Here is a 57,671-nt window from a genome sequence, read left to right as displayed (position 1 = left end):
CGGCAACGCCCTGATCATGGCAGGCCTGAACCAAGTGGATCAGATCCTCGTTGGTGCCGAGACGCGGGTCCACCTTTGCGTAATCCGTCGTGTCGTATCCGTGGGAGATCGACGAAAACAACGGCCCGAGCAAAATCGTGTTGACTCCTAATTTTTTCAAATAAGGCAGTTGTGCTTCGATTTTGTTTAAACGATGGTGGATGCCGTCACATTCTGCCTGCGTCGCTTCTGCCCCGCAGTAACCCATGGTAAAAATATGGTAAATGACCATTTCATCGTGTTTCATCATCTGAAAGCACCTCCTTTTGCGTAGATTATATTGAAAAGATTTTAAAAATGCAAATTTTTCAGCTAAAAAAAGAATTCCAGAGGGATGCCCTCTGGAATTCAGTGGAATGATGAATATTGTTTAATCCGATAATTTATGAATAAATAAGCCGCTTCGCAGCTTCGGTTCAAACCATGTGGACTTCGGCGGCATCAAAAGCCCCGCGTCGGCAATGGCCATCAGCTCGTGAATCGAGGTGGGATACATCGAAAAGGCGACGGTCATGTCCGTGTGCACGCGGCGTTCCAGCTCCCCGAGCCCTCGGATCCCGCCGACAAAATCGATGCGGTCATCGGTCCGCGGATCGCCGATGCCGAGGATTGGCGAAAGCACCTCTTCCTGAAGAAGAGAAACGTCTAAGCTCTTGACCGGATCGTCTGGATTCACCAAATCGTCGTGAATCTTAAGGGCGTACCACTGATCGTCTAGGAACATGCCAAAGGTTCCCTTTTGGCCGGGCTTATACGCTTGATCCACTTTTTCGATATCGCACTTTTCACCGACCACGTCCAAAAACGCGTCGGCAGTCAGTCCGTTTAAATCCTTCACCACGCGGTTGTAATCCAAAATGGCCAGCTGATTGTCCGGAAAAATAACCGAGAGAAAATAATTAAAGGGTTCATCGCCGCTGTACCCCGGATGGGCCTTGCGGCGCATCTGCGCGACCTTCACTGCTGACGCCGCGCGGTGATGGCCGTCTGCGATGTAAAGCGCCGGCACGTCATTAAAGTCGCTGACGAAGCCTTCGATGTCCTGCGCGTCGTCCACGCACCAGACCCGATGACGGATGCCGTCCTCTGCGGTAAAGGCGTAAACCGGTGCCTTTTCCTGAATGGCCTTAACGCGGCGGTCAATGGCGTCGCGATGGCGGTAGGTCAAAAAGATCGGGCCGGTGTTCGCGTCACAGCTGTCGACGTGGTGGATGCGGTCCTGTTCCTTTTCACTGCGGGTGAGCTCGTGCTTCTTGATCGTGCCGTTTAAATATTCGTCCACTGCTGTGCAGGCGACCAGCCCCGTCTGGACCTGATCCCCCATTTTGAGCTCGTAGAGATAAAACTGCTTTTGATCATCCTGAATCAGGATGTGATCGTCGATCAAGCGGTCGAGGTTCTTTTTAGCCTGCTGATAAACCGCGGGATCGTACAAATCGATGTCCGGATCCATCGTGGTTTCTGGGCGGTCTACCCTCAAAAATGAGTCGGGCTTGCCCGCTACCGCTTCCCGCGCTTCCGCCCGGTTGTAGACGTCGTAGGGCAGGGCTGCAACATCTGCAGCCTTGTCCGGCGTCGGTCGAATGGCTTTAAAAGCTTTGATTGTCGCCATCTTATTTGACCAATCTGACGCGGGTCACGCCTTCAATCGCCTTTAAATCGTCGAGGGTTTCCACCTTAAAGTCTTCGGAATCAATATCAATCATCGTGTAGGCGTATTTGCCTTTGTTTTTATTCGTCATGTTGGCAATATTGACGTTATCCTTAGCCAGTACGGTGGTAATGCTGGCGATCATGTTCGGAATGTTTTGGTGCGCCACGGTGATGCGGTGTGCCGTTTCACATTCGCCCATGCTGCAGTCCGGATAGTTGACTGAATTGATGATGTTCCCGTTTTCCATGTATTCACGGAGGGAATTGACAACCATCGTCGCACAATTTTCTTCTGATTCCGGCGTAGACGCGCCCAAATGTGGAATATTGATCGCATTTTTCATGTGGATCGTCTTGTTGCTCGGGAAGTCGGTGACGTAGGCCGCGATTTTATCGTTTTCCAACGCTTCGGCCAGCGCATCTTCATCGACGAGGCCGCCGCGGGCCAGGTTCAACAGGCGCAGATTCGGTTTCGCCAAAGCGAGCAGATCGGCGTTGATGTAATTCTTCGTCGCTTCCATGTACGGTACGTGGATTGAAATGTAATCACAATTTTGGAAAAGAGCTTCTAGACTGGAGGCCCGTTTAACTTTTCTGCTTAACCCCCAGGCGTGTTTAATTGTAATGAAAGGGTCAAATCCGTATACCTTCATGCCGAAATCGACGGCCATGTTTGCGACGAGCAGACCGATGGCGCCCAAACCGATGACGCCCATTTTCTTTTTATATAATTCTGGTCCGGCAAAAGCCTTTTTATTTTTTTCTACCGCTGCACCGATGTCTGTTTTGGTTCCGTCCAGCGTTTTGGTCCATTCAATCCCCTGAACAACCTTTCGGGATGAGATCAACATGGCTGTTGCCACCAATTCCTTGACGGCGTTGGCGTTGGCGCCCGGCGCGTTGCAGACCACGATCCCCTGTTCTGCACAGCGGTCCAGTGGAATGTTGTTGACGCCTGCACCCGCACGGCCGATAAAGGACAAATTGTCGTTGAACGCCATGTCGTGCATTTTGGCGCTTCTGACCAGTATTGCGTCCGGTGAATCGGCCCCTTCCTGGTCGACGACATATTGTTCAGTCAGCTGTTTCAGTCCTTTTTTTGAAATGTTGTTCAGTGTTTTGATTTGATAATTCATATTTATTCCTTCTGTTCATGCCGCAGCAAATCCGGCCAACTACGATACTACCCCGGTCTTTACTGCGCGCGAATTTGCGGATCTTTGATGCCCTGTGATCCAGCTGGATATCAGGTTGAAATTATTTGTTTGCTGTTTCGAATTTCTTCATGAAATCGATCAGGGCATCGACGCCGTCCATGGTCATCGCGTTGTAAATCGAAGCGCGCATGCCGCCGACTGTCCGGTGACCCTTCAAATTAACCAAACCGGCTTCCTTGGATTCCTTGACAAATTTAGCGTCGAGATCCTTGTCCCCTGTGACAAACGGGACGTTCATCAGTGAGCGGTCCTTTGGATTCAAAACAGTCGGCTTGAATAACGTGGAGTTATCCAAGAAATCGTACAGCTTGGCTGCCTTTGCCTTGTTCAGTTCAGCCATCGCTGAAATGCCGCCCTTTGCCTTCAGCCATTTGAAGACCAGGCCGCACATATAGATAGCAAAGCACGGCGGGGTGTTGAAGCAGGAATCCTTATCGACGTGGGTCTTGTAATCTAACATCGTCGGGATGCTCGGATCCGCCTGTCCTACTAAATCGTCACGGATGATAACCACGGTGACACCAGCCGGCCCCATGTTCTTCTGTGCACCTGCGTAGATCATGCCAAATTTCGAAACGTCGTAGGGTTCGGACAAAATGTTAGATGACATGTCGCCAATCAGCGGAATGTTGTCCGGTGTTTCCGGCAGACGATCCGGTGCGAAATAAGTGCCGTAAATGGTGTTGTTGACGCAGATGTGCAGGTAATCGGCGTCCGGGCGGAGCATCGAGATGTCGTAATCCGGAATGTAATTGTAGGTCTTGTCTTCTGAGGAAGCGATGACCTTGGCGTCGCCGACCTTCACGGCCTGTTCGTAGGCTTTCTTTGCCCAGTTCCCGGTTTTGATGTAATCCGCCTTGTGATTGTGCACCATCAGGTTCAGCGGAATCATTGAGAACTGCGTGGACGCGCCGCCCTGCAGGAACAGGATGTCGTAATTGTCCGGAATCCCCATTAAATCTCTTAAATCAGCTTTTGCCTGATCTAAAATATCAGTAAAGTCAGCTGAACGATGGCTCATTTCCATAACTGACATCCCGGTATTGCCGTAGCAAAGCAGCTCTTCTTGAGCTTTCTTCAGTACTTCTTCTGGTAAAGCAGACGGACCAGGTGCGAAGTTAAAAACTCTTTCCAAAACTTTCCTCCTTTAAAAATATAAACCGTAAAAAACAAAAAACTGTAATGAAACATTACAGTTTTTATTATTATAGGCTTTAATATTTTACATTTCAATGTGCTTTTTGTATTTAATATGCAAATAATTATGACTTTAAGAGAAATGAACGACGACAACGTATTCATCTGTTGAATTTCATCTTTATTTTATTATCAATTCTCTCAAATTGATTCTTAATAAATACAGAAAAATATTGGCGCATTTTGATCTATCAATCGCCATAAATTCCACTCCTCGAAAATCATTATTTCGTAAGCACCTTTTTGTGATATGCGCGTTTTCCACAATTCGGGCATTTCATTTTTCTGCTTCTTCCAATATGGGGAGAAAAAACAACGGATTTCATTGTTGGAATATAAATGGCGCCGCACGAAGGACATTCATAATATCCTGTATCATGCTCCAATTTTAAACAATATACCATCCCAACCGTAAAAATGATACACCCTGCTGCAATCAGCGCGATTCGCCAGGCCGTAATCGAAACGGCAAAAGATGCTGCAAAAATCATCAATATAAATGAAAGTGAACATGTGTACCCGATCACAGTTTCTAATGAAAGCAGTCTTTTATTTGCCTGCTCTTCCTGTCTGCGCATTTCCAGCAGATGTTGTTCAGCCATTTTTTGATATTGATCCATCGCTAATCGCTTCCCGGTAAAAAGTTCATTGATATTAATGTTCAGAGCGTCACATAATTCCGGCATAATGGACACATCAGGCAGGCCCTTCCCTCTTTCCCATTTTGAGACAGCACGATCTGTAATACCGAGTTTCTCTGCAAGAACAGCCTGCGTCAATCCGCATTCCTTTCTACAAGCCGCGATGAAGTTTCCGATTTTTTTTTGATCCACAAGGAGACCCCCTTTCTATGATCATAATAAATCTAATCCCCAATTTTTCACAGAAACAGATCGTTGAGTTTCATAAATGTGCGTTTTTAGAAACTCTACTTCAAGTTGAGTCCGCTGATAAAGAACATAAATCCCCACCTCTGATTCAAATATAAATCAACTGTTATTTAAATCTGATGGTCAATTATCCATCCCAACAACTCATCAAGCGGCCTCTGTCCAGCGGCAATGTCGAGGAAACGTATCCGCTAATTCGTCCTGCGTATCATCGAGTTCAATTCCATTTAGTGCTAAGAAAACTAACATTGCATGGGCCCCGATGCGTTTGTTACCATCAACAAAAGCATGATTGGTGACTAACCCATACCCAAGGCGAGCGGCTTTTTATTGAATCGATGGATAGACATCCTTTCCGTCAAAAGATTGAAAAGGTGCATGAAGCGCAATCATCTGTTCTTTCGACAGAATAATCTTTAGCAAGTACCTTATAGGCTTTTCTATTCTTAAAATACACTAAAAGCGGTAAATGGCACTATTTCGTTGGAACACCTAATGCGTTTATAAAAAAAGCAAACAAATAAAAAAATCCCTACTTTTGATCCCAACGGCAAATTGTCTTCAAAAGTGGGGAATTCGCGGGGAAATGTCATTTCATTTCCCGAAAGAACTAGCGAAAACCGCTAGATTTAGCCCAAAATGGTGGGCCCTCAGGGACTCGAACCCTGGACCTGCCGGTTATGAGCCGGATGCTCTGACCAACTGAGCTAAAGGCCCTCAAATAAAAAAATGGTCGAGGTGAGAGGATTCGAACCTCCGGCTCCATGGTCCCAAACCATGTGCGCTACCAAACTGCGCTACACCTCGACAACGAATATTATTATACCAGCTGACTTTTATATTGTCAATATTTTTTTAAAAATCTGCGCCGCAAATTTACAATCTGCGGCGCTTTGATTTAATTCAATTTTTCCCGAACGATTTGGTTGACCACTTTGCCATCGGCCTTTCCTTTGACCTTTGGCATAATCGCTTTCATGACTTTACCCATATCCTTCATGCTTTCCGCACCGATTTCCTGAATGGTATCTTCTACAATTGCGCCGATTTCTTCCTGACTCAACTGCTTAGGGAGATAGTCCTCGATAATCGCCATTTCAGCCTTGGTCTGTTCAATCAAATCATCACGTCCGGCTTTTTCGAATTCCTTTAAAGAATCTTTTCTCTGTTTGTATTGCTTGGAGATGATCGCTTCGATATCGCTGTCTTCAAGATTGTCGATCTGTTTATCTTTTTCTTCCTGAAGAATCGCCGCACGGATCAATGTGATCGTCGACTTGCGAACCTTATCCTTCGCTTTCATCGCCGCTTTCAAATCAGTTAATAACTGTTTCTTTAAAGCCAAACTTATGACACATCCTTTTATCTATGTTTCTTCATTTTTCTTTTTCTGGCAGCTTCAGATTTTTTCTTGCGCTTAACACTTGGCTTTTCATAGTGTTCTCTTTTGCGAATTTCTGACATGACACCTGCCATAGCGGTCTTTCTTTTAAAACGTCTCAGAGCGCTTTCCAAAGACTCGTTTTCACGTACACGTACTTCTGACATTTAATATCCCCCCTTCCTGAATGTAAACTACCCTGTGGAAATCTTTTGATACAGGTGGACAAGGGATATTATATTTGAAATTTCAAAACTTGTCAATGAATCTTCATCATCTCTTCACAAATATTTATCACATCTGTAAAGACCCTGTACAGCCAAAGCCTCAGACCGATTCAAAAGGCCGATAAAAGGGTTAAATATTGAAGGTCAGCATGATTTCCGATTTCGTGACGCGGCCTCTGCGCAGAATGCGTTCGGCCACAATCGCGTAATCCCGCGGATTGAGTTCTGGGTTGAAGTGGGTCAGGATCAAATGGCGCACGCCGGCCTTTTCCGCGATTTCAGCCGCCTGCCCCGCCGACAAGTGCTTGTTTTCATCCGGGTTGTCCACATAGGTGCAGTCGCAGAGCATTGTGTGCACCCCTTCGACGAAATCGGTCAGGGCGTCGCAAATGCCGGTATCGCCGGTGTAAAGACAGGCCTTGCCGTTGTCGTCGACCGCTTTAATCGCGTAGTCTTCGACAGGGTGGCGCATCTTTTTAAAGGTGAATGTCATATTTTTGATCGTCACTTCGTCGCCGTCGTGGATCGGATGGACGTCAAAGCTCTTGATGTCAGCGATCATTTGGTAAATATTGGCCGGCGATTCCGGAAGGTAAACCGGCACCACCTGATCCCGTTTTTCCAAGAGATACTGCAGTACAAATAAATCGGAAATGTGATCCCAGTGCAGGTGGGAAAGCAGAATCGCGTCGAGATCAGACGCGTCGTCGATAGCCATCAGGTTGCTCAAAGTGCCGGCCCCCAAATCCATGATCACCTTGGCCTGATCGTTTTCCAAAAGATAGCCGGAGCAGGCACCGTTCGCCCGCGGATACGCACCATTGTTGCCTAAAATTGTTAATTTCATATTATTCCTCCTCTGCTCGCGATTACGCGATAATCTCTTTTTTCAGTTTTTGAATCCAGGACCAAGTCACCTGCGCCGTTAAGCCCCAGATGACGATCGGGTCCCGATCCTGAGCGATTTGATACTGGTAAAAATAAATCGGGTGTTTTTTCTTTCTAAAGCTGTAGTGCTCCCCTCTCGGGATCAGCTCGTAGGGAAACCCGGGATCCGGCTGGGTCACCAGTGTCGTCATGTGCATTTCTGGCTCTTGTTCAAGCAGCCAGCTCAGCGGCACGGTGAAAATTTCGCCGACCTCGTCCTTGGAACAGGTTCCCTTGTAATGGCTGAGCTTGCCGACAAAGGGCCAGAGGGGCGCACCGGTCGGGGCGTTTTCCCCGTCCATCGGCGCCAAAATTTCGACATTTTCCGGCGTCATCAGCAGCTCCTCGCAGGTTTCGCGCACCGCTGCCTGCTCCGGCGTCTCGCCAGCTTCAATGCCGCCGCCAGGAAAGCTCACCTCGCCCGGTTGGGTTCTCAGCGTCGTCGCCCGAATTTCGTAGACGACCTCGAGTCCTTTCTCAGTCTGAATCAGCGGAATGAGCACCGCCTTGCTTTTCCCTTTTAGCCGCGGCAGATAGCCAGGCGTCCGTTCGCCCCAGCGCTGCCGCATGGCTTCAATCATTTTGTCTTGCTGCATAAGTCTCTCCCAAAAGCATCTCTTTTCTTATTATTATAAAGAAAAACCCCCGAATATCAAAGGGGATATGATATTCGGGGGTGATAGATTTTTGTCTTCTCTCTTTTTCAGTTCTGCATTTTTGCAGGGCTTACATCATCGGTGCGCCGCCAGCTGGCATAGCCGGTGCGTCGCTCTTTTCTTCCGGATGATCTGCGACAGCCACTTCTGTGGTCAGCAGCATCGCGGTGATGGAAGCTGCGTTCTGGATCGCGGTACGGGTGACCTTCGTCGGGTCGATGATCCCTTCGTCAACCATGTTGACGTATTTGCCGTGAAGTGCGTCGTAGCCAATACCCTTGTCTTTCTTGGACAATTCGTTGACAATGACAGAGCCTTCGACACCAGCATTTTCAGCGATCTGACGTGCCGGTTCTTCAATGGCTCTTCTAATGATCTGCGCGCCGACCTTTTCGTCGCCGTCCAGTGTTTCGATCAGAGCGTCCACTTTATCTGTAGTGTTCAGCAGTGCAGTACCGCCGCCTGGGACGATCCCTTCTTCAACAGCTGCACGTGTGGCGTTCAACGCGTCTTCGATACGGTATTTGATTTCCTTCATTTCGACTTCTGTTGCAGCGCCGACCTGGATCACAGCGACACCACCAGATAGCTTCGCCAAACGTTCCTGAAGTTTTTCACGGTCGTAATCGGAATCGGTTTCCGGAATCTGAGCCTTGATCTGGGCAACACGTTCGTCCACGTCTTCCTTTGCGCCCTGACCGTCGACGATGATGGTGTTTTCCTTGTCAACTTTAACCTGACGTGCACGGCCTAACTGTTCCAGAGTCGTGTCTTTGAGTTCCAAGCCAATTTCCTTGGAAATGACCTGGCCGCCGGTCAAAATAGCGATATCCTGAAGCATGGCCTTTCTTCTGTCGCCAAAGCCCGGTGCTTTCACAGCAACAGTGTTCAGGGTGCCACGGAGTTTGTTCAGAACCAATGTGGTTAAGGCTTCGCCTTCGACATCTTCAGCAATGATTAATAATTTTGCACCCTGCTGTGCGATCTGTTCGAGCACAGGGAGAATTTCCTGAATGTTGGAAATCTTCTGGTCAGTGATCAAAATGTACGGGTTGTCGAGTTCAGCAACCATTTTTTCTGTATCGGTTGCCATATAGCCTGAGACATAGCCTCTGTCAAACTGCATCCCTTCGGTGAAGTCGAGTTCGGTGCCCATGCCCTTGCCTTCTTCAACGGTGATGACGCCGTCGTCACCGACCTTAGCCATGGCTTCTGCGATCAGTTTGCCGATCTGCGGATCTGCTGCAGAAATGGAAGCAACCTGTTCCTTGGATTTGTCAGATTTAACTGGCTGAGAGATTTCCTTCAAGCCTTCGACAACAGCGTCAACCGCTTTTTCCATCCCTTTTCTCAGGACCATTGGGTTAGCGCCGGCAACGACGTTGCGGTTGCCTTCGTGGGTAATGGCCTGTGCCAGCAGTGTTGCGGTTGTGGTGCCGTCCCCTGCGACGTCGTTGGTCTTGGTTGCGACTTCCTTAACCAGTTGTGCGCCCATATTTTCAAATGGGTCTTTTAATTCGATTTCCTTTGCGATGGTCACACCGTCATTGGTGATGTTCGGTGCGCCGTATGATTTTGCCAGAAGGACGTTTCTGCCCTTCGGCCCTAATGTCACTTTAACTGCGTTTGCTAACTGATCGACACCGCTGAGCAATGATTCTCTTGCGGCTTCTCCGTATTTTACATCTTTAGCCATTTGATAGACCTCCTTTTGTCTCTGTCTGTCTCAATTATTCTTCTACAATTGCCAAAATATCGTTCTGTTTGACAATCAGATATTTTTCGTCATCCATTTTGATTTCTGAGCCGGAATATTTAGAATAAATAACTTCGTCGCCGACTTTGACATCCAGCGGTACTTTCTTGCCGTCAATCATTTCGCCGGAACCCACAGCAACAACTTCACCCTGCTGCGGTTTTTCTTTTGCGGAATCAGGAAGGACGATGCCGCCCGTTGTTTTCTTTTCTTCTTCTTTTACTTTTATAACAATTTTGTCACCTAATGGTTTTAATTTCATTGCTAAAGCCTCCCAAAAGTTTTTTTCTGTTTTTATTAGCACTCGTTATCTCTGAGTGCTGACATTATATTAAACGATGCTCCTGCTTTTTGCAATACTTTTTGGGAAGATTTTTTAAATTTATTATTTATTTAAGTTTTATACCCTATCACGATCGATCCCTGGCAGCTCCAATCCCGGGACCGCGTTTAAATCCCAGCCGCTGGTTCGGCCGAGCTTGAAATCGTAATAGGCTCTGGCACCGATCATCGCGGCGTTGTCGGTACAGAGCGACAACGGCGGATAATACAGCTGCCAGCCGTGCTGCTTCGCGGCGGCGTCCATACTGGCGCGCAGCCCCTTGTTGGCCGACACCCCGCCGGCAACCACGATTTTCTTCAGGCCGTAAGCTTCAGCACAGCGAATCGTTTTTTCGGTCAACACATCTAAAACCGCGGCTTGGAAGGACGCCGCGACGTCTTCCCTTTTGTACGGAATGTGCTTCATTTTTCGGTGGTTCAATTCGTTGAGCACCGCCGATTTAAGGCCGGAGAAGCTGAAATCGTAGCTGTCCTTTTCGAGCATCACCCGCGGGAAATCGATCGCCTGCGGGTCGCCGGCCTGCGCGGCCTGATCGACCGCCGGCCCTCCGGGATAGGGATAGCCCAGCACCCGTGCCACCTTGTCAAAGGCTTCTCCCGCGGCGTCATCGCGGGTCCGGCCCAAAATGATATTGGTGCCGTAATCCTTGACAATGACCAGATTGGTGTGGCCGCCAGAGACCACCAATGCCAAAAACGGCGGTTCCAGTTCTGGAAAAGCTAGATAATTAGCTGCAATGTGCCCCTCGATGTGGTTGACGCCGATTAACGGCTTGTCGAGAGCGTAGGCCAGCGCCTTCGCTGTCGACACGCCGACGAGCAGCGCGCCGACAAGCCCCGGCCCTTTCGTCACCGCGACCGCGTCGAGATCGTCAAAGGTGAGCTGCGCTTCGTCCAGTGCGTCCTGAATCACAAAGGGCATTTTCATCACGTGATTGCGTGAGGCGATTTCCGGCACGACGCCGCCGTACTTTCTGTGGATGGCAATCTGGGTATAAACCTGATTGGCCAGGATTCGGCGGCCGTCCTCGATAATCGCCGCCGCCGTTTCATCACAAGAGGATTCAATCGATAATATCTTCATGTTTTGTTCTGTCTCCTTGATCGTCTGGGAAAACCAAATCCATCACATACGCGTCTGACCCGTTGGGATAATAATGATCGCGTTTGCCCAGGATCTCAAATCCAAAGCTCTGGTAAAGCTTTAGCGCGGGCTCGTTGTCCGTCCGGACCTCCAGGGTCATGCTCTGGCAGTCGTGAAGCCGCGCGCGCGCGATGATTTCTTTAAGAAGCCTGCGTCCAAGACCGTTTCCTTGGAAATCCGGATCAATGGCGATTTTCATCAACTGCGCCTCGCCGGCCACAAACCACTGCCCGGCAAACCCGACTACCGCGGTCTCGTGATTCTCGGAATCGTTCTGAACGAGAACCAGATATTCGGCCAGAATATTTTCGAGCTCCTCTAAAAACGAATGCTCCGGCCAAGGGATCAAGCCCGACCGCCAATCCACGGCCATGACCTGTGTGAGATCGCTTTTTTCCATCAGCCTGAAATCGTAGGGCCGCCAGACGTTACTCATGGTGCTGCGCTTCCTGGGCCAGTTTCTTTTCCCGCTGTTCTTCGGCCGAGGATTTTCTCAAGTAGTTCAACCCTGCTTGAAAACAGTCCACCGTTTGGCCCTGTTGTATTTTCTTAAGTCCGACGGCTGCTGCTGACGACGCGCGGTTCATCGAAAGAAAAGCCGGCGCGGTCCGGGCCTTCGGTACAGCCGCCAAAAGCTTGCTGCCGTGTTTTTTAAGCCCGTCACCTAAAATGATCACCGGTGCGTTTAACGCGTTCAATTTTTCGCACAGCGCGTCGACGTCGTACACCCCTTCGGCCATTGTGTTTTTAAGATTAAGCGCTGCCGCATCTCGGTCGGATTGATAGAGTGCAGCGTAAACCTGTCCGCGCTGGGCGTCGACAGTCGGGCAGATCGCTGCGTCTGTGACGCAGACGTTAGCGGCGAGAGCCTCCAGCGTCGACACCGTCACCATCGGTTTGCCGAGCGCCTGGGCAAAGCCCTTCGCCGTCGCCATGCCGATGCGCAGCCCTGTAAAAGAGCCAGGCCCGTTGACGACGCCGAACACATCGATATCCCCAAGCTTAAGTCCCGAATCCTGAAGCATGTGGTCGATGGACGGCAGCATTTTCTCCGAATGTTTTTTCTTGTAGTTGACAATTGTTTCCGCAATCAGTCTGTCCTCGTCGAGGACGGCTGCTGTGGCCACAATGGTCGACGTATCGATCATAAGTAGTTTCATAAATGTATCGCCTTCAATTTCATGTTGATTTGTTCCAATGCAGATTTTTTAAACAGATGCAGGGGCGTGATGGCCTGAAGCTGACGAAGGGTCAAATGGGTTTTAGCCAAGGCCCGTACGGCAGCGTGGGATAAAATGGTTTCGCCCTTCGGCCCAAGAAGCGAGGCCAGAACCGCGCGGTGCTCAGGTGAGGCCAGCAGCAGATCGATCGGCGTGTCGACTGAATAGGGCGCTGCCTGATTTTTCGAATAGGTGGTCCGCGCGCGGATCAAAGCCCCGACCACCTTCGGACCGTTCACCTCTCTGGCCGCCAAAAAGCCGATGCCCAGATGCCGGACGTCGTGATTGATGTAGCGGATCACGCGCCTGAGCATCCGTTCCGTCAGCATGCCGCCAGAAAGCATCGGCACCTTGGCCAGCGGCGTCGCCATCACCGAATGCACGATGAAATCGTCATGCATGTCCAGCTCAAAGCCGGTCAGCTTGTGGTAAAAGTCGACCGCCTGCTGAAACAGCGCCTGCCCCCGTTCGGTGCGCAGCACCTCCTGAACCGTTGAATTGGCCGTAATCACGGGCTCAGCATGTCCCATATCGATGACCGCGCTTCGCTTAAATTTCAAATCCCTACTCGACGCGCCGCAGTAAAAGCAATAGGTGCCGCTTTCAATCCGCCATTGATGAGAGTCTGTGTCAAAATAAGTCAGACGATCCTTGGGCACAGCGATCGTGACGTGTTTGGCCGCACCTGCCGGCACGTCGACCTTTTGATAAGCTGCTAACACCTTAGGCGGGCGGCTCACGACGCTGTCCGGCATGCCCGCGTAGATTTGAATCGTTTCTTTCGCCGCGAAATCCGAATGATTTTTCAATTTAACCTCAAAAATCAGCGCATCGCCGGCGTCCTCTTTAAGCGAAAAGCCCGTATATTCAAACTCCGCGTAGCTCAGACCGTATCCGAAGGGGTACTGCACTGCCAGGTGCTTGGCATCGTAGAAGCGGTAGCCCACGTAAATGCCTTCCCCGTAATCCACCTCGCGGCCGTCGCCCGGGAAATTCAGATACGTTGGCGTATCTTCCATCCGTTTAGGGATGGTTTCCGTCAATTTGCCCGAAGGGACGACCTTTCCGGAAAGGACGTCGCACAGCGCCGGACCGCAGGCTTCCCCGCCGAGCCAGGCCTCCAGCACCGCATCCGCACAGGCCGCGTGCCCCAACAGAACTGCCCCGCCGTTTTGAACGATTACCACGACGCGGTGATGCGCCGCCGTCAGCTGATCCATTAATTTTAACTGATCGACCGGCAGATTCATGTCGGACCGATCCCAGGATTCGCTTTCTGCCGATTCGGGCAGGCCGACAAAAAGCAGAACTGTGTCCGCCTGCGCAACCTTTTTAAGGGCGCGCGCCGAAAGCGCCTGCTGTTTATTTTCTGAAACTTCGGTCAGCGCATACCCGTCCGCGTAATCCAGCTGAACGTCCGCGTACACCGCTTTAAGACTGTCCCATGGCGTTTCGATCCAATTGGCGTTGACCTGAGACGAACCGCCGCCTTGAATCCTCGGTGTCTTTGCGAGAGCACCGACAACTAAGAGATGATGGTCACGAGGCAGCTTATCGGGTACGAGAGGCAGCAGCTGGTGCTTGTTTTCCAAAAGTACAATGCTTTCCGCTGCCGCGCGCCGCGCCAGCCGATGGTGTGCATCGGTGCTTGAAAGGGTCAGCTCCCTGCGGGCTCGGCGGTTTTCTTCGCAGCGTTCGCCAAAGGCGATCAACCGTTCGACACTGCGGTTGACACAGCCCTCCGGCAGCGCCAAGCGCTTGACCGCGCGGTACACCTTCTCGTCGTTGACACCGTCTGAATCCGGCATTTCCAAATCCAAGCCTACTCTGACGCTAGCGGCCCGGTCTTGAACGGCAGACCAATCTGAAACCGTCACGCCGTGGTAATGCCATTGGTCTCTCAGCAGCGCCGTCAGCGCATGGCGGTGTTCCGTCGCGTAGGTGCCGTTGATTTGATTGTAGGCGGCCATCACCATACCGGGATCAGCGCCGCGTATCGCAATTTCAAAGGGGCGGATGTAAATTTCCCGCGCGGCCCTTTCTGACAGCCGCACATCGATCGTCATGCGATTGCTCTCTTGATTGTTGGCGAAGAAATGCTTGACGCAGGTTTCAACACAACGGCTTTTGGCGCCCTCGATGTACGCCCTGCCAAGCGTACCTGACAATAAGGGATCTTCCGAAAAATACTCGAAGTTTCGGCCGCAGAGTGGGCTGCGTTTAATATTGAGGCCCGGCCCCAAAATGACGTCTACCCCCTGTGCCGCCGCTTCCTCCGCGATTGCCGCCGCGACTCGGTACACCATCTCTGGATCCCAGGAGCAGGACAAGGTGACCTCCGGCGGAAAGCAGGTCGCCGGGAAGCTGCTGCCGTCTTCCTTTTCCCGTCTCAGCCCGTGGGGACCGTCAGACATCACAAAGGGATCAATTCCCTGTTCCGGAATGCCCTGAGACGACCATTTGGACTGGCCGGACAGCAGGCTGCAGCGCTGTTTTAATGTCAATTTCCGCCGTTTAGCGCGGATGGCTGTTGTAGCTTGATCTCTCTTTTTCACACCCTCACTTCTTTCTTTGTTAATGATGACGACTGATTCTACAGGGATGTCATCTTCACTGCGCACTGTTTTTAACGAGTTGGGCGTAATAAAACCCGTCGCATTGATCGTCGGCCGTACCGATTTGCCGCGTGTTTAACACAGTGAGCCCCGCGACGTTCCGGCAGAGCCAGCGGACCTGCTCGGCGTTTTCCTTTGGGTCCACCGTACAGGTGGAATAAACGAGTGTGCCACCCGGCTTTAACGCGTCGACCGCGTTTATCAGCATTTTTCGCTGCATGTCAATGAGCGTGCGCTGCTTTTTAAACTCAAATCGGTAGCGGATTTCCGGTTTCCTCCGAATGATTCCTAAACCGGAGCACGGCGCGTCGAGAAGCACGCGGTCATACTGCTCGTGGTCTGCCGCCTTGCGTGCGGTGCCGTCGAAGGCCTCTGTTTGAATACACCCGATGCCCAGCAGCTTGGCCTGATTGTCGATCAGCTTCAGTCTGGAGGGGTAAATGTCCCGAGCGGTGATCACGCCCTGATCTCCCATCATTTCAGCGAGATACGTCGTTTTTCCTCCCGGTGCCGCGCACATGTCGAGAACACGTTCCCCCGCCTCGGGCGACAGGGCCTCGGCGATCAGCATCGCGCCCTGATCCTGAATCGTAAAGAGGCCAGACGTGTAGGCCTGGGTCTGTGTTAATTCCGACACAGAGGCGTTCGTGATTTTGATGCCCGAGGGCGAAAGGGCCGTCTTCACCCCTTCAATGCCCTCATTGGCCAGCTCTTCCAATAACGTATCCCGCGGTATTTTCAACCCATTGGCCCGAATGGTCAGCGGTGACGGCCGATTCACTGCCATCAGCTCGCGCACGCCCCCTTTCGCGCCAAAGGCTCTGGCGTAAATATCGACGATTGGCTTCGGCACAGACGTGCGGACCGAGAGCGCCTGAATGGCGTCCTTGTAGTCCGACGCCTGCCAACGCTTCAGCTGATCCGATTGGCGCGCCATGTTTCTGAGCACCCCGTTGACAAATCCCTTAGCCTTGGGTTTAACTTTGCCGCACAGCGCGACGGCCTCGGAAATCGCGGCGTAGGGCGGAATACGGTTCATCATCAGCAGCTGAAAGGCCGCGATGCGCAGAATCTCGCGTACTTCAAAATCAAGCCGTGTGCCAGGCTTGGTCATTTGCGCGATTCGGTCGTCCAGCAGCATTTCATTCTGAAGGACGCCGTAAACCAACGCCGTGTACAAATGCGCGTCCGGCTTTGAAAACAACGAACGGGAAAGCGCCCTCTGAATTTCCAAATTGGAGAAGGCACCCTCCCGGTCAATGGCGAGCAGGCTGTCGTAAGCCTGTTCGCGCGGTGATAAATTGTGTGGGTTTTTTGTATTTTTTCGCTTCATATCATTACGAACGACTATCTCTCAACAAAATCATTCTCAACAGGTTCAAGAAGGACACGAGGGTGGCCGCGACGTAGGTCATGGCTGCCGCGGAGAGCACCCGCCTGGCGCCCTTAATTTCGTCCGGTCCCAACATCTGATTTTCCTGAAGCATCACCAATGCCCGGTGGCTCGCGTTGAATTCAACCGGCAAGGTCACCAGATTAAAGATCAGTGAAAACGAGAAAAACAGAATACCGATATTCATCAGCATGACGCCGTATTGACTCGCGCCGCCGAAAATCAGGCCGATAAAAAATAGCGGCCACGCCGCGTTGGTTGCAAAATTGCAGACCGGCACAATGGCATTTCTGAATTTCAGTCCAAAGTAGCCTTCATAATCCTGATAGGCATGTCCTGTTTCGTGAGCCGCGACAGCGACCGCGGCCAGGCTGGCGCTGTTGCCTACCGGCTGCGACAGGCCGATGGTTTTATTCCGGGGATCAAAATGATCGGTTAAACTGCCGGCAATGCTGTGCAGCGTGACCGGCACATTTTGGACGGCCAGCAGGCGGTTCGCCGTTTCAAAGCCCGTCAGGCCCGATCTAGATTGAATCCGGCTGTATCGATTAAAAGATGAGGTGACCTTCGCCTGAGCGATCGCCGAAATGATCAGCCCAGGGATCAGGATGATCATCGTCCAGTCCCAAAAAAACATTGTCATTCTCCTTTTTCTATTAAAATTAATGGCATTATAGTGGGCAAGACTGAAATTTTTCTAAAATAATCAGTGGAGAACCGTGCCGACCTCAATGGCATTGCCCCGCAAATAGTCCTTGGCCTTCATCCGCCGTTTCCCGGGCATCTGAATTTCCTGGATTTCGACGAGCCGATCCGCCGAGGCCACGATCAATCCCGTTTCGCTGTCAGCTGAAACGACAGTGCCTGGCCGGCTCGATGCCGCCTGATCGAGGATTTTCGGCGCAAAACATTTCATTTTCTTAGTCTGATACTGACACCAGGCACCAGGCCAGGGATCCGTCCCGTTGATGCGCCGCAAAACCTTGTCTGCGGGCTGATGCCAATCGATCAATCCTGTTTCCCTGCTGATTTTGTCCGCGTAGGTCGCTTTGTCTGGATCCTGGGGCACAGCTTCCGCCGTCCCCGCACAGACGTCTTTAAGCACCGGAATAAGGGCCTCTGCCCCTTGTTCCGCCATCTGATCGTGCATCTCTCCTACCGTGGTCGTCTCAGTAATCGGCATGACCACCTTTTTGTAAACCGCACCGGTATCCATGCCGATGTCCATTTTCATAATCGACACGCCCGTTTCCTTTTCGCCATCAATGATCGCGTGATGAATCGGCGCCGCGCCCCGGTATTTCGGAAGCAGCGAGCCGTGAATGTTGATGCACCCGTAGGTCGGAATATCCAGCACCTCCTGAGAGAGGATCTGCCCGTAGGCTGCGACGACAAAGAAATCTGGATGCAGGCTTTTCAAATGGGCAACCGCTTCTGGTTCGCGGATCTTTTCCGGCTGAAAGACCGGAATGTCAAGATCCTGTGCCATTTTCTTCATTGGCAGCGGGCGCATTTTTTTGCCGCGTCCGTTGGGGCGGTCAGGCTGACAGACGACACAGACCACATCAAAATCGCTGTCGTACAGCTTTTTTAACGCCGGCACCGCGAAATCGGTCGTTCCCATCACCACAACCCGAATATTATTCATGGCTGTCCTCTCCATTCAGCGCTTCAACCGCCTGCATATCCGCTGGTTTTTCAAAGGCTTCACTGGTGATGCCTTCCTCCGGCTTGCTCGCCGGCTTCGTTTTGTTTTGTGCCTTCGCCAAGCGTGCATTCTGAGCTTCGATCATTTTTTCCGCTTTTTCGACCGGAATTTTTTTATCGATGAAGACCTTGCCGTCCAAATGATCCAGCTCGTGGCAAATAGCCCGAGCTAAAAGCATGTGGCCCTTCACTTCACAGCGCTGTCCTTCCAGATTGGTGAACTGTGCGGTGACGTATTCAGGCCGTTCGACGTAGCCCGCGTCGTCGGGAAAGCTCAAGCAGCCTTCAACGTCGACAATGCTGCCCTTCTGGTCGACAATCACCGGATTGATCATAGTGATCGGCCCTTTGCCGACGTCGATCACCACCAAACGTCTCAGAATGCCAACCTGCGGCGCTGCCAGACCGACGCCTTCATCGTCGTACATGGTTTCCAGCATGTCTGCCGCCAGCGTTTTGATCCGATCGTTAATTTCTGTGATCTCTCTCGCTTTTTTTCTCAGAATCGGATCGTCATTGTATCTCAATTTGCGAATCGCCATTTTTATCATCCTCCATTATTGATTTAATCTAATATCGGGTCGATGACCACCGTGATTTTTGAAGCGAGCCGTTCAAATTCACCGTCCCAGATCATGCGTCTAATGCCGTTGGATACCGGCGGAATTTTAGGCGCCTTCAGAACAATTCGGTACTCGATTTGATGCTTTTCGCGCCTGATCCCGCCAAAAACCGGCCTGTACACGACCCATTGCTGAAATCTGGCCTGTAAAGTGCGATACAGGCTGATGCTGTCCGCCTTAACCTGCGCCTGATCTTCTCCAAATATTTCGAAATAAAAAAGGTGGCCAAAGGGCGGATAGTCCATGCTTTTTCGGTATTTCAGTTCAGCCTCGTAAAACCGATCGTCCTGACTTTGATGCAGCGCCTCGACAACAGGGTGTGTGGTATTGTAGGTCTGGATGTACCGGCTTGAAGCCTGCGTTCTTTCAAAAAACAACCGATACAGGCGGTACGCCTGCTCCGCTGCGTTGTAGGCGTTGCCGTCGATATCCTGATCGATGAGCACAACAGCCGCGCAGCCCACATCGCCAAAGGGAAAGCCTCTGACGAGACTTCGGGTCCCGACGACAATATCGGCCTTGCGGATTTCGCCGCAGCATTCATCAAACTCCCGCTGGCGGACTGCGGCGCCATCGATTTTTAAAACGCGGCAGTCCGGCCATTTTTCCTGAACAAACTCGACAACCTGATCCAAACCGACCCCCATCCCTTTAATATGGGTGCTGCCGCACGACGGACAGGTTTTGGGGAAAGGACGCCTTGCCCCGCAGGTCATGCAGATTAAAGCGCGGTTATGGTCGGTTTTCATCGGGCGCCCACAAATCGGGCATTTGACCGTCTCACCGCAGTCTCTGCAAAAAACAGCGCGCTGATAGCCAAGCCGGTTGTGCAGCAGCACAACCCGCTGACCTCGGTCAAGGGCGTGGTCTATTTCCTCCTCGAGCAAATGACTGAAAATGCTTAAATTGCCCCGCTGCATCTCCCTTTTCATGTCAATGATCCCCACTGAATCAAAATTGGACGGCTCGGCGGCCTTCACAATTTGCCGCTCCGCCATCCGCCATCTGAGCGTAACAGACGGAATGGGATCTGATATGAGCATTTGGGCGCCGCTGATCTTCGCCAGCTGCGCAGCGACATCGGGCAGCTGATAGTGGGGTTCAGAATCTGAAATGTACTGCCCGCTGCCCATCTCGTCGACCCCAATCAGGCCGATATTTTGAAAGGGCAGAAAGATCGCGGTCCGTGTCCCCAACACAATCCTGATATGCCCCTTTTGAATTTGGTGAAAAATACGGTAGCGTTCTGTCATTTTAAGGCCGCTGTGATACACCGCACCGAGTTCGCCAAAGACGCTTTTAAAGCGGCCGGCGTTTTTTTTCAGCAGATTGATTTCCGGCTCGATGATGAGCACCGTCTGGCCGAAGTTGATCTTTTCTGCTGCGGCCTGAAGAAAGGTTTCAAACCGCATGTCATCGTCTTTTTGATAAAAAAAGACCGGTTGATCCCCGGCGCTTGATAAGTTTTCCACAATCGATTGAAAAACACGATTATCACATTGTATTGGCGGTAAATGCACCGCCGACTTTGGCGCGCTCAGAGCTTCTGCGTCGACCGCTTCAATCCATTCGTTGGCCAAAAGCTTTCGCCGGCTGGCCGATGCGTTCGGAACAGCGGCGTTTAATTCTGGAGCACTCATCGGCCCCAATTTAAGCAGTTCTAAAATCTGCGCCATTTTTTTGCCGTGCGTCTTGGCGCTTTGGCCTGCCTGCGTAAGGCGAAAGACCGTTTCTATCTTTTGATACGGGCGGAAAATTGCTTCGCCGTGTTCATCCGTTTCTCGGATTACGCGGACCGGTTGAATAAACAACGCCAGTGCATCGTAAAAAAGACAGTCGTGTATCTTCACCAGCCAGAGGCACAATTTTCGGTGGACCTCATCGACAACAGGCTCGTGGTCTACCACCTGGAGCACGTCACGAAGCTTATCTGCGTATTTCGAGTGATCGCCAACGGCAATCACAAAGCCCTCGACCACGCGCCCGCCCCGAGCAAAGGGCACGGCGACGCGGATGCCAGGCACAACCTGATCGGCCATCATCTCGGGCACGCGGTAATCGTAGGCGAGGTCAATGCGCTTGTTGGTCTGCTTTAAAAAGATTCTCGCAATCTTCACTATTCGAGAATGATGTCGTCTCCGTTAGCCAGATCTTCGAGGGAAACGCCTTCGTTTTCCTGAGCCGCCGCAAATTCATCGTCGGCATTCTGGGCCTTTTCCTGACGTTCCTGTTTCGCATCCAGGCCGATAATTTTCACTTCTTCTTCGGCAATTTCTTCGGTCGCCGTTGAAATCGGGTTGTCGATGTTCACGCGGACCAGTGGTTCAGCGCCATCGATCAATTGGCGGGCGCGTCTTGACGTCGCAACGCACAATTCGTATTTATTGTCTGCCTTGGAAATCATCAAATTAATCGGCGGGTAGCGAAGACCGCTGCCGTTTTCTCCATAATATGTTTTCCAGCTCATGTCTGTTAACTCCTTTATCTGTGGATTCAAAATGAATACATAATATTATAACCCTTATTGAAGTTTTACATCAACATTTCTTCAATGATTTCTAAATTATTTTGGGTCCGGCACCGTTCAGCCCGGATGATGGCCTCTAAGTCCGCCGCGGCCTGGTCCACTGTGTCATTTACGATCACGTAGTCGTAGTGCTCGGCCTGCTTCAGCTCGGTGAGCGCATTCTTCATACGAAGCTGAATCTGGGCATCGCTGTCTGTCTTCCGGTTCACCAGTCTTTCCTTGAGTACCTGAATCGACGGCGGCGCGATAAAAATCAGAACGCCAAAGCCCAATTTTTCTTTAATCTGCGCCGCGCCCTGCACATCGATTTCTAAAATGACATCCGTACCCTCATCCAGCATCTGGAGCACGTGGGCTTTTGGCGTGCCGTAATAATGGTCGTGCACCTTCGCGTATTCCAGAAAGGCATTTTCTTCAATTTTTTTCTCGAAATCTGCTTTATCGAGGAAGAAATATTCAACGCCGTCCCGTTCCGCGCCACGAGGTGCGCGGGTTGTCGCCGAAATCGATATTTTAAGATTCGGATTGTGCGCCGTCGCGGCCTGGCAGACAGTGCCTTTTCCCGCGCCCGATGGTCCCGATAAAATAATGAGCTGTCCACGCTGTTTTTTCAATTGATTTTACACCTCTACTCTATGTTCTGAATTTGTTCTCTGATTTTTTCAATTTCCGCCTTGACATCCACGACGCTGTCCTGGATGTCGAGGTCGGACGCCTTTGAACCGATGGTGTTGATCTCCCGATTCATTTCCTGGACGAGGAAATCGAATTTGCGCCCTACCGGCGTTTCTTCCTGAAGTAACGCCTTCATGCGTGTCAGATGTCCGCTCATCCGGTTGAGTTCCTCTGTAATATCCAGCCGGTCAGCCATCACCGCCACCTCGGTCAAAATCCGGCTTTCATCGATCTCCGTCCCTTCGAGAAAATCGGCCACCTTTTGGTGGATGTTGTCCCGATACGCAGCGAGCACCTCCGGGGCGTGCGCAGCAATTTTCTGCATCATTGTCTCGATGTTTTCCGCGCGCAGCGCCATGTCATCGGCCATTGCCACCGCATCCTGCGCCCTGCTTTCCTCAACCTGTTCCAGCGCCTTCGACAGGACAGGCTGAAGCATCTGCCAGTTTTCGTCGTCATTTTGGACCTTTTCGGTGGTTTTGATGACGTCGGGGAACTTCGCAACCAGATCCACGCCGATTTCATCGCGCATCATCGGATCGAGGGCCTTGATGGCATTGAGCGCATCAATATAGGCCTTCGCCAGATTTTCGTCCAAGACGATCTGCCGCTGACTTTCCGATAAATTTTCAAACTGAATGAACACGTCGATCCGGCCTCTCGCGACCGTCTTGCCGATTTCCTTTTTGATTTTAGATTCCACAGAATTTAAAATCGAAGGCATGCGGATCGCATAATCCCGATAGCGGTGATTCACCGTCTTGATTTCAACCGAAATGTTCCAATTTTCATCCCGGTAATCCGCCCGTCCGAATCCTGTCATGCTTTTCATTCTGATTGCCTCCGCCCAATATTTCTTTTATCATACCGATTTCACGCAAAAAATACAAGACTGGCCGGCCATTATTGATTTTATTTTCCGTTTCGATTATATTAAACAACAATCAATTGAATCGATTCAAAACTTAATTAAAGGAGGAATTCCAGTGGCATTTGACGGTATCACAACTTATCATCTCGTAAAAGAACTTAAGGCTCAATTGGTCGGAGGAAAAATCAGAAAGGTCTATCAGCCGGAAAACGACGAAGTGCATCTGCAGATTTCCGGGCCGATTAACGCGACATTGCTTTTGTCCGCCAATGCCAACCAGCCTCGCGTGCACATCACCGAAAAGAAAAAGAAGAATCCGCCTCAGCCCTCGACCTTCTGCATGGTGCTGCGCAAACACCTCGTCAACACCACCATTTCGGATATTCATCAGATTAGCTCTGACCGCATTTTAGCCATCGATGTCAACGGGAAAAACGATTTTGGCGATCCAGTCACTAAAAGCCTTGTCGCTGAAATCACCGGCCGAAACGCCAACCTGATCCTGACTATGGCCGATGAGGAGGCCCCCGACGACGGACCGCTCATCATCGACGCCGTCAAGCGCGTCGGCCCTTCGTCCAGCCGTTACCGCCACATCCTGCCGGGGCTGCACTACAAGCTGCCGCCGGCGACAGAACGGACCGACTTTTTTGACTGCCGCACACCTGACGATTTCGACCGCTGGCTTTCTAAGCAGCCCAATCAAAAGCTCACATCCGTTTTCATCGGCGGCTTTCTTGGCATTTCTCCCGATTTAGCCCAGGAAATCTGTTTTCGCGCCGGTGTCAGCGGTGAAACCCCGCTGTCTGACCTCACAGTCAAAGAAAGGGGCTATTTGTCCGACAGCTTTTTTGAAATCCAGCACGAGGTTGAAACCAGCTGCCAGCCGACCCTCTATTACTTCCATCGGCACATTCAAAATTTTTCGACCATTGATCTGCATTTTTTGAAGGACCTCGATCATCAGCCCTGTGACTCGGTCTCCCGAATGCTGGAAGCCTTTTTCTACCTTCGGGACAAAAAATTAAGATTTAACGCGAAGGCCGCCAATCTAAAACATCAGCTGTCAACGTTATACAAAAAAGACACGAAAAAGCTGGATAATCTCCATCGAGATTTGAAAAAATCTAAAAAAGCGGAAAAGGATAAATTGTACGGCGATTTGATCACCGCCAACATCTACCGCATTCAAAAGGGCATGGATGGCATCGATGTGGAAAATTTCTACGATCCGGATCTGCCGACCGTTCACATTCCGCTTAAGGTCAACCAGGAACCGGCTCAAAATGCCCAGCGCTACTATAAACGCTACAACAAAGCGAAGAGAGCTCAGGTCCAAGTCGCCGAACAGATTGAAAAAACAAAGGATACGGTCTATTATCTCGGTTCGTTATTAAACGCCCTTGACCAATGTACCGAAATCGAGGAGCTGGACGAAATCCGCTACGAGGTGAACCACTCAGATCTCGTCAAGCATCCGAAGAAAAATGGTAAGGACAAAAAGCCCAAGCCCTCCCATCCGATGCGCTTCCGCTCCTCAGAGGGCTTTGAGATTCTGGTGGGCAAAAACAACTTCCAAAACGATGAAATCGCGACGAAGCTCGGCGATCCGGAGGACTGCTGGCTCCACGTTAAGGATTCCCCCGGATCCCACGTCTTGGTCGTCGCGGCTGGCCGCTTTATCACTGAAAAAACGCTGCTCGAAGCGGGTCAGCTGGCAGCCTATTATTCCAAGGCGAAAACCTCGTCCAACGTGCCTGTTGATTACGTCGACTACAAATACGTGCACAAGCCCAACAAGGCCAAGCCCGGCATGGTCATCTTTACCAATCAAAACACGATGTACGTTACGCCAAAGCGCGAAATCATCGATCAAATCGAACGCCTCTCCGACGACGATTGATCACATGGCATGCCGGCGGCAATAAGTCAGCGCTTCTTCAAAGATTGGGGGCAGCGGTGAGGTGAAGACCATGAGTTCCTTCGTCGTCGGGTGAACGAACCCCAATTTTTCCGCGTGCAGCAGCTGGCCGTCGGTTTTAAAGGGCTCCTTGCGGCGCACGCCGTAAAGCGGGTCACCGACCAGCGGATGTCCGATGGCCTGCATGTGGACGCGGATTTGATGGGTTCGGCCGGTTTCCAGCCTAAAAATCATTTCCGTGTATTGGCCAAAGCGTTTCACCACTGTAAAATGGGTTACCGCATGCCGGCCATCTTCGACCACTGCCATTTTAATCCGCTCCTTGGGATGGCGCCCCAAAGGCATGTCCACAGTGCCCGTTTCTTCCGCAATATTGCCCCGAACCAGCCCGTGGTATTGGCGCACCATTTCGTGTGCAGCGAGCTGCTCAGCTAAAAACTGGTGGGCGTGATCGTTTTTCGCCACTACCAAAAGGCCAGACGTGTCCTTATCGATGCGGTGCACAATGCCCGGCCGCTTGACGCCGTTAATGGTCGAAAGCTGATCCGTGTGCGCCATCAGTGCATTGACCAAGGTACCCGACGGTGTGCCCGGTGCTGGATGCACGACCATCCCAGAAGGTTTGTCGACCACAATCACATCGTCATCCTCGTAGACGATGTTGAGCGGAATATCCTCGGCTTGAATTCCGGCTTCTTCTGGAGCCGGAATGGCAACTGTAACCACATCCCCCGCGTTTAACGCGTGGGACGCCTTCTTGATCTGGCCGTTGACCTGAACACATTCTTTTTTGATTAACGTCTTCACGTAAGATCTGGACAGATTGGTGAGATGCGCTGCGCAGAATCGGTCAAGGCGCGTCCGATCCTCGTCGGTCTGCACAATAAGCTGAACCCTTTCATCTATTTGTTGTGTTGTATCGTCGATCATAAATATTTTTCAACCTGAATTTGAATTTTTCCTTTTTTCGATTTTCCAATGAAGTCCGCGATTTTGGCCTTTCCCTTTCCGCGGAACGAAATGATGTCCCCAGGCTTAACCGCAAAATCCTTTTTCAAAATTTCCGCGTAATTGACTCGAACCCGAGATTGCCTGACCGCCGCTTCAGCGGTCTGCCTCGAAATTCCCCATATCCGGTCGATGACCGCATCGATTCTCGGCGAATTGACGGTGATGACCATCTTTTTCGTCTTCAGAGTAAAGGAACGGATATGCGGATAATCGAAAAATTCGGGCTGGATGCGCCGGCCTCGAATCGCGACAAACTCGTTCTTCAAAAAAGGATAGATTTTCTCGTCAAAGACGACCTGACACTCCTTTTCATCTAAATTGATGTCGCCGATGCACTTATGTTCAATGCCGAGCCCCATTAGCGTGCCCAGCACGTGACGGTGCGCAAAGGCAAAGGTCCTCGGGAAACGAACTGCCATCATCGGCCATTCTATATCCGTTTCAGGATCCAAAAACGACATCCAGTCCGCTGGGATCACACAGAGCATTTTTCTCGCCGCGTCTGGAAAGCCGCCGTCTAAAATGTAATGGGCTTTACTTTTCTTTAAAAAGGTCTCGATTTTGACTTGCATCGCCTCGTCGTAGAAATCAAAAAAATAAAGGCGGTCCTGCTTGACGACAGCATCCTCAATCCTCGAAACAACTACATTTTCTTTCTTTTCGTTCATGAATTAGCTGTATTTCTTTGAATCAAAAAAGCCGCAAGTTTGTACTTGCGGCCCTTATTAATCTAAATTTTCTTATTTTTAGTTGGCTTCGTCACTCGGTTCGCCGTCAAAATCCAACATTGGCTTTGCGGAGAGCTCGTCATCGTCCTTCTGCATTTCAGTTGAGACAGAAACCTGCTTCGGCGCAAGGATAAAGACATTGTCGGCAATACGGTTGATGGTGCCTTCCAACGCAAAAACTGCCCCGTTTAAAAAGTCAAAAATCTTCCGGCCGTCTTCGTATTCTGTATTTTTCAGATTGACAACCACAGTTTTATTTTCCTTGATTTTATTGACGATACTCGGCGCATCGCTAAAGAATTCCGGACTTAAAACCAAAACCTGTGCGCCGCCTGCCAAAGGCGCATCGTAAGAGCCGCTGTGTTTTTTATGATGTTCTGAACGTGCGGCTTCCTGTTCCTGATCGTCGACGACTTCGTCTACATCCGCATCTTCTTCGTATTCTTCATCGTAATCATCGTAATCGTCGTCGCCCGCGGTGAACATATTCACGATTCTATCTTTGAATTTTTCATTTGCCATTTCAGCTTACTCCTTAGCGTTCAAATATTTTGCGCCCGACCCGAATCATCGTCGCGCCTTCTTCAATTGCGATCGGATAATCATTTGTCATCCCCATTGACAAAGTATCAATTTCGTTATCGCCATTTTTGTATGTTGTTTTTATTCTATCATACATCTGCTTTAATTGGGCAAATATTTTATGTATTTTATCAGAATTTTCTGTCATCGGTCCGATGCACATCAGTCCCCGCAGGCGAATGTGTTCGCATTGCGCAACGCGGGCTGTCGCCGCGTCCAATTCGGACGCATCAAACCCGGATTTGGTGTCTTCATCCGCCAGGTTAAACTGCAGCAGAATATCGGTTACTACGTCTTTTTTCGCGGATTCCGTTTCCACCTTGTTGATTAACTTCATCGAAGAAATCGAATGAATCAGCGCAACCTGCCCCACTAAATATTTGACCTTATTGGTCTGTAGATGCCCAATAAAGTGCCAACGCACTGGCCCCTGGATCTTGTCCTTTTTGGCCATCAGATCCTGTTCTCGGTTTTCTCCGAGGTCGTACACACCCGCATCGACCACAGCCTGGGTTTCATTGACGGTGTGCATCTTGGTCACCGCGACGAGGGTGACATCATCCGGTATTTCAGCCTTAATTTTTTCAATATTCTGCTGTATTTTTTCTCTATAATCCAAGTCGGTCTGTTCTGATAATATTTCCATTTTAATCCTTCTTTCTATTAGGGATAAACGCAATACATTGAATTTGAAGACAGGTTAGGGTTATCCGCCACAGCCAAAATCGCCTTTCTGCCATCGTATCGGCTGACCTTGACCTTGACCTTCTTTCGGAAGTACCCTTTCTGAAGCAGTGTCAGGTATTGATTCTTTCCCTGTGTTGTAATCGCAGATTTCGGCACCTTGTAGGAAGTGAAGCTCTGAACGTTGACATCGGTTTTTAAGATATTGTCGTTGGCAAAAACCGAGATATAATCCTTCAGCATCACGACCACAATTTTTTTATTGCCGGATTTAAAAACGTTGACCACATAACAATTGTATTTTTTATTGTTTTTAACGATAGAAATCTGTGGGTACTGCCAAAGCAGATCCACGCGTTTCACAAGCTTATTGTAATAGGCCACATCTTTTTTACGAGTCGTTGTGCCAATCACCTTTTTCTTCAGCTTTTTAACCTCGTCCTCGTGTTGAATGGTCGTGTTGGGATCCACGGTAAATGCAGCGTAAAGGTGGTCGTTGTCCACTACTTTAAGCGCGCTTTCATCCTGCTGATCGATTTTCTGAATGCTGCTTAAGAAACCGCTGTCGATATAAGGCAGTACATTTTCTGTCACGACCTTTTCCATCGGGTTGACCGTTCCGTACACGTAGCCAGAGGACAGCATGCCCAAATCGCTTAAAATGATGCTGCGGTGTTTCTTTTTCTGTATCTTTTTCATCTGGCGCCGCGCCGCGATGAGTTCCTTTCGATTCATGCCAAAATAAGCCGAGGCATTGACCAGATAAGTTTTCTTTTTTTCCTGCGCTGACGACACCTGGCTGGTCAGCTTGTCCAGCCCTTTAAAATTATTTTCAATCTGCGTCACGATCTTGTCGTAATGCAGATAATCTTTATTCTTTAAAATTTGATTAATGGTTGAGATCTGCGCGCTTAAATAATCGCCGCTGACAGTCATTTTATTCTTGGTCAGCGGTGAATAGCCGTTGACCTTGCTGCCTTCACTGCTGGTTAAATCCGCCGCACTGAAACCGTTGATTTCAATGTAATCGGAATGTTTAAAGAAATAGACCTCAGAGGACACGGCATCGACGTAGCTGCTCTGTTCCAGAAGTCCAGTGGCATTTCTCCTCAAATGTATAATAAATCCAAATGCTATTATTGCCAAAAAAATAAGACATAGCATCAATATTCTTTTTCGTTGAGCTTGTCTTTTTTTTTGCCGCATCTGTTGACTCATATTTAATTAATCTCCCAATTAAAAATGGTCTGAGTGAGAGGAATCGAACCTCCGGCCTCGTGAACCCCATTCACGCGCGCTACCAAACTGCGCCACACCCAGACATCGGATATATTATAACGATTCTGTTGTCTGTTTTCAAGTAAAAAAACCGGCAGAATTCAATCTGCCGGCGTAAAATGCTCAAAACCTGTTAATCTTCAAGGGTTTCATAAACCTGTTTTAAAATCTTAATGATATCTTTTTGAGAGAAAATCGAAGAATCGATAGCCAGATCGTAGTTCCGAAGTTCGTTCCACGTCCGATCCGTGTAGAAATTGTAATACAATTTTCTCTGCTTGTCCATTTTCTTGATCAGACGCTTCGCTTCTTTTTCGTCGATCTGATCTCTGGCCTGAACGACACTGATCCGATAATTCAGTGGTGCATAAATAAAGACGTGACGGCTGTCAACCTTGTGACGCAGTACATAATCCGAACAGCGTCCGACAATGACAGCATCTTCGCTGGCTGCAATTTCTTCAATGACTTCGGATTCCGCTTTGAACAAAATGTCGTTGATGGGTTCAATGGTCGTGTACCCGCTGCCAACCTGATAGCCTACAGAGGAATACAGCCAAGGATTAGCCCGCGTTTCATCGACGTGTTCTAACTCTTCATCTGATAATTTGCTTTTCTTTGCTGCTAACGCGATCAACTCGCGGTCATAATAGTTGATATTCAAAGCTTCCGAAAGCGCCTTTGCCACTGCTCGTCCATTGCTCCCAAATTCTCTACCAACTGTAATGATTTTACCCATGAGTTGCGCCTCCTTTACTTGTTGTTAAGCCAATTATAGCACGTTCCGTAAACTTTTTCATTAAATTTTTATTTAAATCTAAGAAATTGCTCATCTTACTTAAAGACTCAGCAAATTCGGCGCAGGCAATTGATTTACAGCAGTTCGGCATGATTTTTTGCCACATTGACGACTACCCAGGTAATCACAATCTGGATCGCTGCCATGATGACACCTGGTTTCACGTCGATATACCCGGCGTTGAACAGGCAGCCGCCTAAATAAATCAAAATATCGACTGTCACGATGGAAATCGTATTGGCAAAAATCAATCGCGCCTTCGATTTATGCTTGAAATCAAACGCGTGATAAAACGCCACAAGATTGATATAGGCGATAACAAATAGGCAGACCACAACGAGATATCCCGGTCTCGAGTAGTATTCAAAAATTTTGTAATTGTAAAATAAATACCAGCCGACGGCAAACACAAAGGTATTCCAAATGCCTAAAAACGCTTTGTAACCCAACATCTTATCCTTTTCGACGTGCAGGCTGTCACTCTTTTTGTCCCGCCTCTGCTGTGCCTCCTGCTTTTCCTGATCGATCTGTTCGATGATTTTTTTCTTGATTGCTTCTTCGTTTTGTTTTTCTGTATTGCTCATTTTCATTCTCCATTATTGATCAGTTTCTGCGCTGTCTAATAAAAATGCCCCGGGATTAGCGGGGCAAAGAAATTAGGAAATATACAAAACTGTATCGTTTTGGCTTTTATATTATAACATGATCCCACACGCTTTTCCAGTTCCGTGTATGATTATTTTTAGCCCTTTACAGCAAAAAATGCCCTGCTCTCTCGAACAGGACACCAAGGTGAAAAATGCTTATACATAATATTATAAATGATCTTTATAATTTATCAAGCGCGAAGATTATTTTACGTTAAATCGTTTATAAGATTTTAAGAATTGATCCGTCTCTGAAGATTTTGAATAAAATCGATGAGCCCGGAAGCGCAGCGGTCTTTGACGACAATCGCACCGCTGGTCTCCCCTGTCATCAAATAATAATTAGTCTCCGTTTCGATAATCTTTTTTAAATCCGTGTAATCGGCATTGCTGCTGACGGTCGGGGTCGTCTGCGTGAAATGATCCTCAAAAAAGGTAATGTGGATCACAATATCATGTAATTCAGGGTGAGCTTCCCACGCCTTGTCTACATCTTTTTTGGTCTGAACCATGAGGTTCAGGTTGAGAATACCGCATAGCACGACCCCGGCAATCGCGATGATTAAGCCCTCGACCAGCGAAAAAATCGGCGACAAAATAAAGGCGATGCCGCACAGGCAGCAGATCGAACCGATCACGATGTAAATGATCTGCAGGCGTTTTACCGCCGCAGAAGAGAGCGCCTGACACGATTTGCGAAACTCATCTTCCGTTAAAATCATTTCCATCTCGTATAAAGGATTCACGGCGCCCTCCTTTCAATATTTTTACTTGTTGGCTTTGATTCTATTAATCAGGCCGCCGGCAACCAGCATTTCACGCTGTCTTTCGGAAATTTCAATGCCGAGTTCGTAGGTGTGGCCCTTCGTTTCGTTGGTCATCGTGACACTGCCCGTCCCGATCGCGTGAATGGTATCGGAGATGCTGAGGGAATCGCCGACGTCGATATCGTCGTAATCCGCTTCATCTTTGAAGACGAGGGGCAGAATGCCGTTGTTAATCAGGTTGTTCTTGTGGATTCTCGCAAATGACTTCGCGACAACGCCCTGCACGCCCAAATATACCGGCGCCAACGCGGCGTGTTCACGGCTGGAGCCCTGTCCATAATTGGAACCGGCGATGATGAAGCCGCCCGGGTTGGCCTTTGCCCGTTCTGGGAATTCCGGATCGCACGGCGTCAAGCAGTAATTCGCCAGATGCGGGATATTGGAGCGGAACGGCAGAAGTTTCGCGTTCGAAGGCATAATGTGGTCGGTCGTGATGTTGTCTTCAACGTGAATCAGCGCAATACCCTGCAGCTCATCTTTCAATGGTGCTGACAGCGGGAACGGTTTGATGTTCGGCCCCCTGATAATTTCGATATCCTTCGCTTCTTCTTCCGATGCCGGCGGCACGATCGCGTTATCGTTGACCTTGAAGTGGTGCGGCATATCGATATCCGGCAGATCGACCTTTCCAAGCGGGCTGGTCAGCACACCGGTAATCGCGGAAATCGCGGCCGTTTCTGGGCTCAGCAGATAAATCTGTCCCGACACTGTTCCGGAACGCCCTTTGAAGTTGCGGTTGAAGGTCCGGAGGGAAACCCCATTGGTACACGGCGCCTGGCCCATCCCAATGCACGGCCCGCAGCCGCATTCCAAAACGCGTGCGCCTGTCGAAAGGATATCGGCCAGTGCGCCGTTTTCAGCCAGCATCGTCAAAACCTGACGGGAGCCCGGCGCGACAACCATTTCGACATTTTCGGCCACTGTTTTGCCCTTCATAATCGCAGCGACCTTCATTAAGTCCAAATACGAAGAATTGGTGCAGGAGCCGATACAGACCTGATTGATCGGCATGCCTTCAAGTTCTGAGACCTTTTTGACAGCGTCCGGGCTGTGCGGGCAGGCCACCAGCGGTTCAAGGGTCGACAAATCGACCTTGACAACCTGATCGTATTCGGCGTCGTCATCTGCTGAAAGCGGTGTAAAGTCGTCTTCTCTTTCCTGGGCCTTTAAGAACGCCTTCGTCATATCGTCTGACGGAAAAACGGACGTCGTCGCGCCCAGTTCCGCGCCCATATTGGTGATCGTCGCACGTTCCGGCACAGTCAATGTCGCGACACCCGGTCCTGTATATTCAAACACCTTGTTGACACCGCCCTTAACGGTACATTGGCGGAGCACTTCGAGGATAATGTCCTTCGACGCGACACCTTTTCTCAGCTTACCGGTCAGTTCAACTTTGACAATTTCCGGCATCGTGATGTAGTATTCGCCGCCGGCCATCGCCACAGCGACGTCTAGCCCGCCGGCGCCGATCGCGAGCATCCCGATCCCGCCGCCAGTCGGCGTGTGGCTGTCCGACCCGAGCAGGGTCTGACCTGGAACACCGAAGCGTTCGATTTCAACCTGGTGGCAGATGCCGTTGCCCGGACGCGAAAAATAGATGCCGTGCTTTTTAGCCATCGTCTGAATGAACAAATGGTCATCCATATTTTCCGGCCCTTCCTGAAGCATATTGTGGTCAATATACGCCAGAGACCGTTTGGTTTTAACCCGTGGAACTTCCATCGCCTCAAGCTGCATATAGGCCATAGTCCCCGTCGAATCCTGGGTCAAAGTCTGATCGATGTGAATCCCAATTTCAGTGCCTTTTTCCATTTTTCCAACAACCAGATGGTCCTTGATGATTTTTTCAGTTAATGTAAGTCCCATTTTGTCTCCTTCATAAATGAATAATAATTAATTTTTATTATTATAGCACAAGGATTCTAAAATCATCCTTTCCAGTGAAATATTTATCTGTTCTTTATTCAAAACTTTATTAATATTGATTTCCCTTTTCATCTGTAATATGTTAAAATTTAATTAAATTAATATTCACAATTATTGAAAACCCACTTCAACATATGGAAAGGAAATTCTGATGGATAAATCAGTTGCATTGTATCTATTTCACGACGGCGATTACCTTCAAAGCTACGAATTTTTCGGTGCACACATCGAAGACGATCACGTTGTTTTCAGATTATGGGCGCCGAATGCACTTTCGGTCTCGATCGTCGGTGACTTTAACAAATGGGACCCCGCATTAAGTCCGATGCACCTGCTGCCCCAATCCGGCGGCGTCTGGGAAACGGAGCTCAGCACCAATCTCGTTTCAAAGGGCACGCTGTACAAATATTGTATTGAACAAATCGACGGCACTCTCGCCTACAAGGCGGACCCTTACGGATTTTATTCGGAAGTCCGCCCCAACACGGCCTCGATCATCTGGCCTCTCGACTACCAATGGCACGATACAAAATGGTGCAGCGCCCGTGAAAGCTCTGTCGGCTCTCCCGCCCCGATGAATATTTACGAAATGCATCTGGGAAGCTGGCGCACCCACGAGGACGGTCTGTTTTTAAGCTACCGCGAATTGGCCGACGAGCTGGTTCCTTACCTTAAAGATATGCACTACACCCACGTTGAAATGATGCCGCTGATGGAACACCCCTTCGACGGGTCGTGGGGCTATCAAATCACAGGCTATTTCGCACCGACCAGCCGATACGGCACGCCGCAGGATCTGATGTATTTGATCGATCAGCTGCATCAAAACGGCATATCAGTCATTTTCGACTGGGTCCCGGGCCATTTCTGCAAGGACGCCCACGGACTGTACAAGCTGGACGGCACCAATTTGTACGAAGCCACTGAACACCCGCAATGGGGCACGATGGAATTTGATTACAATCGACCAGAAGTGGTGAACTTCCTGATCTCAAACGCCTATTATTGGTTCAAAATGTACCACATCGACGGCCTGAGAATCGACGGCGTCGCGAGCATCCTCTACCTCAATTACGGCTACGACAACGAATGGCGCAGAAACGCAGAGGGCGGCAATACCTCCCTCGAAGCCATCGCGTTTTTAAGAAAGCTCAACACAGAAATCTTTAAATATTTCCCCTACGCCATCATGGCCGCTGAGGAATCGACCGCTTTCCCGCAGGTGACTTGGCCTGTGGACAAGGGCGGATTGGGCTTTAACTACAAATGGGATATGGGCTGGATGCACGATACGCTCTCCTACATGGAAACCGATCCCTACGTCCGCTCCCACTTCCACGACCGCCTGACCTTCTCGATGAGCTACGCCTTCTCGGAAAATTTCATTTTGCCTCTCTCTCATGACGAAGTGGTCCACGGGAAAAAATCGATCCTCGACAAAATGTTCGGAGATTACAACCATAAATTTGACGAAATGCGGCTGCTCTACGCCTATATGTACACCCATTCCGGAAAGAAGCTGACCTTCATGGGCAACGAAAACGCGCCGTTCATTGAATGGCGTTACTACGAAGAGCTGGAATGGTTCATGCTGGAAAACGAAAAGCACCGAGATTTCCACCAATACATTCACGATTTAAACAAGCTCTACGTCGACGAACCTGCACTTTGGCAGGAAGACCACTCTTGGGACGGCTTCCAATGGATTGAACCGGACAACGCGGCGCAAAGCGTGATCATTTTCAGAAGAATGGGCAAAGACCCGAAAGACGATTTGGTCGTGATCATCAATTTCTGCCCGGAAAGCTACCCGATTTACGATATCGGTGTGCCGAGAGACGGCACCTGGCGGCTGATCTTTAATTCTAACGCGGCTCAGTACGGCGGCTCCGGCGAAACCGTTGTTAAAAAGGCAGAAGCTGACGAAAAAGAAGGCTTCCACAATCAGCCGCATAAAATCACCATTGCACTGCCAGGATTTTCTGCCCTGATTTATAAGCGCGAACCTGAAAAACAGGTTCCGGCTAAGACCAAGACGGAAAAGCCGAAAAAAATCGACGCCTCCAAAAAGCCATTGGTGGCAAAAGATGTCAAACCGAAACCGCTGACCAAAAAGGATGTCAAGCCGAAACCGTTAACAAAAATTGATTCGATTAAAAAGAAGTAAAATATTGACAGATATGAGCAGATTCTCTCGAATTCTTAGCAAATGTTGTGTATAATAGGTAAAAATCCGGGATAATATAATTTTTTATTATTCGTGATTGATTTTCGAAGGGAGTCTTATGAATATCTTTCAACAAACTGAAAACAAAATGACAAAAGAGAAGTTTAAAAGGGAATTTAAAAAGAAAGTGGAAGAGCTTTCGAGTGAAAAGCTTGAAAATTCTACAACAAAATTCCAGTACGAAGCCTTGGCTCAAATAGTGATGGAAAACATCACGCCGACCTGGGCTGAAAATAGACGTGTCAACCGCATTAATACGGACAAACAGATTTATTTCTTCTCAATCGAATTTTTAATCGGCCGATTGTTGAGACTTTATATTAATAATTTAGGATGGGAAGACATCGTTCCTGAAGGTCTTGAAGAAATGGGCTTGGATTACGACAAAATTCTGGCTCGTGAACACGACCCGGCGCTCGGCAACGGCGGTCTGGGCCGTCTGATGGCCTGCTTCTTGGATTCTGCCGCGGCACTGGATTTTCCTGCACACGGTAACGGCATCCGCTACAAATACGGCCTGTTCCAGCAGAAAATCGTCAACCACGAACAGGTTGAAGTTGCCGACAATTGGCTCAAGCACGGTTATCCGTTTGAAATCCGCCAGCCGGAAAAATCGGTCGTCGTGAAATACGGCGGCAACGTCCGGACTGAAATGGTTAACGGCAAATTGACCTTTATTCACGAAAATTACGAACCCGTTTTGGCTGTCCCCTACGATGTGCCAATCAGCGGCTATCACAACAAAACGGTCAACTCGTTAAGACTTTGGGACGCACAGCCTGTCGAAGATTTCGATCTGAGCGCCTTCAACGAAGGCCACTTCCTGAAGGCTGTTCAGAGCAAATCACAGGCTGAATCGATTTCTCAGGTTCTCTACCCGTCTGACCACGGCTTTGAAGGACAGCTGCTGCGCCTGAAGCAGGAATACTTCTTCGTCTGCGCAGGTCTTAAACGCATTGTCCGCCGCTACAAAAAGCAGCATCAGGGTTCCTTAGACGGCTTCTCTGATAAGATCTGCATCCACATCAACGATACCCATCCGGCGATGTGTGTACCGGAATTCATGCGTATTCTCGTTGACGAAGAAAACTACGGCTGGGACGAAGCCTGGGATATGACGGTCAAGTCGATGAGTTTCACCAACCACACGGTTCTTCCTGAAGCTCTTGAAAAATGGCCGGTCGATATGATGCAGAATCTCCTGCCGCGTATTTACATGATCATCGAAGAAATCAACCGCCGCTTCCTCGAAGAAATGAATAGCAAATATCCAAACGAAGAAGCCCGCAACTACAACATCTCGATCATCAAGGACGGACAGGTTCACATGGCGCATCTGGCCATTATCGGTTCCCACTCTGTCAACGGCGTGGCCGAACTGCACTCAAAAATTCTGCGCGAAGAAACCTTCAAGGATTTCTACGCGGTCTACCCCGAACGTTTCCACAATGTCACCAACGGTGTCAGCCAGAGACGCTTCATGATGGCGGCCAATAAGGAACTCAAGGACCTGATCTGCGACACCATCGGCGACAAATGGACACAGCCTGGACAAATGGAAGCCTTAAAGGAACTGGAAAAATACGCTTCCAATTCCGATTTTCAGAAACAGCTCTTAGGGGTTAAATACCACAACAAAGAACGTCTGGCAAAATACATCAAGGAATATCTGGACATCACAGTCAATCCGCATTCGATCTTTGATATCCAGGTCAAGCGCATCCACGAATACAAGAGACAGCTGCTTAACGCCCTGCACATCATGCACGTTTACAATCAGTTGCGTTCTAATCCTAACGCGGATTTCGTGCCGAAGACTTATATCTTCGCCGGCAAGGCTGCGCCTTCCTACTATTTTGCTAAACAAGTCATCAAACTGATCAACGTTATCGCGGACAAGATCAATCACGATCCGCTGATGAAAGACAAATTGAGTGTCGTGTTTATTCCGAACTTCAACGTTTCGAGCGCGGAACTCATTTATCCGGCTGCAGAAATCTCCGAACAGATCTCCACTGCGGGTAAAGAAGCTTCCGGTACCGGGAACATGAAATTCATGATGAACGGCGCCATAACCCTCGGCACAATGGACGGTGCGAACATCGAAATCGCCGAACACGTTGGCATGGACAATATCTACACCTTCGGCCTTTCCGCTGAAGAAGTAGCCAATTACAATCACAACGGCGGCTACCATTCGGTCGACGTGCTGCAGCAGAATCCTGACCTTCAGAAAGTCATGAACCAATTGATTGACGGGTCTCTTGGGGGAGATACCTTCCACACCATCTACGATGCGCTGGTTCTGAACAACGACACCTATTTTGTATTAAAGGATTTTGCCTCCTATTGTGACATCCAGGATCAATCCAGCCGCGATTATCTCAATCACCACAGCTGGCAGAAAAAGTCGATTATCAATATCGCAAATTCTGGGATTTTCTCTTCCGACCGTTCAATCGCAGACTATCGAAGAGACATCTGGAAAATTAAATAATTTCAACACGCTATTAGCATCAACTGGAAAGGCAGATATCTACCGTTCTCTCTCTCGATATCTTTCATCAGATATCTGCTAGCTTTCCGACTGATGATAAATAAATAAGAGAGATAAGGAGTGTTATGATGAACACTGAATGTGTTGCTATGTTGTTAGCTGGCGGTCAAGGCTCTCGCTTAAAAGCTTTGACGGCGAATAATGCAAAACCAGCTGTTTTATTTGGGGGAAAATACCGTATTATCGATTTTCCTTTGAGTAACTGTATGAATTCCAATATCGATGTCGTCGGTGTCCTGACGCAGTACCGTCCGTATATTTTGAACAATTATATCGGCAACGGCAGTGCCTGGGCGCTCGACAAGGTCAATGGCGGCGTCCACATTCTGCCTCCGTACATGGGCCAAAAGGGCGGCCGCTGGTACAACGGTACGGCCGATGCCATCACACAGAACATCGACTTCATTGACCGCTTCAATCCGGAATACGTGCTGATTCTTTCAGGCGACCATATTTACAAAATGGACTACTCCAAAATGATCGCCTACCACAAATCTAAACAAGCCGATCTCACGATCGCAGTTAGAGAAGTGCCTTGGGAAGAAGCCAGCCGTTTCGGCGTCGTCGTGACCAATGACGAATTGAGAATTCAGGAATTCCAGGAAAAACCACCAGAACCCAAATCAAACAAGGCGTCAATGGGGATTTACGTCTTCAATTGGCCGGTTTTGAGAAAGGCGTTAATCGAAGACGCGCAGGATCCGAATTCAGAAAACGACTTCGGCAACAACGTCATCCCTGCCCTTCACAGCGAAAACAAGCGTATTTTTGCCTACATGTTCTCCGATTACTGGAAAGATGTCGGAACTATCGATTCCTATTACGATGCGAATATGGACCTGCTCGACGAATCCTGCGATTTCGATCTGACCGATCCAAACTTCAGAATCTTTTCCAATAACAACAGCCGCCACCCGCAGTACATCGGGCCAAACGCGGAAGTGTCGCATTCGCTGATCTGCGACGGCTGTGTCGTCTTTGGACACGTTGAACACTCCATTCTGTCCCACGATATCACCATCGGTGAACACACCTACATCAAGGACTGTATCATTCACACCGGTGCTGTCATTAAAGACGGCGCCCATTTGGAAAGATGTATTGTGGGTCCGCGCGGTACAGTTTCGGCAGATACTCGGATTGTCGCATCGGAAAACGATGATCCTTCGCAAATTCAGGTCATTAACGGTTAGGAGGCGGCACAATGAATAACGTAATTGGTTTTATCTTAAATATTGACGGGGACAATACAGATCTCAAACCGTTGTTGGAAAATCGTTCCATGTCAACGCTGCCTTTTGGCGGCCGTTACCGTCTGATCGACTTCACCCTGTCAAACATGGTTAATTCCGGAATCAAGCACATCGGTGTGGTAGGTTCTTACAAGTACTCCTCCCTCATCGATCATCTGGGAACCGGTAAAGAATGGTCGCTCTCCAGAAAAACACAGGATCTGTCGATTCTTTCAGGTTATTCCTCAGTTCGTTACGGCGACGCTGTAAAGATTTCAGTCCGCGACCTCTATTACAACGAAATGTTTTTGGATCACAATCCCGAAACAGAAGATGTAATCATTTCGGCGCCAAACCTGATTACTTCCTTTGATTTTAATCCGGCATACAAGATTCATAAAACGAACAATGCCGACGTCACGATGATCTTCAAAAAGGTCCGTCCGTCCTTCAGCTTGAACGCCAACGACATCTTTTTGGATTTCAACCGCTACCGCATCAGCTCTATTCATCCGTACGATGAATCGAACTCTGATTACGCCTATGCGGACATGATGATTATCAAACGAGAAGTGCTGCTCAATCTGCTCGAAAAAGCGAACGCCATCGGCGAATGGGATTTGATGGATGTTATCCGCGATAACATCGACACGCTGCGCATCTTCGGCGCCCCGCACACCGGTTATTTATCCCGCGTCAACTCGATGAAGCGCTATCAGGAAATCAATCAGGATTTGCTGGACTTCGACGTCATGCAGGAATTGTTCCACGGCGATCATCAAATTTACACCAAGACCAAGGACAATCACCCGACGAATTACGGTCCAGATGTTTCCGTCAACCACTCCATTGTCGGGTCTGGCTGCAAAATTGACGGCAAAGTCAACAATTCTGTTCTGTTCAGAGATTCTAAAATCGGCAAAGACGCGCACATTGACAACTGCATCATCATGCAGCACGCCGTCATCGGCGACAACGTGACGCTGAAAAATGTCATTCTGGATAAATACTGCACGATTCGCGATCGGGCCACATTAGTGGGAACAAAGGACGATCCGATTATCTTAACCAAGGGAAGGAGCCTGTAAATGGATAAACTCAAAGTCCTATTTGCAGCTTCTGAAGCTTTTCCTTTTGCTAAAAGCGGCGGGCTCGGTGATGTCATCGGCTCGCTGCCGAAGGCCTTCCCGCCGGAGGAAACGGACGTCCGCGTGGTGCTTCCGAAATACGAATGCATTCCAGAAACCTATACCCACCAGTTTAAATTCGTCAACTCGTTTTACGTGCACATCGGGTCCAACGATCAGTACTGCGGCATTTTGGAATACAAAAGCGATAATGTGACCTTTTACTTTATCGACAACGAGTACTATTTCAAGCGTCCAGGATTGTACGGCTATTACGACGAAGCAGAACGGTTCATTTTCTTCTGCCGCGCTGTGTTGGAATTTATTCCCTACGTCAATTTTTATCCGGACGTGATGCACTGCCACGATTGGCAGACGGCGCTGATCCCCTACCTGTACAAGGAACAGTACAGCTGGCATTACCAGAACATGAAGACGGTCTTCACCATCCACAATCTGAAATTCCAGGGCGTGTACGGCTTCAAGGACATCGCAAACATCATCAATTTCGATTACTTCCCGTCTACACTGGAATTTTACGAAGACGTCAACTTTATGAAGGGTGCACTGTACAGCGCCGATCTCGTGACGACTGTCTCTCCAACCTACGCCGAAGAAATCAAAGACCCCTACTACGGGGAACGCCTCGACGGTGTGATCCGCGACATTGCCGATCATGAAGTCGGCATCCTCAACGGCATTAACGACAAGGAATACAATCCGCAGACAGACCCGCACATCTGGACGAATTACACCAGCAGCTACAGCAAAAAAATGGAAAACAAGGTGGCCCTTCAGAAGCATCTGAACCTGCCTGTCGACCCCAACAAGCCGATCATCGGGATGATCACCCGTCTGACCGAACAAAAGGGGCTGGATCTCGTTGCCGCGGTCATCCACGAAATTCTTCAGATGGAATTGCAGTTTGTCGTGCTGGGCACAGGCGAAGCTGGCTACGAAAACATGCTGCGCGATGTTGCCGGGTACTATCCGAACAAAATGCGCGCCTGCATTACCTTCGACGAAGACTTATCCCGCAAGATCTACGCCGGCAGCGACATGTTTTTAATGCCTTCCAAATTTGAGCCCTGCGGTCTGTCGCAGATGATCGCGATGCGCTACGGTTCTATTCCAATTGTCCGCGAAACCGGCGGATTAAAAGATACCGTCCACTACTACAACTCGCAGACCAAGGAAGGCAATGGTTATTCCTTTGCGACCTATAACGCCCACGACATGCTCTTTACCATTCAAAAAGCGGTCGGACTGTATTACGACTACAAGGACGATTGGAAGCAATTGACGAAAAACGCTCTTTCGTGTGACTTTAATTGGCGTCACTCAGCGGAAACCTATCTCTACTATTACAAGAAAATTTGTGGAAGATTAAATTAAAGCGTGTAATATATGTATTTTAGACATGATTCATTTGATTTGAAATTAAGAGAGCCATTTGGAGCCATTCCAACTGGCTCTTCTGTTACCATAAGGGTCGAAGCGCACGATGTGATGAACATCCGGCTGCAGACTTTTTACCGCGATACGGAGCATTGGTACGACTTGAAGCCGGAGGAAGGCACCGATTTATTCAGTGTGACCCTCCAAATGCCGGATCAGCCCGGCCTGCTCTGGTACCATTTCCAATTTGAGGCCTACAACCGCCAGTATCAATACGGCACCCAAGCCGACCATCTCGGCGGTGAAGGGGCAATTTACGCCAGCCACGACAACGCCCCCTCCTATCAAATCACCTTATTTGACAAGGGCCGCACCGTTCCAGACTGGTACAAGGATGGAATTATGTATCAAATTTTTCCCGACCGCTTCGCCAGACCTCAGCACCCTACCCATCATCCGAGCTTTTTCCCTTCTTCACTTGTACACGGGGATTGGAATGATACGCCTCACTATTTTCGCAATCAAGATGGATCTATTGATTACTGGGACTATTTCGGCGGCACCCTGGAAGGCATCATCGAAAAGCTCGATTATCTGAAATCGCTCAACGTCTCGATTTTGTATCTCAACCCGATTTTCGAGGCCAACAGTAATCACAAATACAATACGGCTGATTATAAAATGATCGCGCGGGAATTTGGCGACGAGGACATCTTTATCCGACTGTGCGCCGAAGCGAAAAAAAGAGGCATCCACGTGATTTTAGACGGCGTCTTCAATCATACCGGCGATGACTCCATCTATTTCAACAAATACGGCCGTTTCCCGACCGTCGGCGCCTATCAGTCCAAGGATTCCCCTTATTACAGCTGGTACCGATTCAGCAATTATCCTGACCAGTACGACTCGTGGTGGGGAATCGGCAATATGCCCGATGTCGAAGAAAACAATCCGGCGTACCGCGATTATATCTTTAAAGGGCAGGACAGTGTGGTCCGCAAATGGATTCGGGACGGCGCTTCCGGGTGGCGTCTCGACGTGGCCGACGAATTGCCCGATGACTTCATCGAAGACCTGAAAACTGCGCTTCTCGAGGAAGGCGAAGACAACGTGCTCATCGGAGAGGTTTGGGAAAACGCGTCCAATAAGGTCTCCTACGGCGTACAGCGCCAATATTTTATGGGCCACGAGCTCGACGCGGTGATGAATTATCCGTTCAGACAAACGTTTAACGATTTCCTGTTGTACAATATTTCTTCGAAAGCCGCTATTCGTCAGATGATGTCCTTGTACGAAACCTATCCCAAGGAACAATTCATGTCTAACATGAACCTGATCGATTCCCACGACCGCGCCAGAGCGCTGACCGTGCTTTCCGGCGTCGACAGTAAGGAAATGACTGACAGAGAAAAAGAAACCTTCAAGCTCTCTCCTGAGCAGCGCAGTCTCGCTGTTAAACGGCTCAAGCTCCTCAGCTTGATTCAAATGACCTTTCCCGGCGTTCCCTGTATTTATTACGGTGATGAAGCTGGCTGCGAAGGTTTTGAAGATCCCTACAATCGAGGCACTTATCCCTGGGGGAACGAGGACAAATCGCTCTTAAGGTGGTACGAAGTCATCACAACTTTGCGTGCTAAGAGCAAAACACTCACCCGAGGCAGATGGTATCCTATTAAGACGACAGATGATCTTCTCGCCTATTTAAGAGTTTACAAACAAACGGTCATACTTTGTTTATTCAACCGTTCAGATCACGCATTTGTGACCTTAAAGCACGATCTGTTCCGCGGTGTCGTGGGACGCGACATGCTCAATCACACTTGGGAAAAATTAGACGGCATTACAGTTCTGCCGCTTTCAGCCAAAATTTACCGTTTGCAGACGACTGCAAAAAAATTGTTCAAGGACCGCAATGAAATTCAGTCCCTGCTGACGCAAATTATCGATAGTGAAAATGAATAAACGACACTCACAGCCTCTGCCTGCACATCACCTGCCAGACAAAGGCTATTTTTTTGTAAAATAAAAAAACTGCTGATACATTAGTGCCTTGTATCAACAGCAGCCGAATCCTGCGATTCTCACATGATTTCTTTGATAAATATATTCTAACACGCGTTAAGGAAAATTCAAGGGCAAGCCCCTATAATTAAGTATTTAGGATCATCTAACTTCTTGACCGCCCCTTCTGAGTTTAGTCTGAGAATTAAGATTCATTTGCCATAATATATATTATGAATATTAAAAATCAATCTAACTCAACCATATACGGCCCCTACCAAGTCCATTTAAACGACATTTTAAATGAACTCATGGGCCGCCTGAATACAGCGAGCGAAGCCTACCGTGAAAAAACCGGCGAAGCTTTATTCGAACACCTCAACGGGCGCGTGAAAAACGAAGCCAGTATGATCGACAAATGTGAGCGGCGGCATCTCCCCGCCACCCCTTATTCCGCACTGCACGAATTGACCGATGCCATCGGCATTCGCGTTGTCACTACCTTTCGGGACGATATCGACCGCGTAATTCACATCATCGAAAGCTTTGACGACTGCGAAATCGTCGAACGCAAGGATTACATCCACCACGTCAAGCCCAACGGCTACCGCAGCTACCACCTGATTCTTTCAATGGAGACCCCTTACGAAGATGTGTGCGGCAGCGTCCCGGGACATTATTTCGTGGAAATTCAGCTGCGCACTATTGCGATGGATACCTGGGCGAGTTTGGAACACCAGGTGAGCTACAAAAAAAATATCGATCCCAAACGCGCCGAACTTCTCAGTCAAGAATTAAAACGCTGTGCGGACGAGCTGGCATCCTGCGATATCTCGATGCAGACCATCCGCAATTTAATCAAGGAAAAAGAGTAAAAGGAGAACAAGATGAAAATTTTATTGGCTGAAGATGAAACGGCTATGCAGCGGGCCATACAGGCCTTCCTCGGCATCTATCAGTACGAGGTCGATCTTGCCTCCGACGGCGCCGAAGCCGTTGAGATGGCGGAGAACGGCCTTTACGACTGCTACATCTTCGACATCATGATGCCGAATCTAAACGGCATCGATGCCCTTAAAAAACTGAGAAATGCCGGCGACACGACGCCCGCCATTTTCTTAACGGCAAAGGTGGAAGTGGACGACCGCGTCACCGGCCTCGAAGCCGGCGCCGACGATTATTTAACAAAACCTTTCGCAATGAAGGAATTGCTGGCTCGGGTACGCTCACTCACACGCCGCGCCGAGGATTACACGCCGACAACGCTTTCCTTTGGCCGCGTTGAGTTTGACACGGAAAACGACACGTTAACCTGTGACAGCGCCATCCAGCTTTCTTCCCCAGAAGGCCGGATGATCCGTTATTTTCTGCTCAATCCCGGCAAATCCATTCCAGCGGAAACCCTCTATCATCACGTTTGGAATGACAAGAAAAACGCCGAGGAAGACGATGCATATCAAATTGTTTGGATTTACATCTCCTATCTCAATCAAAAATTGGACGCCATTGGCGCCGACGCGGTGATCGCTGGCGAAGCGTCCGGCCCATTCAACCTCATCGCAAAGGAATCGCGTGCCCATGGTTAAATCTCTGCAACGAAAATTCATCGTGATCGCAACCTGCTGCGCGGCGGTGATCCTGCTCGCTGTTCTGGGCCTGATCAACATCATGTATATCCGGCAGTCCAACAACGAAATTCAGGCGGTGATGAGTTACATCTCAAAAAACCACGGCGAGCTGCCTGCAAACATTAAGGCCGACAAGCAGACCATGAACCGCTTGCAGCTCACCGACGAATCGTCTTCCCAAATCCGCTATTTCAGCGTCTTCGTTAACAAAAATGGCAAACCCATTCGTTACGATTTGTCGCACATTACCGCGATTGACGAATCCACTGCGAAAAAAATGGCCAAGGCCGCTTTTAAAAACCAAAATCAATCCAGAGTGTTTTCCGACAATTCGTTGAATCAACTCAAGCGCCTGCGCCAGAACAAAATGTCTTTTGCCTATTATCTTGGGCAGCCTCAGGACAATTCACAGCTCATCGTCTTCATGGACGTCACCTATTTCGATAATTCAAACCATGAAATTTTGAGATTTTCCATTATGTTTGGATTGTTCTGCTTGATTTGCTTTTTTGTTGTCGTCACTCTCTTTTCACGCAGGGTGCTCCACCCCATCATTGAAAACGCGGAAAAACAGAAACGCTTTATTACCAATGCGGGCCACGAGCTCAAAACGCCGTTGTCTGTCATTTCTGCCAATACGGAAGTCATGGAAGCTCTCAATGGCGAAAACGAGTGGACCAAATCGACAATGAAACAGGTCGACCGCATGAACAATCTGGTGAATAACCTGATGGCAATCTCCCGTCTCGAGGAACAGCAAAATCTGCAGATCTCGACAATTGACTTGTCGCAGATCACCTCCGACGTGGCCAGCGAATACCGCAGTGCGGCGATTCAGAAAAATCTAACGCTGAGTACGACTATTCAGGAGCACGTCAAGGTCAAGGCCGAAAAAGAAACGATGGAAGAGCTTCTCAACATTTTGCTCGACAACGCCGTTAAGTACTGTGATCCAGGCGGCACCATTACTGTCCGCGTCGCCTCTAAAGGGTTTAACAACAAAATGCTTTCCGTTTCGAACACCTACAAAAATGGAGATCAGGTAGATACGAGCAAATTGTTCGAACGCTTTTACCGCGGTGACACCTCGCACAACAACAAAATCGCGGGATCCGGCATCGGCCTGTCGATGGCTAAAGGCATCGCTGAATTTTACAACGCCCAAATCAAAGCGGACTGGGCGGACGGTGTCATGACCATGACCCTCAGTAATTTAAAATCTTAATCACTTTTCATAGCGTGAACAGGCCGCTGATCTCTCAATGGGATCAACGGCCTGAAGTTTATATTCATATATATTCTAAATGATCGGTTCCCACAGCCAAGTTGATGTGTAAATAAGGCACCTTTTCTCTGCGTTCATTTACTTCCTTTTATCTTCATACGATTCAGGACTCTCCGCAGCCATTAAATACGTCTCTTTCTCATTACTTTTCTGATACTTTTTTACTTCAAAATCCATATCCTGATTGTCGGTCCACAATTCACATTGAAGCATAACGGTCTGTACCGCGTCGTTCATGCCTTCCGGCGGATACCTGTGTTTTTTCAAAAGGCGCTTAATCATCATGCGCATTTTCGCTCTTGCCGATTCTCGTTTCTGCCAATCAATTGTTCGATTTTTGCGCAAAGCTTCTGTCAATTCCCGAGAGATTGCAATCAGTTCGTCATTTTCGTAAAAATCTTTAATCGCCTGCGGTTTGGTCAGCGCGTCATAAAACGCGAGTTCATCCTCTGACAGCCCCATTTGATTACCAGCTTGATGCGCCGCTTTTATCTGTTTCGCCATTTTCAAAAGTTCCTGAATGACTTCTTCATTGGTCAGCATGCCATTCAGATAACGATTCATGACGCCTTGAATAATCTCGCTGAATTTCTGCGATTTAACAACATTCGTTCGTCTATAGATTTGAACCTGTTCATCAATTAACTTTTTTAAGAGCTCGACTGCTAGATTTTTCTCTTTCATTTTTGTGATTTCTTCAAGGAATTTCGGATCGAACAATGAAAATTCCTCTTTGACATCTGAGAAAAGATTAATAACGCCATCACTTTTAATACTTGATTTCAAAAGCTCATTAATGCGTGCATTCATTTCTGGCAGAGAAATCTTTTTCCCTTCGCCCTGATTCATGAGACGCATAACCAATACGCGAACCGATTCAAAGAAGGCGGCTTCTATTCGCTTATCGCGTTCAACTAAGGATGAACAGAGCGACAGCGCTTGACGCAGCAGAAGTGCTTCTTTCAGAAAATCTTCCCGTTCTCTTTCCTTTCTCGGATCGACAATGAAGTTAACCGCACCGGTGATGGTCTTTGAACGCTCTAAATCCGTACCGTTTATGAATTTGGAATAGTCATATCTGTGAAACAAATCGCGGCAAATCGACAATTTTTCAAGGAATTTCGGATAAGCCACTTTAGCAATATCCGTGTCGCCGTAGTTCTTCTTATCGCGTGCCGTATAATCGTTCATCGCCTGTTTCAGCGCTGTTGCAATGCCAACGTAATCGACAATGAGTCCGCCTTCTTTGTCTTTAAAAACACGGTTGACACGAGCAATCGCCTGCATCAGATTGTATCCCTGCATCGGCTTGTACACATACATCGTTGCCAAGGACGGCACATCAAAGCCTGTCAGCCACATATCAACAACAATCGCGATTTTCATTTTGCTGTCATTGTCTTTAAATTCCTTTGCCAGTTCATCGCGATGACGTTTATTGCCAATGACTGTGCGCCATTCTTCCGGGTCTTTGTTGCTTTCAGTCATCACAACTTTGACTTTTTCTTTCCATCCCGGGCGCAACTCGAGCATCCGTCTATAGATTTTCATTGCAATGGCTCGCGAATAAGCTACGATCATGGCTTTTCCAGTCAAAAGATTTTCGCGGTAATTTTCGTAATGATCAATAATATCACTCACTAAGGAATTGATCGTCGCATCATTACCAAGAACGGCCTCCATCTGGCCAAGTTCATGTTTACTTTTCTCCACAACTTCTGGATCGGCATTGTTGGCCATGATGTCGTATTCCCGGTCAATCATTTTCAACGTGGCTTCGTCAAATTTAAGTTTGATTACCCGGCTTTCGTAATAGACCGGCCGCGTGGCGCCATCTTCTACGGCCTGGGTCATGTCGTATATATCGATATAATCGCCGAAAACTTCTCGCGTGTTTCTGTCTTTTACTGAAATCGGCGTGCCGGTGAAGCCGATATACGTGGCGTTCGGCAGACTGTCACGGATGATTCGCGCCGTACCAACTTTGATTTCGCCAGTTTTGGCATCGACTTTTTCTTTCAGTCCGTATTGGCTGCGATGTGCCTCATCGGCCATCACGATGACGTTGCGGCGTTCGGAAAGCGGCTCTGAGGATTCCTCGAATTTCTGCATTGTTGTAAAGATAATCCCGTTCGCCTGTCTTCCAGCCAGCAGCTTTTTCAAATGTTCCCGGCTTTCCGCATGCATCGGTTCCTGCCTTAGAAAGTCTTTGCATTTGGTAAATTGCCCGTAAAGCTGATCGTCCAAATCATTTCGGTCCGTAATGACCACTATTGTCGGACTGTCGAGTGCCTCCTGTAAAAGATGGGCGTAAAAGACCATCGACAGCGACTTACCGCTGCCTTGTGTATGCCAAAAAACCCCGCCTTTTCCATCCGTGACCATCGCTTTTTTGGTCGATTCAATTGCTTTCCGAACGGCAAAGTATTGATGATACCCGGCCAGAATTTTAAACTTTTTCAACCCCTCGTTTGAAAAGCAGATGAAATTCTTGATAATATCGAGTAGTCGTTCTTTCTCAAACATCCCTTCAAAGAAGGTGTCGAACTGCGCATATTGTGTGTTTTCATAGCTGCCGTCCTTTGTTTTCCACTCCATAAACCGGTCTTCACCGGACGTGATCGTGCCGGCTTTGCTGGTCAGATGATCGCTGATGACACAGATACAGTTGTAAATAAACATGGACGGAATTTCCTGCATATAATTTCGGATTTGCAAATAGCCCTCAGAGGCGTCGGTTTCCTCGCGGGATGGCGATTTCAACTCAATTAGTACAACTGGCAATCCGTTTAGAAACAGGATCACATCTGGGCGTTTGTTGCTGTTTTCGACAAATGTCCATTGATTCGCGACGACAAAGGAGTTGTTTTCAGGATTTTTGTAGTCGGCAAGATAGACGAGGCCAAAGCGTTCCTCGCCTTTTACAAAGTATCTGACTTCAATGCCGTGCTGGAGATAATCCATAAAGAGTTCGTTCTTTTGAACCAGTTCGGCGTTTTCGAAGTTTTTTAGCTTTTCAAGCGCGTCAGCAATCGCATCGTCCGGCATCTCCGGATTCAGCCTGTGAAGGGCGCTTTCCAGTTCTTCTTCGTATAAAGGACTATGGAAATCGCGCTCCAAATCCGGCGCGTAGACGTAGCGGTATCCCATGTTTTGAAATAATTCGATGATCGAATTTTCATAGTCTGCTTCGGTGTATAATCCTGACATATCAAATTCTCCCTCAAATTTTATCCTTAATCTCTTCCTCACAAACTTTGCTCAAAGCATTCGCTAAATTAAGAAGTGATCCTCTATCAACTGATATTGTTTTCCCATTTTTATATTCGGCTAGATAGCGCCACTCTTCAAAAGTTTTATTATGTATCTCTAAACATTTATCCAAATCTAAATTACATTTAACTTTTTTATATTCAGTTCGAATTTTGCATTGTTGTTCAGGATTTAAATCCTCATAAAGTTTTTGTAAATAATGCCCTTTACAAATAATCCTTTCATTGCTGTTGGCTTTCAGAGTTTTCATATATAGTTCACATGCAAAAGCTAAATTTGCCGCACACGGCCCGATATAATATTTAAAAAATTGAACGGCATCTGTTTTTGCTGCAAAAGCACCGGTCATTCTAAATCCGTCCGCAATCCGTTTACATTGAATAATATTTATTTTTTCCATTTAATTTCTCATCATCTTTAACATTAAACAAGAATTTAGAACAGCAAGCTTCCACAATTTATCAGGCATGGTTTGAAGATTATATCCCCTTTGATGGCATCTGTCCAGCGGAGTGGAAAAAGGGCGTATTATCTGACATCGCTAAGATAAAAAGTGGCAAACGTCCACCCATGAAATCCGCTGAAAAAACAGATATTGCGACAATTCCACTTGTAGGTGCATCGTCTGTAATGGGATTTACCAGTGAAGCTAATCATACTGATAAAATACTTGTCACTGGCCGCGTTGGAACGCATGGGATAGTTCAAAGGCTTAACACTCCCTGTTGGACATCAGATAATACTCTTGTAATAACAAGTGACTTGTACGAGTATACATATCAGATTCTTCAGCGGATTGATTACCATACTATGAATCGTGGTTCTACACAGCCGCTGATTACGCGAGGAGATATGAATAAGGTCGCTATTCTTATCCCCGATCAACAAACACTTGATGATTTTGAAGTACTTGTAGGACAACTTATGTTGCAATACGAAGCAAACCTATTGGAAAATGCTAAACTGGCGGAGCTTAGAGACGCTTTGCTTCCCAAGCTCATGTCTGGCGAGATTGACGTCTCCGGCATCGATCTCTAAGCCGCATTGCAGTAGTTTGCATCCAATCGCACTTTGCTCTGCTTGTGCTCTTTGGCAAACTTTGCATGGCTCGTGTTTATCAAATCATAGATTTGGACACGAGCGCATAAATTCTTGTTTATTTTTTCATTTTCCTCGATTTTGTCGTCTAGGGCAGACAGTACCGAGGAGATCCTGATTTGTTCCGCCTTTGACTCTGGCACCTTTACTTCAATTCCGCGCATGGTTTTACCCGATACTTCCTTAAATGTAGTCCCGGATCCCATGTGTTCTATGTTCTGGCGGTTATGCAACAAAAGATAGTAGAGAAACATATAGTCAGTGCTTTCATTCGGCACTACACTTTTGAAGCCCTGATTTGTACAAATTTCATTCTCAGCAATCGCAGCATATCCAATCGGTGCTCTTGATGAAAAAAGAACTGTGTGTTTAGGCATCATTCGCGCAGAACAACTGTTAAGACCAGCTTCGGTAATGTTGCGTTCACCATGAGAAATGAAACGTCCAGAGAATCCAGCCAAATCTTTAGGTGTAATCCACGCAATGGTACCACCCTCATAATTCTCGGGCTTTTTCGTTGATGGAGTCGCGCCTCCTACAACAGTTCCCAAGTCTGCAATCGTGCAAGTTTTCCAATTTTCCATCATCTTACTTCCTATCCAATATATTTCTTATGCGCCAACTTCACGTTACTCTGTTTAACCATTGCATACTGCAAGGTCGTATCTATTCGTTTATGTCCCAAGAGCTGCTGTAACTGTTCAATCGGCATCCCTTTGTCAATCGCTTTCGTCGCAAGTGTCCGCCTAAATTTATGCGGATGCACTTTTCCAATTCTCAAATCTTTTCCAATCTTTCGAATTCTCGCCTCTACCCCACTAATTGTCAATCTGGTGTGAGGCGCTTTTAATGAAACAAACAAAGCACTGCTTTTATCATTTCGGCTTTTCAGATATTCCTGTAAATGAATTTTTGTCCGAGCGTCAAAATAAACAATCCGCTCTTTGTTGCCTTTTCCAAGAACCTTGCATTCCCGCTCATTGAAATCAATATCGGCTTGATTCAATAAGACAAGTTCTCCGACACGCATGCCCGTTGATGCCAACATATCGATCAAAGCTAAATCTCGTTTTTCTTTGCAGCTGTCGCGCATTTTTTCGAGCTCCTCGTCTGAATATGTCTCTTTAATATTATTTACCGTTTTGACTCGGTGAATTCGACGAATCGGACTTTTAATCAAATATTCCTCATCTTCCAGCCAAGAAAAGAAACTCGACAATATTCGACGCACATTATCAATTGTGACCCGACTGAGATTATTTACGCTTTGATATTCAGTCAAATAAGCGCGAAGATCTTCAGTCGTAATTTGCATTAATTCCTTTTCGATTGTTTCAAACATTCGATTAATTGTATTGTGATAATAAATCAATGTCTTTTCAGAACAGCCTTCAATCCGCTTTGCTTCTAAAAACTTCTGCATAAATTCTTGATTGCTGAATTGATCTCGATTTGTTTCTCCTAAAATATATTTAGAAAGCACCTCATCCAAAACAGAATCTAATTCTTTTTCTTGACTATTATTTAGAATCGGCAGCATGCGATTTAATATTTCATTTTTTATCAATTCTTTCATTTTTTTCGTTCTCCTTTCATTTCAGAGAACGACATGCAACGGCAGTTCTTTAAATTAACTTCTGCCGTTGGTAGAAGTACAATACAAATTGAAATTTATTAAACAAGAATTTATATGTGGCTTAGAGATCGACGTTAGAAATGTCGATCTCACCTGACATCAGGCGTGGAAGCAGGCTATCTCGGATATCTTGTAGGCGACAGCTTTCCTCATAGTTGTTCCGAATTACAGCATCCATTGGTGAAACAATATTCTCGAATTTATCGATGACCTCTCGAGGCGGAATGCGAATTGGCATAGAGTTTAAGGCATCACGATTGATTGAACCAAAAACAGTACCCTCTCCGTTAAAGATATCAAGCTGATCACGAAGGGCCAACATTGTATAGAACACAAAGGATTGGTGATTATCCTTTGAATGAATAGCGCCGAGTCCGCGACCTATACAGCAGTCTTCAAATGCTACATTGAGATCTCCAACGGGTGCTCTGACACTCATAAGAACATCATTATCTTGAGCCATGCGCTTGGGGTCTGTTGTATAAAGCCTTCGTGTAGGAAAACGGAATCCAAATTCAGCTCTGCCTTGGAAAAATACAGTGCCTGTGCCATTTTCGTTATAGGTATCTCCCTTGGGTGATTGCCCCATAGTGATTGTGGCAATATCGGACAGCAAACCGCTGTGCCACGATTCATCGGCTTCATCGATGATCAGATGAGTATATATGGCTTGGGCTTGCGCCTGTAAATTCTTGTTTATTTCATTATTAAGTTCAATATTATCATCAATATCTTTCAAAATTGATGCTACTCTTTTTTGTTTTTCTAAAGTTGGAAGTTCTACTTCTATACTGTCAAATGTATCTCTTGTTATTGTGTCAAAAACAGAACCGTGAGAATTTTTCTTTAAAACAAATACATTGTACTTAATTAAATAATATAGATAAATCGGATCAGTTATTTCTTCTTTTGCTCGAAGGCCATAACAAGACTGGTTAAATGCCATAGGAAATGGGATCATTGCCATTTCCCCAACTGTTCCCCTTGCCGAAATGATTGAATCATTTCTCTTTAATAGCTTTGTTGAACTATTTTCTAATCCAGCTTGAGTAATCGTCTTTTCGGTTTTATAGACATATCGATAATCATTGTTAAAATCTTTTACTGAAAGCCATGGTATATCACCATTCCAGTATTCAGACTTGCTTGTTTTGGGAGTGCCGCCTCCTATAATATCCATTATTTCAGAAAGCTTATATTTCATACCCAATCGCCTTCAATTTCTTTCTTATTTCATTTTCAAGTTCATGGGACTTTTCAAACATATCAGAAAGTTCAGACGTCAGCCGCTTCATCTTATCTTCGAACGGTTCGCTGTCATCTTCCTGTTCCTCAATCCCGACATACCGCCCCGGTGTTAAGATATAATCTTGTTTCGCGATATCCTCGATCGTCGCGACAGCGCTAAATCCCTTTTGTTCTTCAAGGGTTCCGTTCTGAAACGCCTCAAAGGTATCCGCTAATTTCTGAATATCTTTTTCGTCAAAGTCCCGATGCTTGCGGTCAACCATATGCCCCATCTTCCGGGCATCGATGAAGACCGTCTTTCCCTTTTGCTTCTTGTTCTTCGAAATAAACCAAAGCGTCGCCGGAATTGTCACGCTGTAGAACAACTGCGGCGGCATCGCAATGATGCCTTCGATCAAGTCATCCTCAATGATTTTCTTTCGGATTTCTCCCTCGCCGCCGGTCTGGGAAGACAGCGCACCGTTAGCAAGCACCAGCCCGATTTTACCGTTTGGTGCGAGATGATGAATCATGTGCTGAATCCAAGCAAAGTTGGCATTGCTTGCCGGTGGAAGGCCGTATTTCCAGCGCACATCGTCCTGCAGTTTGTCCTGCCCCCAAGGATTGTAGTTAAAGGGTGGATTGGCCAAAATGAAATCCGCTTTGAGTGTCGGGTGCAAATCATTCGTGAATGTATCTGCATGATACGGGCCGAGATCTGCGTCGAGTCCACGAATCGTCAGATTCATGATCGCCATCTTCCAAGTATCAGGATTCGCTTCTTGCCCATAAATCGAAATCGACCCTCTATTACCGGAATGGGCCTGAATAAATTTTGCACTTTGGACGAACATCCCACCGCTTCCACAGCACGGATCATATACGCGGCAATTGGCATACGGCTTCAAGATCGAAACCAAAGTATTGACGATACTAGACGGCGTATAAAATTCGCCACCGCCCTTGCCTTCTTTTTCAGCAAACTGCGCGATGCAGTATTCATAAGTTCTTCCTAGGACGTCGCGGTTGCTCTCAGTTTCAGCCATATCCATATTCGTGAAAAGATCGACAACATCACCGAGAACACGCTTATCGAGGTCCGGGCTCGCGTAATTTTTCGGAAGTACATTTTTAAGTTTCTTGTTGTCCCTTTCAATCGCACGCATGGCATCGTCGATGACCGTGCCAATTTCCGGTTCGTGCGCTGCGGCTGCAATTCTGTTCCAGCGGGCCTCTTTCGGGACAAAAAAGATATTATCTTCAAGGTAAGCATCTGGATCATCTTCAAATCCATAGCCTTCATCGACAAGCTGCTGATATTTTTTGTCAAAAGCGGTGGAAATGTATTTTAAAAAGATGAGCCCGATGATGACATTTCGATATTCGGATGCTGGGATATGTCCCCAGAGTACACATGCTGCATCCCATATTTGTTTTTCAAAACCAATGGTAGCCTGCGATTTCTTCTTTTTATTGTTGCTTGCTTTTCTTGCCATTTTGATTGCCTCTTTATTGATTAGTTATTTTTATTTTACCATATTTATATTATGAATGAAAACGCATCGCGTTGGTGTCCTCGGAGGACAATCAAGCTGAAAAAAATCCGCCCGAAGGCGGATCAATGCGCATTACTCATAAAAATATTTAATTTTCTTCTATCATGCGGCATCAACCTTTGGTTTCTGTTGGATGCGCATTCCCAAGTTTTCGTAAAGACCTATTTATGATATTTGCGTCCTGCACCGATCATAAAGCCTCTGTAAATCTGTTCCAGCACCAAAATCCGAGTCATTAAATGGGTAAAGGTCAGCTTTGAAAGCTGCCACCGCTCATCTGCGCGCTGAATGAGCGCCTCACCCGGTCCTAGAGAACCTGCGATCACGAAAACCAAATGAGACGTGCGCAGCTGCCACGATTGGAGTGCCTTCGCGAAGCCTATTGAATCCCATTGCCTGCCGTGTAAATCTAAGAGAATCACAAAATCTCTTGGGTTGATTTTTTTCAGCGCGCGCTCGGCCTCTGTATCGACGATGCGTTTTTTCTCCCCTTCTCTTTCGGAATGCACGTCAGCCTCATCTTTGACTTCCACGACCTCTGTTTTGGCAAAAGCCGAAAGCCGCTTGATGTATTCCTTCTGCAAATTCAAAAGGGCTTTGGATTTTTGATGCCCTACCGCGAGAATCGTAATCTTCATTATTTTGATTCCTGAAAATCCAGCCAGTTCTGGTCAAAGAAATCGCTCATCGAAATGCGTTCGCCCGGTTCCTTGACGATAAATTGTTCGTCCCATCGGCCGGTAATCAGCTTTTCAATCAAAAGATTAGAACCCGGTACAAATTCCACATCAGCTTTGATGAGCTCCGAAGAATCGGCGATTTCCCTTTGATATTTCGGATTGCTCAAGTCCTCGCCATCGGAGACCACCACATCGAGATAGGGGTAATCCTTAAACCAATCGTCAAAAATCTCCTGCGTCTTGGCTTCGCTGTACTGCTGGGAGAATTTTTTAAACAGTTTTTTAGGAGAAAACAGTCCCGACAGAATATTAAACAAATAGTAATGGCCCTTGGTCTTTAAATCCGGCTTGTAGTGGTCCGTCGTCTGAAGAGCCAGACTGACGCAGTCGTCAACTCGCGGGATGACAACCTTGCGGTCAAAGGTCAGATCCTCCCAAACGCCGCCGCAATAGCCCTGTGCCACCAAAACTGTGTCGTATGCTTTAGGAATGCGCTTTTCCATCGCGGTGATCACGGCCTGGCGCATTTTTTTAGGTGTGGCGTGCAGATTCATATTCAGGCAGATGACCGGCAGATCAACCCCGCATTTTTTCTTTGCCGCCCTCACGTGAGGCAGCAGATTGCCGCAAGATAAAATAATCGCCTTCATAATAGCCTCCCCCGAAAAAATGATTTTATGCTTTAATATTTATGATAAAATATTTACAAGAGATTTTAAAGAGAATAATTTACAATTCTGATTCAAATTATTAAATTCAAGCAAGATAGGAAGGCGAAAATGACAAAACAATTATCCTTGTTCACCGAAAATAAACGCGGTGCCCTGAAAAACATTACGAAAACCTTGAAAATAGCAGATATTAACATCAACACGATGCTTTCCAACGATTCGGCAGAATACGGCATTATCCGCATGATTGTCGACCGCCCTGAAGACGCGCTGAAGGCCCTTACCGACGACGGCTATATGTGCCGTCTCGACGACGTCATTGCCGTCAACATGCCTGACGATCCCGGCTCCTTGAATATTATCTTAAACGCCCTCGACGAAGGCCGGATCAACATCGACTATCTCTACATTTCCTACGATAGAAAGGCCGCGACACCCATTGCTATTTTAAAAACCTCGGAATCTGAAACCCGCGCTTTTTTAGAAGGACGGGGATTCACGATTGCGGATGAGCTGTAATTTTTATCATCATAATAAACCCGCTTTACTGTTCTTTGGTGTGCTACCCGTCAAGAGGACACTGAATAATTAACAATTTTTGTACCGCCA

General features: G+C 48.0%; 52 protein-coding genes, 3 tRNA genes and 1 pseudogene (1 of these 56 running past the window's edge). 12 read left to right on the top strand and 44 right to left on the bottom strand.

Translation table 11 applies throughout. The features are described from left to right. The 26 genes and pseudogenes from QZX60_RS02715 to QZX60_RS02590 form a co-directional block, all read right to left on the bottom strand. Positions 1–289 carry the beginning of an alpha-amylase family glycosyl hydrolase gene (locus QZX60_RS02715; RefSeq protein ID WP_295361096.1) on the bottom strand. Its footprint begins 1,598 nt before the window's first position, so 289 of the gene's 1,887 nt are visible here — the first part of the coding sequence; it begins with the start codon at positions 287–289; the stop codon falls past the left edge of the window. 120 nt (positions 290–409) lie between these two features. After that, the gene (locus QZX60_RS02710; protein WP_295361093.1) at positions 410–1,651 is read right to left on the bottom strand and encodes a DUF1015 domain-containing protein; all 1,242 of its coding nucleotides are present in this window, start codon (positions 1,649–1,651) and stop codon (positions 410–412) included. Position 1,652: 1 nt separating this feature from the next. After that, complete coding sequence (locus tag QZX60_RS02705) at positions 1,653–2,828, bottom strand: phosphoglycerate dehydrogenase (RefSeq protein ID WP_295361090.1); 1,176 nt, start codon at positions 2,826–2,828, stop codon at positions 1,653–1,655. A 121-nt stretch (positions 2,829–2,949) separates the two neighbouring features. Next, complete coding sequence (gene serC, locus QZX60_RS02700; RefSeq protein WP_295361088.1) at positions 2,950–4,044, bottom strand: 3-phosphoserine/phosphohydroxythreonine transaminase; 1,095 nt, start codon at positions 4,042–4,044, stop codon at positions 2,950–2,952. 286 nt (positions 4,045–4,330) lie between these two features. Further along, on the bottom strand, positions 4,331–4,939 hold the full coding sequence (locus QZX60_RS02695) for a helix-turn-helix domain-containing protein (RefSeq protein WP_295361085.1): 609 nt from the start codon (positions 4,937–4,939) through the stop codon (positions 4,331–4,333). A gap of 204 nt (positions 4,940–5,143) precedes the next feature. Further along, positions 5,144–5,260 (bottom strand): hypothetical protein, encoded by a 117-nt coding sequence (locus tag QZX60_RS09290; protein WP_363174764.1) that lies wholly within the window; start codon positions 5,258–5,260, stop codon positions 5,144–5,146. 376 nt (positions 5,261–5,636) lie between these two features. After that, positions 5,637–5,713: transfer RNA gene (locus QZX60_RS02685), tRNA-Ile, on the bottom strand. 13 nt (positions 5,714–5,726) lie between these two features. Then, a tRNA-Pro gene (locus tag QZX60_RS02680) sits at positions 5,727–5,803 on the bottom strand. A 91-nt stretch (positions 5,804–5,894) separates the two neighbouring features. Beyond that, positions 5,895–6,341, bottom strand: a complete 447-nt coding sequence (locus tag QZX60_RS02675) for a GatB/YqeY domain-containing protein (RefSeq protein ID WP_295361082.1) — start codon at positions 6,339–6,341, stop codon at positions 5,895–5,897. Positions 6,342–6,358: 17 nt separating this feature from the next. Further along, on the bottom strand, positions 6,359–6,544 hold the full coding sequence (rpsU, locus tag QZX60_RS02670) for a 30S ribosomal protein S21 (RefSeq protein ID WP_006598092.1): 186 nt from the start codon (positions 6,542–6,544) through the stop codon (positions 6,359–6,361). Positions 6,545–6,734: 190 nt separating this feature from the next. Next, on the bottom strand, positions 6,735–7,451 hold the full coding sequence (locus QZX60_RS02665) for an MBL fold metallo-hydrolase (protein ID WP_295361077.1): 717 nt from the start codon (positions 7,449–7,451) through the stop codon (positions 6,735–6,737). Positions 7,452–7,473: 22 nt separating this feature from the next. After that, positions 7,474–8,127 carry a CoA pyrophosphatase gene (locus tag QZX60_RS02660; protein WP_295361075.1) on the bottom strand — a complete coding sequence of 218 codons (654 nt, stop codon included), beginning with the start codon at positions 8,125–8,127 and terminating at the stop codon, positions 7,474–7,476. A gap of 130 nt (positions 8,128–8,257) precedes the next feature. Beyond that, complete coding sequence (gene groL, locus QZX60_RS02655) at positions 8,258–9,883, bottom strand: chaperonin GroEL (RefSeq protein WP_295361072.1); 1,626 nt, start codon at positions 9,881–9,883, stop codon at positions 8,258–8,260. A gap of 34 nt (positions 9,884–9,917) precedes the next feature. Next, positions 9,918–10,205, bottom strand: a complete 288-nt coding sequence (gene groES / locus QZX60_RS02650; protein WP_154575519.1) for a co-chaperone GroES — start codon at positions 10,203–10,205, stop codon at positions 9,918–9,920. Positions 10,206–10,343: 138 nt separating this feature from the next. Beyond that, a complete protein-coding gene (gene tsaD / locus QZX60_RS02645; protein ID WP_295361068.1) occupies positions 10,344–11,369 on the bottom strand; it encodes a tRNA (adenosine(37)-N6)-threonylcarbamoyltransferase complex transferase subunit TsaD in 1,026 nt (341 codons plus the stop codon). Beyond that, positions 11,350–11,865: a ribosomal protein S18-alanine N-acetyltransferase gene (rimI, locus tag QZX60_RS02640; RefSeq protein ID WP_295361065.1), complete on the bottom strand. Its 516-nt coding sequence runs from the start codon at positions 11,863–11,865 to the stop codon at positions 11,350–11,352. The genes tsaD and rimI overlap by 20 nt, the downstream gene beginning before the upstream one ends. Next, positions 11,858–12,589 carry a tRNA (adenosine(37)-N6)-threonylcarbamoyltransferase complex dimerization subunit type 1 TsaB gene (gene tsaB / locus QZX60_RS02635; RefSeq protein WP_295361063.1) on the bottom strand — a complete coding sequence of 244 codons (732 nt, stop codon included), beginning with the start codon at positions 12,587–12,589 and terminating at the stop codon, positions 11,858–11,860. The genes rimI and tsaB overlap by 8 nt, the downstream gene beginning before the upstream one ends. After that, entirely contained in the window at positions 12,586–15,204 is a 2,619-nt protein-coding gene (locus QZX60_RS02630) for a glycoside hydrolase family 3 C-terminal domain-containing protein (RefSeq protein WP_295361061.1), read from the bottom strand. Before QZX60_RS02630 ends, tsaB begins: the two co-directional genes overlap by 4 nt. A 55-nt stretch (positions 15,205–15,259) precedes the next feature. Further along, entirely contained in the window at positions 15,260–16,597 is a 1,338-nt protein-coding gene (rsmB, locus tag QZX60_RS02625; protein ID WP_295361058.1) for a 16S rRNA (cytosine(967)-C(5))-methyltransferase RsmB, read from the bottom strand. Between the two features lie 4 nt (positions 16,598–16,601). Next, positions 16,602–17,300 carry a zinc metallopeptidase gene (locus QZX60_RS02620; protein WP_295361056.1) on the bottom strand — a complete coding sequence of 233 codons (699 nt, stop codon included), beginning with the start codon at positions 17,298–17,300 and terminating at the stop codon, positions 16,602–16,604. A 63-nt stretch (positions 17,301–17,363) separates the two neighbouring features. Next, positions 17,364–18,305 (bottom strand): methionyl-tRNA formyltransferase, encoded by a 942-nt coding sequence (fmt, locus tag QZX60_RS02615; RefSeq protein ID WP_295361053.1) that lies wholly within the window; start codon positions 18,303–18,305, stop codon positions 17,364–17,366. 148 nt (positions 18,306–18,453) lie between these two features. Continuing rightward, positions 18,454–18,906, bottom strand: a pseudogene (gene def, locus QZX60_RS02610) (peptide deformylase); the annotation flags it as partial. Positions 18,907–18,929: 23 nt separating this feature from the next. Next, entirely contained in the window at positions 18,930–21,104 is a 2,175-nt protein-coding gene (priA, locus tag QZX60_RS02605; RefSeq protein ID WP_295361051.1) for a primosomal protein N', read from the bottom strand. Continuing rightward, positions 21,104–21,454, bottom strand: coding sequence for a DNA-directed RNA polymerase subunit omega (gene rpoZ / locus QZX60_RS02600; protein ID WP_295361049.1), 351 nt, complete (start codon positions 21,452–21,454; stop codon positions 21,104–21,106). Before rpoZ ends, priA begins: the two co-directional genes overlap by 1 nt. A 65-nt stretch (positions 21,455–21,519) precedes the next feature. Beyond that, entirely contained in the window at positions 21,520–22,128 is a 609-nt protein-coding gene (gene gmk, locus QZX60_RS02595; protein WP_295361046.1) for a guanylate kinase, read from the bottom strand. Positions 22,129–22,142: 14 nt separating this feature from the next. Continuing rightward, a complete protein-coding gene (locus QZX60_RS02590) occupies positions 22,143–23,021 on the bottom strand; it encodes a YicC/YloC family endoribonuclease (protein WP_295361043.1) in 879 nt (292 codons plus the stop codon). 154 nt (positions 23,022–23,175) lie between these two features. Here QZX60_RS02590 and QZX60_RS02585 point away from each other — a divergent pair, with 154 nt between their 5' ends. Then, positions 23,176–24,963, top strand: coding sequence for an NFACT family protein (locus QZX60_RS02585; protein ID WP_295361041.1), 1,788 nt, complete (start codon positions 23,176–23,178; stop codon positions 24,961–24,963). Here the strand turns inward: QZX60_RS02585 and QZX60_RS02580 are convergent, their stop codons facing one another. The 10 genes from QZX60_RS02580 to QZX60_RS02535 form a co-directional block, all read right to left on the bottom strand. Then, on the bottom strand, positions 24,964–25,911 hold the full coding sequence (locus QZX60_RS02580; RefSeq protein ID WP_295361038.1) for an RluA family pseudouridine synthase: 948 nt from the start codon (positions 25,909–25,911) through the stop codon (positions 24,964–24,966). It abuts the gene before it with no gap. Then, positions 25,908–26,660, bottom strand: coding sequence for a YlmH/Sll1252 family protein (locus QZX60_RS02575; RefSeq protein ID WP_295361035.1), 753 nt, complete (start codon positions 26,658–26,660; stop codon positions 25,908–25,910). The genes QZX60_RS02580 and QZX60_RS02575 overlap by 4 nt, the downstream gene beginning before the upstream one ends. Before the next feature lie 78 nt (positions 26,661–26,738). Beyond that, positions 26,739–27,242, bottom strand: coding sequence for a cell division protein SepF (locus tag QZX60_RS02570; RefSeq protein ID WP_295361032.1), 504 nt, complete (start codon positions 27,240–27,242; stop codon positions 26,739–26,741). 13 nt (positions 27,243–27,255) lie between these two features. Further along, a complete protein-coding gene (locus QZX60_RS02565) occupies positions 27,256–27,948 on the bottom strand; it encodes a YggS family pyridoxal phosphate-dependent enzyme (protein ID WP_295361030.1) in 693 nt (230 codons plus the stop codon). Positions 27,949–27,965: 17 nt separating this feature from the next. Next, positions 27,966–29,132 (bottom strand): hypothetical protein, encoded by a 1,167-nt coding sequence (locus QZX60_RS02560; RefSeq protein WP_295361028.1) that lies wholly within the window; start codon positions 29,130–29,132, stop codon positions 27,966–27,968. 97 nt (positions 29,133–29,229) lie between these two features. Further along, a tRNA-Pro gene (locus QZX60_RS02555) sits at positions 29,230–29,306 on the bottom strand. A 91-nt stretch (positions 29,307–29,397) separates the two neighbouring features. Next, entirely contained in the window at positions 29,398–30,003 is a 606-nt protein-coding gene (locus QZX60_RS02550; RefSeq protein WP_295361025.1) for an AAA family ATPase, read from the bottom strand. Positions 30,004–30,137: 134 nt separating this feature from the next. After that, positions 30,138–30,647: a hypothetical protein gene (locus tag QZX60_RS02545; RefSeq protein ID WP_295361022.1), complete on the bottom strand. Its 510-nt coding sequence runs from the start codon at positions 30,645–30,647 to the stop codon at positions 30,138–30,140. 296 nt (positions 30,648–30,943) lie between these two features. Further along, positions 30,944–31,456, bottom strand: coding sequence for a YcxB family protein (locus tag QZX60_RS02540; protein WP_295361019.1), 513 nt, complete (start codon positions 31,454–31,456; stop codon positions 30,944–30,946). Positions 31,457–31,477: 21 nt separating this feature from the next. After that, the gene (locus QZX60_RS02535) at positions 31,478–33,406 is read right to left on the bottom strand and encodes an aconitate hydratase (protein WP_295361017.1); all 1,929 of its coding nucleotides are present in this window, start codon (positions 33,404–33,406) and stop codon (positions 31,478–31,480) included. Between the two features lie 211 nt (positions 33,407–33,617). On the opposite strand from QZX60_RS02535, the gene glgB reads away from it, so the two are divergent. The 9 genes from glgB to QZX60_RS02490 all read left to right on the top strand — a co-directional run bounded on the left by glgB (position 33,618) and on the right by QZX60_RS02490 (position 46,861). Next, entirely contained in the window at positions 33,618–35,633 is a 2,016-nt protein-coding gene (gene glgB, locus QZX60_RS02530; RefSeq protein ID WP_295361014.1) for a 1,4-alpha-glucan branching protein GlgB, read from the top strand. Between the two features lie 148 nt (positions 35,634–35,781). After that, entirely contained in the window at positions 35,782–38,190 is a 2,409-nt protein-coding gene (locus QZX60_RS02525; RefSeq protein WP_295361010.1) for a glycogen/starch/alpha-glucan phosphorylase, read from the top strand. Positions 38,191–38,315: 125 nt separating this feature from the next. Further along, a complete protein-coding gene (locus tag QZX60_RS02520; RefSeq protein WP_295361007.1) occupies positions 38,316–39,443 on the top strand; it encodes a glucose-1-phosphate adenylyltransferase in 1,128 nt (375 codons plus the stop codon). A gap of 11 nt (positions 39,444–39,454) precedes the next feature. Next, positions 39,455–40,570 (top strand): glucose-1-phosphate adenylyltransferase subunit GlgD, encoded by a 1,116-nt coding sequence (glgD, locus tag QZX60_RS02515; RefSeq protein ID WP_295361005.1) that lies wholly within the window; start codon positions 39,455–39,457, stop codon positions 40,568–40,570. Then, a complete protein-coding gene (gene glgA / locus QZX60_RS02510) occupies positions 40,571–42,004 on the top strand; it encodes a glycogen synthase GlgA (RefSeq protein WP_295361002.1) in 1,434 nt (477 codons plus the stop codon). Between the two features lie 114 nt (positions 42,005–42,118). Beyond that, positions 42,119–43,969 (top strand): glycoside hydrolase family 13 protein, encoded by a 1,851-nt coding sequence (locus QZX60_RS02505; protein ID WP_295361000.1) that lies wholly within the window; start codon positions 42,119–42,121, stop codon positions 43,967–43,969. 272 nt (positions 43,970–44,241) lie between these two features. Then, on the top strand, positions 44,242–44,883 hold the full coding sequence (locus QZX60_RS02500; RefSeq protein ID WP_295360997.1) for a GTP pyrophosphokinase family protein: 642 nt from the start codon (positions 44,242–44,244) through the stop codon (positions 44,881–44,883). Between the two features lie 12 nt (positions 44,884–44,895). Next, on the top strand, positions 44,896–45,594 hold the full coding sequence (locus QZX60_RS02495) for a response regulator transcription factor (protein ID WP_295360994.1): 699 nt from the start codon (positions 44,896–44,898) through the stop codon (positions 45,592–45,594). Continuing rightward, positions 45,587–46,861: a cell wall metabolism sensor histidine kinase WalK gene (locus QZX60_RS02490; RefSeq protein ID WP_295360991.1), complete on the top strand. Its 1,275-nt coding sequence runs from the start codon at positions 45,587–45,589 to the stop codon at positions 46,859–46,861. Before QZX60_RS02495 ends, QZX60_RS02490 begins: the two co-directional genes overlap by 8 nt. A 138-nt stretch (positions 46,862–46,999) precedes the next feature. On the opposite strand, the gene QZX60_RS02485 is transcribed toward QZX60_RS02490, so the two are convergent. Both QZX60_RS02485 and QZX60_RS02480 read right to left on the bottom strand, forming a co-directional pair. Then, positions 47,000–50,131 carry a type I restriction endonuclease subunit R gene (locus QZX60_RS02485; RefSeq protein WP_295360988.1) on the bottom strand — a complete coding sequence of 1,044 codons (3,132 nt, stop codon included), beginning with the start codon at positions 50,129–50,131 and terminating at the stop codon, positions 47,000–47,002. 13 nt (positions 50,132–50,144) lie between these two features. Then, a complete protein-coding gene (locus QZX60_RS02480) occupies positions 50,145–50,594 on the bottom strand; it encodes a hypothetical protein (RefSeq protein ID WP_295360985.1) in 450 nt (149 codons plus the stop codon). 56 nt (positions 50,595–50,650) lie between these two features. Between QZX60_RS02480 and QZX60_RS02475 the strand changes: the two genes are divergently transcribed. Continuing rightward, on the top strand, positions 50,651–51,232 hold the full coding sequence (locus QZX60_RS02475; RefSeq protein ID WP_363174763.1) for a restriction endonuclease subunit S: 582 nt from the start codon (positions 50,651–50,653) through the stop codon (positions 51,230–51,232). Here QZX60_RS02475 and QZX60_RS02470 read toward each other — a convergent pair. From QZX60_RS02470 to QZX60_RS02445, 6 genes are all read right to left on the bottom strand, one after another. Then, complete coding sequence (locus QZX60_RS02470; RefSeq protein WP_295360982.1) at positions 51,229–51,876, bottom strand: restriction endonuclease subunit S; 648 nt, start codon at positions 51,874–51,876, stop codon at positions 51,229–51,231. The two genes, QZX60_RS02475 and QZX60_RS02470, sit on opposite strands and share 4 nt — an antisense overlap. An 11-nt stretch (positions 51,877–51,887) precedes the next feature. Continuing rightward, positions 51,888–52,868, bottom strand: coding sequence for a site-specific tyrosine recombinase/integron integrase (xerA, locus tag QZX60_RS02465; protein ID WP_295360979.1), 981 nt, complete (start codon positions 52,866–52,868; stop codon positions 51,888–51,890). Between the two features lie 121 nt (positions 52,869–52,989). Further along, positions 52,990–54,132, bottom strand: coding sequence for a restriction endonuclease subunit S (locus QZX60_RS02460; RefSeq protein WP_295360975.1), 1,143 nt, complete (start codon positions 54,130–54,132; stop codon positions 52,990–52,992). Then, positions 54,122–55,651, bottom strand: a complete 1,530-nt coding sequence (locus QZX60_RS02455; protein ID WP_295360972.1) for a class I SAM-dependent DNA methyltransferase — start codon at positions 55,649–55,651, stop codon at positions 54,122–54,124. Before QZX60_RS02455 ends, QZX60_RS02460 begins: the two co-directional genes overlap by 11 nt. A gap of 221 nt (positions 55,652–55,872) precedes the next feature. Beyond that, a complete protein-coding gene (locus QZX60_RS02450) occupies positions 55,873–56,349 on the bottom strand; it encodes a 23S rRNA (pseudouridine(1915)-N(3))-methyltransferase RlmH (RefSeq protein WP_295360969.1) in 477 nt (158 codons plus the stop codon). Next, positions 56,349–57,041, bottom strand: a complete 693-nt coding sequence (locus tag QZX60_RS02445; protein WP_295360966.1) for a DUF1638 domain-containing protein — start codon at positions 57,039–57,041, stop codon at positions 56,349–56,351. Before QZX60_RS02445 ends, QZX60_RS02450 begins: the two co-directional genes overlap by 1 nt. A 129-nt stretch (positions 57,042–57,170) precedes the next feature. On the opposite strand from QZX60_RS02445, the gene QZX60_RS02440 reads away from it, so the two are divergent. Beyond that, the gene (locus tag QZX60_RS02440; RefSeq protein WP_295360963.1) at positions 57,171–57,581 is read left to right on the top strand and encodes an amino acid-binding protein; all 411 of its coding nucleotides are present in this window, start codon (positions 57,171–57,173) and stop codon (positions 57,579–57,581) included. Positions 57,582–57,671 lie beyond the last annotated feature (90 nt).

Source organism: uncultured Pseudoramibacter sp., assembly GCF_903789625.1.
Lineage (GTDB): Bacteria > Bacillota > Clostridia > Eubacteriales > Eubacteriaceae > Pseudoramibacter > Pseudoramibacter fermentans.
The sequence above is the reverse complement of the archived record's forward strand: the minus strand, read 5'-3'. Positions and strand labels throughout refer to the sequence as shown.

Bases quoted from the DNA above. Each gene is read 5' to 3' on its own strand.
- xerA (WP_295360979.1), bottom strand. From the start codon at position 52,868: ATGAAAGAATTGATAAAAAATGAAATATTAAATCGCATGCTGCCGATT.
- groL (WP_295361072.1), bottom strand. From the start codon at position 9,883: ATGGCTAAAGATGTAAAATACGGAGAAGCCGCAAGAGAATCATTGCTC.
- QZX60_RS02705 (WP_295361090.1), bottom strand. From the start codon at position 2,828: ATGAATTATCAAATCAAAACACTGAACAACATTTCAAAAAAAGGACTG.
- glgA (WP_295361002.1), top strand. From the start codon at position 40,571: ATGGATAAACTCAAAGTCCTATTTGCAGCTTCTGAAGCTTTTCCTTTT.
- QZX60_RS02570 (WP_295361032.1), bottom strand. From the start codon at position 27,242: ATGGCAAATGAAAAATTCAAAGATAGAATCGTGAATATGTTCACCGCG.
- QZX60_RS02710 (WP_295361093.1), bottom strand. From the start codon at position 1,651: ATGGCGACAATCAAAGCTTTTAAAGCCATTCGACCGACGCCGGACAAG.
- QZX60_RS02445 (WP_295360966.1), bottom strand. From the start codon at position 57,041: ATGAAGGCGATTATTTTATCTTGCGGCAATCTGCTGCCTCACGTGAGG.
- QZX60_RS02470 (WP_295360982.1), bottom strand. From the start codon at position 51,876: ATGGAAAATTGGAAAACTTGCACGATTGCAGACTTGGGAACTGTTGTA.
- QZX60_RS02485 (WP_295360988.1), bottom strand. From the start codon at position 50,131: ATGTCAGGATTATACACCGAAGCAGACTATGAAAATTCGATCATCGAA.
- QZX60_RS02665 (WP_295361077.1), bottom strand. From the start codon at position 7,451: ATGAAATTAACAATTTTAGGCAACAATGGTGCGTATCCGCGGGCGAAC.
- QZX60_RS02505 (WP_295361000.1), top strand. From the start codon at position 42,119: ATGAACATCCGGCTGCAGACTTTTTACCGCGATACGGAGCATTGGTAC.
- rimI (WP_295361065.1), bottom strand. From the start codon at position 11,865: ATGAGTAACGTCTGGCGGCCCTACGATTTCAGGCTGATGGAAAAAAGC.
- QZX60_RS02545 (WP_295361022.1), bottom strand. From the start codon at position 30,647: ATGAGCAATACAGAAAAACAAAACGAAGAAGCAATCAAGAAAAAAATC.
- glgB (WP_295361014.1), top strand. From the start codon at position 33,618: ATGGATAAATCAGTTGCATTGTATCTATTTCACGACGGCGATTACCTT.
- tsaD (WP_295361068.1), bottom strand. From the start codon at position 11,369: ATGAAGATATTATCGATTGAATCCTCTTGTGATGAAACGGCGGCGGCG.
- tsaB (WP_295361063.1), bottom strand. From the start codon at position 12,589: ATGAAACTACTTATGATCGATACGTCGACCATTGTGGCCACAGCAGCC.
- QZX60_RS02480 (WP_295360985.1), bottom strand. From the start codon at position 50,594: ATGGAAAAAATAAATATTATTCAATGTAAACGGATTGCGGACGGATTT.
- QZX60_RS02550 (WP_295361025.1), bottom strand. From the start codon at position 30,003: ATGGGTAAAATCATTACAGTTGGTAGAGAATTTGGGAGCAATGGACGA.
- QZX60_RS02660 (WP_295361075.1), bottom strand. From the start codon at position 8,127: ATGCAGCAAGACAAAATGATTGAAGCCATGCGGCAGCGCTGGGGCGAA.
- QZX60_RS02575 (WP_295361035.1), bottom strand. From the start codon at position 26,660: ATGAACGAAAAGAAAGAAAATGTAGTTGTTTCGAGGATTGAGGATGCT.
- QZX60_RS02500 (WP_295360997.1), top strand. From the start codon at position 44,242: ATGAATATTAAAAATCAATCTAACTCAACCATATACGGCCCCTACCAA.
- QZX60_RS02520 (WP_295361007.1), top strand. From the start codon at position 38,316: ATGATGAACACTGAATGTGTTGCTATGTTGTTAGCTGGCGGTCAAGGC.
- QZX60_RS02590 (WP_295361043.1), bottom strand. From the start codon at position 23,021: ATGAAAAGCATGACAGGATTCGGACGGGCGGATTACCGGGATGAAAAT.
- rpoZ (WP_295361049.1), bottom strand. From the start codon at position 21,454: ATGAGCTGGAAAACATATTATGGAGAAAACGGCAGCGGTCTTCGCTAC.
- glgD (WP_295361005.1), top strand. From the start codon at position 39,455: ATGAATAACGTAATTGGTTTTATCTTAAATATTGACGGGGACAATACA.
- QZX60_RS02565 (WP_295361030.1), bottom strand. From the start codon at position 27,948: ATGGAAATATTATCAGAACAGACCGACTTGGATTATAGAGAAAAAATA.
- QZX60_RS02580 (WP_295361038.1), bottom strand. From the start codon at position 25,911: ATGATCGACGATACAACACAACAAATAGATGAAAGGGTTCAGCTTATT.
- rpsU (WP_006598092.1), bottom strand. From the start codon at position 6,544: ATGTCAGAAGTACGTGTACGTGAAAACGAGTCTTTGGAAAGCGCTCTG.
- QZX60_RS02525 (WP_295361010.1), top strand. From the start codon at position 35,782: ATGACAAAAGAGAAGTTTAAAAGGGAATTTAAAAAGAAAGTGGAAGAG.
- QZX60_RS02620 (WP_295361056.1), bottom strand. From the start codon at position 17,300: ATGACAATGTTTTTTTGGGACTGGACGATGATCATCCTGATCCCTGGG.
- QZX60_RS02460 (WP_295360975.1), bottom strand. From the start codon at position 54,132: ATGAAATATAAGCTTTCTGAAATAATGGATATTATAGGAGGCGGCACT.
- fmt (WP_295361053.1), bottom strand. From the start codon at position 18,305: ATGAATAATATTCGGGTTGTGGTGATGGGAACGACCGATTTCGCGGTG.
- QZX60_RS02495 (WP_295360994.1), top strand. From the start codon at position 44,896: ATGAAAATTTTATTGGCTGAAGATGAAACGGCTATGCAGCGGGCCATA.
- QZX60_RS02440 (WP_295360963.1), top strand. From the start codon at position 57,171: ATGACAAAACAATTATCCTTGTTCACCGAAAATAAACGCGGTGCCCTG.
- QZX60_RS02455 (WP_295360972.1), bottom strand. From the start codon at position 55,651: ATGGCAAGAAAAGCAAGCAACAATAAAAAGAAGAAATCGCAGGCTACC.
- QZX60_RS02490 (WP_295360991.1), top strand. From the start codon at position 45,587: ATGGTTAAATCTCTGCAACGAAAATTCATCGTGATCGCAACCTGCTGC.
- QZX60_RS02450 (WP_295360969.1), bottom strand. From the start codon at position 56,349: ATGAAGATTACGATTCTCGCGGTAGGGCATCAAAAATCCAAAGCCCTT.
- QZX60_RS02535 (WP_295361017.1), bottom strand. From the start codon at position 33,406: ATGGGACTTACATTAACTGAAAAAATCATCAAGGACCATCTGGTTGTT.
- rsmB (WP_295361058.1), bottom strand. From the start codon at position 16,597: ATGAAGCGAAAAAATACAAAAAACCCACACAATTTATCACCGCGCGAA.
- groES (WP_154575519.1), bottom strand. From the start codon at position 10,205: ATGAAATTAAAACCATTAGGTGACAAAATTGTTATAAAAGTAAAAGAA.